Annotated in this window: 50 protein-coding genes, 1 pseudogene and 2 riboswitches (2 of these 53 running past the window's edge); of the genes and pseudogenes, 20 read left to right on the forward strand and 31 right to left on the reverse strand. The window is 70.8% G+C overall.

Annotation, left to right across the window (positions count from 1 at the left end; genetic code table 11):
- Together AC3E6M_RS09370 and AC3E6M_RS09375 are read right to left on the reverse strand one after the other, a co-directional pair.
- On the reverse strand, positions 1-942 hold the 5' portion of the coding sequence (locus AC3E6M_RS09370; protein ID WP_490529718.1) for an FAD-binding oxidoreductase. 423 nt of this gene lie to the left of the window's left edge; the window shows 942 of its 1365 coding nt (coding positions 1-942); it begins with the start codon at positions 940-942; the stop codon falls past the left edge of the window.
- Entirely contained in the window at positions 939-1325 is a 387-nt protein-coding gene (locus AC3E6M_RS09375) for a YrdB family protein (protein WP_171024371.1), read from the reverse strand. Before AC3E6M_RS09375 ends, AC3E6M_RS09370 begins: the two co-directional genes overlap by 4 nt.
- A 94-nt stretch (positions 1326-1419) precedes the next feature.
- Positions 1420-1505, forward strand: a riboswitch (ZMP/ZTP riboswitch).
- A 58-nt stretch (positions 1506-1563) separates the two neighbouring features.
- Here AC3E6M_RS09375 and glyA point away from each other — a divergent pair.
- The 5 genes from glyA (at position 1564) to AC3E6M_RS09400 (ending at position 6336) form a co-directional block, all read left to right on the forward strand.
- Positions 1564-2838, forward strand: a complete 1275-nt coding sequence (gene glyA, locus AC3E6M_RS09380) for a serine hydroxymethyltransferase (RefSeq protein WP_138177474.1) — start codon at positions 1564-1566, stop codon at positions 2836-2838.
- 184 nt (positions 2839-3022) lie between these two features.
- Positions 3023-3907: a bifunctional methylenetetrahydrofolate dehydrogenase/methenyltetrahydrofolate cyclohydrolase gene (locus AC3E6M_RS09385; RefSeq protein WP_138177472.1), complete on the forward strand. Its 885-nt coding sequence runs from the start codon at positions 3023-3025 to the stop codon at positions 3905-3907.
- Positions 3908-4037: 130 nt separating this feature from the next.
- Entirely contained in the window at positions 4038-4526 is a 489-nt protein-coding gene (locus AC3E6M_RS09390; protein WP_138177470.1) for a cytochrome C5, read from the forward strand.
- Between the two features lie 249 nt (positions 4527-4775).
- Complete coding sequence (locus AC3E6M_RS09395; RefSeq protein ID WP_138177468.1) at positions 4776-6029, forward strand: styrene monooxygenase/indole monooxygenase family protein; 1254 nt, start codon at positions 4776-4778, stop codon at positions 6027-6029.
- Positions 6022-6336, forward strand: coding sequence for an EthD family reductase (locus AC3E6M_RS09400; RefSeq protein ID WP_138177466.1), 315 nt, complete (start codon positions 6022-6024; stop codon positions 6334-6336). Before AC3E6M_RS09395 ends, AC3E6M_RS09400 begins: the two co-directional genes overlap by 8 nt.
- A 148-nt stretch (positions 6337-6484) precedes the next feature.
- Here the strand turns inward: AC3E6M_RS09400 and AC3E6M_RS09405 are convergent, their stop codons facing one another.
- Positions 6485-7447, reverse strand: coding sequence for an AraC-like ligand-binding domain-containing protein (locus AC3E6M_RS09405; RefSeq protein ID WP_138177464.1), 963 nt, complete (start codon positions 7445-7447; stop codon positions 6485-6487).
- A 205-nt stretch (positions 7448-7652) separates the two neighbouring features.
- On the opposite strand from AC3E6M_RS09405, the pseudogene AC3E6M_RS09410 reads away from it, so the two are divergent.
- From AC3E6M_RS09410 to hpaB, 3 genes and pseudogenes are all read left to right on the forward strand, one after another.
- Positions 7653-7910, forward strand: a pseudogene (locus tag AC3E6M_RS09410) (flavin reductase family protein); the annotation flags it as partial.
- Between the two features lie 109 nt (positions 7911-8019).
- Complete coding sequence (locus AC3E6M_RS09415; protein WP_490529719.1) at positions 8020-8193, forward strand: flavin reductase family protein; 174 nt, start codon at positions 8020-8022, stop codon at positions 8191-8193.
- A gap of 55 nt (positions 8194-8248) precedes the next feature.
- Complete coding sequence (gene hpaB, locus AC3E6M_RS09420) at positions 8249-9703, forward strand: 4-hydroxyphenylacetate 3-monooxygenase, oxygenase component (RefSeq protein WP_138177462.1); 1455 nt, start codon at positions 8249-8251, stop codon at positions 9701-9703.
- Between the two features lie 18 nt (positions 9704-9721).
- On the opposite strand, the gene AC3E6M_RS09425 is transcribed toward hpaB, so the two are convergent.
- Together AC3E6M_RS09425 and AC3E6M_RS09430 are read right to left on the reverse strand one after the other, a co-directional pair.
- Complete coding sequence (locus tag AC3E6M_RS09425; protein WP_138177460.1) at positions 9722-10120, reverse strand: HtaA domain-containing protein; 399 nt, start codon at positions 10118-10120, stop codon at positions 9722-9724.
- Positions 10117-11031 (reverse strand): LysR substrate-binding domain-containing protein, encoded by a 915-nt coding sequence (locus tag AC3E6M_RS09430; protein ID WP_394529755.1) that lies wholly within the window; start codon positions 11029-11031, stop codon positions 10117-10119. The genes AC3E6M_RS09425 and AC3E6M_RS09430 overlap by 4 nt, the downstream gene beginning before the upstream one ends.
- 120 nt (positions 11032-11151) lie before the next feature.
- Here AC3E6M_RS09430 and AC3E6M_RS09435 point away from each other — a divergent pair, with 120 nt between their 5' ends.
- Positions 11152-14127 carry a cytochrome P450 gene (locus tag AC3E6M_RS09435; RefSeq protein WP_490529720.1) on the forward strand — a complete coding sequence of 992 codons (2976 nt, stop codon included), beginning with the start codon at positions 11152-11154 and terminating at the stop codon, positions 14125-14127.
- A 25-nt stretch (positions 14128-14152) separates the two neighbouring features.
- On the opposite strand, the gene AC3E6M_RS09440 is transcribed toward AC3E6M_RS09435, so the two are convergent.
- The 6 genes from AC3E6M_RS09440 to AC3E6M_RS09465 form a co-directional block, all read right to left on the reverse strand.
- On the reverse strand, positions 14153-14956 hold the full coding sequence (locus AC3E6M_RS09440) for an HpcH/HpaI aldolase family protein (protein ID WP_490529721.1): 804 nt from the start codon (positions 14954-14956) through the stop codon (positions 14153-14155).
- Positions 14941-15726: a fumarylacetoacetate hydrolase family protein gene (locus AC3E6M_RS09445; RefSeq protein WP_138175294.1), complete on the reverse strand. Its 786-nt coding sequence runs from the start codon at positions 15724-15726 to the stop codon at positions 14941-14943. The genes AC3E6M_RS09440 and AC3E6M_RS09445 overlap by 16 nt, the downstream gene beginning before the upstream one ends.
- Before the next feature lie 102 nt (positions 15727-15828).
- Positions 15829-16977, reverse strand: coding sequence for a 3,4-dihydroxyphenylacetate 2,3-dioxygenase (gene hpaD, locus AC3E6M_RS09450; protein WP_138175292.1), 1149 nt, complete (start codon positions 16975-16977; stop codon positions 15829-15831).
- 1 nt (position 16978) lies between these two features.
- The gene (hpaE, locus tag AC3E6M_RS09455) at positions 16979-18493 is read right to left on the reverse strand and encodes a 5-carboxymethyl-2-hydroxymuconate semialdehyde dehydrogenase (RefSeq protein ID WP_138175290.1); all 1515 of its coding nucleotides are present in this window, start codon (positions 18491-18493) and stop codon (positions 16979-16981) included.
- An 18-nt stretch (positions 18494-18511) separates the two neighbouring features.
- On the reverse strand, positions 18512-19198 hold the full coding sequence (locus AC3E6M_RS09460; RefSeq protein ID WP_138175288.1) for a GntR family transcriptional regulator: 687 nt from the start codon (positions 19196-19198) through the stop codon (positions 18512-18514).
- Positions 19195-20673, reverse strand: a complete 1479-nt coding sequence (locus tag AC3E6M_RS09465) for a fumarylacetoacetate hydrolase family protein (RefSeq protein ID WP_138175302.1) — start codon at positions 20671-20673, stop codon at positions 19195-19197. Before AC3E6M_RS09465 ends, AC3E6M_RS09460 begins: the two co-directional genes overlap by 4 nt.
- A gap of 121 nt (positions 20674-20794) precedes the next feature.
- Here AC3E6M_RS09465 and AC3E6M_RS09470 point away from each other — a divergent pair, with 121 nt between their 5' ends.
- Entirely contained in the window at positions 20795-22186 is a 1392-nt protein-coding gene (locus AC3E6M_RS09470; RefSeq protein WP_138175286.1) for an MFS transporter, read from the forward strand.
- A 95-nt stretch (positions 22187-22281) separates the two neighbouring features.
- Here the strand turns inward: AC3E6M_RS09470 and AC3E6M_RS09475 are convergent, their stop codons facing one another.
- Together AC3E6M_RS09475 and AC3E6M_RS09480 are read right to left on the reverse strand one after the other, a co-directional pair.
- On the reverse strand, positions 22282-23697 hold the full coding sequence (locus AC3E6M_RS09475) for an aldehyde dehydrogenase family protein (RefSeq protein WP_138175284.1): 1416 nt from the start codon (positions 23695-23697) through the stop codon (positions 22282-22284).
- A gap of 111 nt (positions 23698-23808) precedes the next feature.
- Complete coding sequence (locus AC3E6M_RS09480) at positions 23809-24783, reverse strand: AraC-like ligand-binding domain-containing protein (RefSeq protein WP_171024290.1); 975 nt, start codon at positions 24781-24783, stop codon at positions 23809-23811.
- Positions 24784-24978: 195 nt separating this feature from the next.
- Here AC3E6M_RS09480 and AC3E6M_RS09485 point away from each other — a divergent pair, with 195 nt between their 5' ends.
- The 6 genes from AC3E6M_RS09485 (at position 24979) to AC3E6M_RS09510 (ending at position 30030) form a co-directional block, all read left to right on the forward strand.
- On the forward strand, positions 24979-25404 hold the full coding sequence (locus AC3E6M_RS09485; RefSeq protein ID WP_230006758.1) for a carboxymuconolactone decarboxylase family protein: 426 nt from the start codon (positions 24979-24981) through the stop codon (positions 25402-25404).
- Entirely contained in the window at positions 25401-26309 is a 909-nt protein-coding gene (locus AC3E6M_RS09490; RefSeq protein WP_138175280.1) for an NAD(P)-dependent oxidoreductase, read from the forward strand. The genes AC3E6M_RS09485 and AC3E6M_RS09490 overlap by 4 nt, the downstream gene beginning before the upstream one ends.
- On the forward strand, positions 26299-26862 hold the full coding sequence (locus tag AC3E6M_RS09495) for a TRAP transporter small permease subunit (RefSeq protein ID WP_252370974.1): 564 nt from the start codon (positions 26299-26301) through the stop codon (positions 26860-26862). Before AC3E6M_RS09490 ends, AC3E6M_RS09495 begins: the two co-directional genes overlap by 11 nt.
- 30 nt (positions 26863-26892) lie before the next feature.
- Positions 26893-28353, forward strand: coding sequence for a TRAP transporter large permease (locus AC3E6M_RS09500; protein WP_138175278.1), 1461 nt, complete (start codon positions 26893-26895; stop codon positions 28351-28353).
- Positions 28354-28475: 122 nt separating this feature from the next.
- Entirely contained in the window at positions 28476-29627 is a 1152-nt protein-coding gene (dctP, locus tag AC3E6M_RS09505) for a TRAP transporter substrate-binding protein DctP (protein WP_138175276.1), read from the forward strand.
- A 73-nt stretch (positions 29628-29700) separates the two neighbouring features.
- Positions 29701-30030, forward strand: a complete 330-nt coding sequence (locus tag AC3E6M_RS09510) for an EthD family reductase (protein ID WP_138175274.1) — start codon at positions 29701-29703, stop codon at positions 30028-30030.
- A 7-nt stretch (positions 30031-30037) separates the two neighbouring features.
- Here the strand turns inward: AC3E6M_RS09510 and AC3E6M_RS09515 are convergent, their stop codons facing one another.
- Together AC3E6M_RS09515 and AC3E6M_RS09520 are read right to left on the reverse strand one after the other, a co-directional pair.
- Positions 30038-31687 carry a thiamine pyrophosphate-binding protein gene (locus AC3E6M_RS09515; protein WP_138175272.1) on the reverse strand — a complete coding sequence of 550 codons (1650 nt, stop codon included), beginning with the start codon at positions 31685-31687 and terminating at the stop codon, positions 30038-30040.
- 196 nt (positions 31688-31883) lie between these two features.
- Positions 31884-32588 (reverse strand): IclR family transcriptional regulator, encoded by a 705-nt coding sequence (locus tag AC3E6M_RS09520; protein WP_490529724.1) that lies wholly within the window; start codon positions 32586-32588, stop codon positions 31884-31886.
- Between the two features lie 97 nt (positions 32589-32685).
- Here AC3E6M_RS09520 and AC3E6M_RS09525 point away from each other — a divergent pair, with 97 nt between their 5' ends.
- Positions 32686-34539, forward strand: a complete 1854-nt coding sequence (locus tag AC3E6M_RS09525; protein WP_490529726.1) for an FAD-dependent monooxygenase — start codon at positions 32686-32688, stop codon at positions 34537-34539.
- A 246-nt stretch (positions 34540-34785) separates the two neighbouring features.
- Entirely contained in the window at positions 34786-36258 is a 1473-nt protein-coding gene (locus tag AC3E6M_RS09530) for an NAD-dependent succinate-semialdehyde dehydrogenase (RefSeq protein ID WP_490529728.1), read from the forward strand.
- 571 nt (positions 36259-36829) lie between these two features.
- On the opposite strand, the gene AC3E6M_RS09535 is transcribed toward AC3E6M_RS09530, so the two are convergent.
- Complete coding sequence (locus tag AC3E6M_RS09535; RefSeq protein WP_230006667.1) at positions 36830-38269, reverse strand: XRE family transcriptional regulator; 1440 nt, start codon at positions 38267-38269, stop codon at positions 36830-36832.
- Between the two features lie 117 nt (positions 38270-38386).
- On the opposite strand from AC3E6M_RS09535, the gene AC3E6M_RS09540 reads away from it, so the two are divergent.
- Positions 38387-40276, forward strand: a complete 1890-nt coding sequence (locus AC3E6M_RS09540) for a phosphoenolpyruvate carboxykinase (GTP) (RefSeq protein ID WP_490529729.1) — start codon at positions 38387-38389, stop codon at positions 40274-40276.
- Between the two features lie 226 nt (positions 40277-40502).
- Here AC3E6M_RS09540 and AC3E6M_RS09545 read toward each other — a convergent pair whose 3' ends face one another.
- From AC3E6M_RS09545 to AC3E6M_RS09590, 10 genes are all read right to left on the reverse strand, one after another.
- Complete coding sequence (locus tag AC3E6M_RS09545; protein WP_138175260.1) at positions 40503-42383, reverse strand: ABC transporter ATP-binding protein; 1881 nt, start codon at positions 42381-42383, stop codon at positions 40503-40505.
- 24 nt (positions 42384-42407) lie between these two features.
- Positions 42408-42620 carry an AsnC family protein gene (locus AC3E6M_RS09550; RefSeq protein ID WP_138175258.1) on the reverse strand — a complete coding sequence of 71 codons (213 nt, stop codon included), beginning with the start codon at positions 42618-42620 and terminating at the stop codon, positions 42408-42410.
- 119 nt (positions 42621-42739) lie between these two features.
- On the reverse strand, positions 42740-44191 hold the full coding sequence (locus tag AC3E6M_RS09555) for an MFS transporter (RefSeq protein WP_138175256.1): 1452 nt from the start codon (positions 44189-44191) through the stop codon (positions 42740-42742).
- 178 nt (positions 44192-44369) lie between these two features.
- Positions 44370-44723, reverse strand: a complete 354-nt coding sequence (locus tag AC3E6M_RS09560) for a Fe-S protein (protein ID WP_138178070.1) — start codon at positions 44721-44723, stop codon at positions 44370-44372.
- Positions 44724-44802: 79 nt separating this feature from the next.
- The gene (gene ribH, locus AC3E6M_RS09565; protein ID WP_138178068.1) at positions 44803-45276 is read right to left on the reverse strand and encodes a 6,7-dimethyl-8-ribityllumazine synthase; all 474 of its coding nucleotides are present in this window, start codon (positions 45274-45276) and stop codon (positions 44803-44805) included.
- The gene (ribA, locus tag AC3E6M_RS09570) at positions 45276-46544 is read right to left on the reverse strand and encodes a GTP cyclohydrolase II (RefSeq protein ID WP_138178066.1); all 1269 of its coding nucleotides are present in this window, start codon (positions 46542-46544) and stop codon (positions 45276-45278) included. The genes ribH and ribA overlap by 1 nt, the downstream gene beginning before the upstream one ends.
- Positions 46541-47197 carry a riboflavin synthase gene (locus AC3E6M_RS09575; RefSeq protein WP_138178064.1) on the reverse strand — a complete coding sequence of 219 codons (657 nt, stop codon included), beginning with the start codon at positions 47195-47197 and terminating at the stop codon, positions 46541-46543. Before AC3E6M_RS09575 ends, ribA begins: the two co-directional genes overlap by 4 nt.
- On the reverse strand, positions 47197-48228 hold the full coding sequence (gene ribD / locus AC3E6M_RS09580) for a bifunctional diaminohydroxyphosphoribosylaminopyrimidine deaminase/5-amino-6-(5-phosphoribosylamino)uracil reductase RibD (RefSeq protein WP_138178062.1): 1032 nt from the start codon (positions 48226-48228) through the stop codon (positions 47197-47199). The genes AC3E6M_RS09575 and ribD overlap by 1 nt, the downstream gene beginning before the upstream one ends.
- 58 nt (positions 48229-48286) lie before the next feature.
- Positions 48287-48436, reverse strand: a riboswitch (FMN riboswitch).
- 69 nt (positions 48437-48505) lie between these two features.
- Positions 48506-49369: an Fpg/Nei family DNA glycosylase gene (locus AC3E6M_RS09585; RefSeq protein ID WP_138178060.1), complete on the reverse strand. Its 864-nt coding sequence runs from the start codon at positions 49367-49369 to the stop codon at positions 48506-48508.
- A 541-nt stretch (positions 49370-49910) separates the two neighbouring features.
- Positions 49911-50474: a GNAT family N-acetyltransferase gene (locus AC3E6M_RS09590; protein WP_138178058.1), complete on the reverse strand. Its 564-nt coding sequence runs from the start codon at positions 50472-50474 to the stop codon at positions 49911-49913.
- Between the two features lie 191 nt (positions 50475-50665).
- On the opposite strand from AC3E6M_RS09590, the gene AC3E6M_RS09595 reads away from it, so the two are divergent.
- Entirely contained in the window at positions 50666-51481 is an 816-nt protein-coding gene (locus tag AC3E6M_RS09595) for a DUF559 domain-containing protein (protein WP_490529730.1), read from the forward strand.
- A 514-nt stretch (positions 51482-51995) separates the two neighbouring features.
- On the opposite strand, the gene trpS is transcribed toward AC3E6M_RS09595, so the two are convergent.
- From trpS to sdhA, 5 genes are all read right to left on the reverse strand, one after another.
- A complete protein-coding gene (gene trpS / locus AC3E6M_RS09600) occupies positions 51996-53000 on the reverse strand; it encodes a tryptophan--tRNA ligase (RefSeq protein ID WP_490529732.1) in 1005 nt (334 codons plus the stop codon).
- A gap of 66 nt (positions 53001-53066) precedes the next feature.
- Positions 53067-53918, reverse strand: a complete 852-nt coding sequence (locus AC3E6M_RS09605; protein WP_490529733.1) for an exodeoxyribonuclease III — start codon at positions 53916-53918, stop codon at positions 53067-53069.
- A gap of 81 nt (positions 53919-53999) precedes the next feature.
- Positions 54000-55193: a YihY/virulence factor BrkB family protein gene (locus AC3E6M_RS09610; RefSeq protein WP_490529734.1), complete on the reverse strand. Its 1194-nt coding sequence runs from the start codon at positions 55191-55193 to the stop codon at positions 54000-54002.
- Positions 55194-55296: 103 nt separating this feature from the next.
- A complete protein-coding gene (locus AC3E6M_RS09615) occupies positions 55297-56085 on the reverse strand; it encodes a succinate dehydrogenase iron-sulfur subunit (protein WP_230008929.1) in 789 nt (262 codons plus the stop codon).
- A protein-coding gene (sdhA, locus tag AC3E6M_RS09620; RefSeq protein ID WP_490529735.1) for a succinate dehydrogenase flavoprotein subunit crosses the window boundary here: on the reverse strand, positions 56085-56554 show its end. 1360 nt of this gene lie beyond the right edge of the window; 470 of the gene's 1830 nt are visible here — the last part of the coding sequence; the start codon falls outside the window, past its right edge; its stop codon occupies positions 56085-56087. The genes AC3E6M_RS09615 and sdhA overlap by 1 nt, the downstream gene beginning before the upstream one ends.

Raw genomic sequence — 56554 nt, forward strand, 5'->3', positions numbered from 1 at the left:
CTCGCCCTCGGCGTCGTCCGCGGCGACGGCGACACGGCCGCCGGCCGCCTGGAGCACCGCGGCGATCGCTCGCGCTTCGTCGGCGGCGACGGGTCCATCGGTCTGGATGGTCAGCTGCGACGACCCGGCCGGCGCCGCGGGCAGTGACAGCAGTCGGTGGACGGCCGCGAGGCTCGTGGCATCCATCAGCTCCATGATGGCGGGCTGGATGCCGGATGCGGTGACCGTGGCCGAGGCCACCGCGGCCGCGCGCACGTCGTCGAACAGGGCGGTCAGCGTCACCCGCTCCCCGGCGACGAGCCGACGGAGCTTGAGGGTCGCGCCGACGACGACGCCGAGGATCCCTTCGGATCCGATGACGAGCGAGGTGAGGTCGAGGCCCGTCACTCCCTTCACGCTGCGGTGGCCGAGGTGCATCAGGCGGCCGTCCGCGAGGACGAGGTCGACGCCGAGCACCGCGTCGCGCACGACGCCGTACTTCGCGCACAGCAGCCCGCCCGCACCGGTGGCGATGTTGCCGCCCACCGTCGAGATCGCGCGACTGGCCGGGTCCGGCGCCCACCACACCCCGTGCGGTTCGAGTCGGGCGTTGAGATCGGCATTCAGGATGCCGGGCTCGACCACCGCGAGCAGGTCGTCGGGCCCCACCTCGAGCACGCGGTCCATTCCGCGCAGCGACAGCGCGATCTCACCGCCGCCGGCGTTCGCCCCGCCCGCCAGGCCCGTGCCCGCTCCGCGCGGGACGACCGCGGTGCGCGTGGCCGTCGCGATCCGCAGGACGGCCTGGACGTCGGCGACCGACGCCGCGTGGACGACCGCGACCGGCAGCCCGTCGGAGGCGTGACCGGACTTGTCGGCGCGCACGGCGTCGAGCGCCGCGGGGGAGACGTCGACCCGGTCGCCGAGCTCGGCCCGGAGCCGCGCGAGGACGTCGTCGGTCATGCCAGGCGTCGCCGGCCGTTGAGAGCGCCGAAGGTCACGGCGACGATCGCGAAGATCAGCCCGATCCACGCCTGCCCCATGCTCCACCAGGCGATGGTGGCGGCGGCGTAGACGAAGAGCTCGACGATCGCGCGGACGAACGGGTGCACGGGGAGCACGGCCCGGGGCGAGACGAACAGCGCCCACACCACGATCGCCAGGGCCGGAGCGCCGAGGCCCGCGACGATGTTCCAGGGCAGCGGCCACGCGGTGAAGCCCCAGATCGCGAGAGTGACGAAGGCGGCGACGCCGCACAGGACGCTGCCGATCTCGACCGCCGTCGGACGCGGGCGCATGCCGGGGGCCAGGGGCGCCTGCGCGCGGACGTTGGGGGTATCGGTCACCCCGCCATTTTACGCGGGCGGCGGGCCGCGGCATCCGGAATACCTCGCGGACGAGCCACTCGCCCGGGCGCGTCGCGCGCGAACCCGGTAGTGTGATCGTCGTCGCGACTGGCGTTGAGGTGGGACACCACCGGGGAGCGACCGCTTGACGGTATTCGACCGCACGCCTGGGTCGATGCGGTATCTCCGCGGACTCGCCCGAGCCCGCGGCATCCGAAGCCATCGTCAAGGAGATCGCATGACCGATCCGTACTTCAACGCCCCCCTCTCGGAGGTCGACCCCGAGATCGCCCAGGTTCTCGAGCGCGAGCTCGACCGCCAGCGCGGCTATCTCGAGATGATCGCGTCCGAGAACTTCGTGCCCGTCTCGGTGCTGCAGTCGCAGGGTTCCGTCCTGACCAACAAGTACGCCGAGGGCTACCCGGGTCGCCGGTACTACGGCGGCTGCGAAGAGGTCGACGTCGCCGAAGAGCTCGCGATCGAGCGGGCGAAGGCGCTGTTCGGCGCCGGGTTCGCGAACGTGCAGCCGCACTCCGGTGCCACCGCGAACGCCGCGGTGCTGCACGCGATCGCCCGCCCCGGCGACACCCTGCTCGGCCTGTCGCTCGACCAGGGCGGCCACCTGACGCACGGCATGAAGATCAACTTCTCGGGCCGTCTGTACGACATCGTCGCTTACGGTGTCGACCCCGAGACCTCGCTCATCGACATGGACGAGGTGCGCCGTCTCGCCCTCGAGCACAAGCCGAAGGTCATCATCGCCGGCTGGTCGGCGTACCCCCGTCAGCTCGACTTCGCCGCGTTCCGCGCGATCGCCGACGAGGTGGGCGCGTACCTGTGGGTCGACATGGCGCACTTCGCCGGTCTCGTCGCGGCGGGCGTGCACCCGTCGCCGATCCCGCACGCGCACGTCGTCTCGACCACCGTGCACAAGACGATCGGCGGCCCCCGCTCGGGCCTCATCCTCACCAACGACGCCGACCTGGCCAAGAAGATCAACACCGCGGTCTTCCCGGGCCAGCAGGGCGGTCCGCTCATGCACGTGATCGCCGCCAAGGCGACGGCGTTCAAGCTCGCGATGACGCCGGAGTTCACGGAACGTCAGGAGCGCACGCTGCGCGGCGCGTCGATCATCGCCGATCGCCTCACGCAGGACGACGTCAAGAGCGCCGGCATCGCCGTGCGCTCGGGCGGCACGGACGTGCACCTCGTGCTCGTCGACCTGCGGGATGCCGAGATCGACGGCAAGCAGGCCGAAGACCTGCTGCACGAGATCCACATCACGGTCAACCGCAACGCCGTCCCCAACGACCCGCGTCCGCCGATGGTGACCTCGGGCCTGCGCATCGGCACGCCGGCGCTCGCGACCCGCGGCTTCGGTGACGCCGAGTTCACCGAGGTGGCCGACATCATCGCGCTCGCCCTGCAGCCCGGTGCCGACCTCGAGGCGCTCCGAGCCCGCGTGGCCGTGCTCACCGCGGCCTTCCCGCTGTACCCCGGCCTGCACCAGTAAGCCCCGGCCGGGGCGGGCGTCGCACGCATGCGGCGGTCCGCCCCGGCATCCGGTGCTCGAGGACCCGCGATAAACGCTGCCGCGAGTGAGACACGGCGTGGGGCGGCGTGTTTCGCTCGTCGGAGCGTTCATCGGGCCCACGGGCCACCCGGTCACCTACCGATCACACAGAACGAGGGATGCCATGACGGCGACGAGACTCGACGGCAAGGCCGCAGCTGCGGCGATCAAGACCGAGCTGGCCGAGCGGGTCGCGGCACTGCGTGCGCGCGGCGTCGTCCCGGGCATCGCGACGGTGTTGGTGGGGGCCGACCCGGCATCGCAGCTGTACGTCGGCATGAAGCACCGCGAGTCCGAGGCCATCGGCATGAACTCGATCCAGATCGAGCTCCCCGCCGAGTCCACGCAAGAGGAGGTCGAGGCGGTCATCGACGGGCTCAACGCCGACCCCGCGTGCCACGGGTACATCGTCCAGCTGCCGCTGCCGAAGCACATCGACACCGACGCGATCCTCGAGCGCATCGATCCGGCGAAGGATGCCGACGGCCTGCACCCCACCAACCTCGGGCGTCTCGTGCTCAACGTCAACGCGCCGATCACCACGCCCCTGCCGTGCACCCCGCGCGGGGTCATCGAACTCCTCGTGCGCAACGGCTACGACCTGAAGGGCAAAGAGGTCGTCGTCGTCGGTCGCGGCGTGACGATCGGCCGCTCGATCGGGCTGCTGCTCACCCGCCGCGAGATCAACGCGACCGTGACGCTCACCCACACCGGTACCGCGGACCTCGCGAAGCATTTGCGCGAGGCCGACGTGATCGTCGCCGCGGCCGGAGTGAAGCACATCGTGCGCGCCGAGGACGTCAAGCCCGGCGCCGCCGTCCTCGATGTCGGCGTCACCCGCGAGACCGACCCCGAGACCGGCAAGAGCCGCGTGTTCGGCGACGTGCACCCCGACGTCGCCGAGGTCGCCGGCTTCCTCTCGCCCAACCCCGGCGGGGTGGGGCCGATGACGGTCGCCCTCCTCATGACGAACGTCGTCGAGGCCGCGGAGCGCGCGACCGGGATCTGACCCGCCCCGCGCCCGCTCGGCGGCCGCCGAGCCGCGCGGCGAGTGAACCGCGCGCGCACGCGGCCTGAACGCCCGGGGACCCGACACGCCGACGGATGCGCCGCGCCCCGGGACGTGACATCGTCTTCTCATGACTGCATCCGTCCTGAACGACCTCCTCCGCCGCGTCACCGACAGCGGCTTGCTCGACGAGCCGACGATCGATGACGACACCGTCGTGGGTCTCGCGCACCTGGATGCCGCCGGTGTCGAGGTCGAGGTCGACCTCGACCCCGAGATCGAGGACGTCGACGACCCCGACATCGACGCGATCATGACGTCGCTGTCGGACATCCTGGCCATCAGCGAGGACCGGTGGCGCGCGATCGTCGACGAGGTCGTCAGCGATATCGAGGACGCCCTGGGCGACGAGGAGATCGGCTCCGACGTCGACCTGCGCACCGACCTCGAGGCCGTGGGCGTCGGTGTCTTCGCGGACGCGGTCATCGTGGTCTTCGCGGGCGCGACGTCGTTCCCCGACGCCCTCGTGCACGTGCAGCTGACCCCCGAGCTCGAGGTCGAGGACATCGAGATCGTCGGCGACGACGACGAGGACGAAGACGGCGACGACGAGGACTGATCGGACGCCACCGCGCGACACGAACGGCCGGGACGCACGCTCGAGTGCCCCGGCTGTTCGTCGTCGTCGGTAGCTCTCGCGCTCCCGCTCTCCGCCGCGACGTGCGCGGCTGGTCCCTCGACGCCGGTGTCTGGTGCGTGGGTGTGACGGTGGGGCGGGAGGATTCTGCATCCGTGCCCGAGGACCTACCGTCGGTGGCACACGGCGCGCAGAGAAGCGCTCCGTGAGAGAGCATCCACAGGAGGACGCATGACGAACATCGGCGTCGTCGGCGCCGGAACGGCGGGCCTGCATCTGGGCCTTCTGCTGCGGCAGCACGACATCCCCGTCACCATCTACACCGACCGCACCGCCGATCAGGTGGCCGAGGGGCGACTGCCCAACAGCGTCGCCCACCACGCGGTCACGATCGAACGCGAACGCGAATTGGGCGTCGACCACTGGCCGGTGGAGGAGTTCGGCTACTTCTGCCACCACCACTGGGTGGGCGGCGCCGAGCTGTTCTTCCGCGGCAACTTCCAGAGTCCCTCGCGCGCGGTGGACTACCGGATCTACCAGCCGACGCTCATGGGCGACTTCGAGGACCGCGGAGGGCGGATCGAGATCCGCTCCGTCGAGGCCGAGGATCTCGACGCGCTGAGCGAGAAGCACGACGCCCTCGTGGTGGCCTCGGGCAAGAAGTCCCTCGGCGACTTCTTCGGCATCAACGAGGCCAAGACCCCGTATGCCGGGCCCCAGCGCCGCCTGATGGTCGGGCTCTGGCACGGCGTCGCGAACGAGGACACCAAGAGCGTGACGCTCAGCATCGCGCCCGGGCACGGGGAGCTGCTCGACATCCCCCTTTACAGCTTCGCCGGGCACACCCACGCCCTGCTGTTCGAGAACGTCATCGGCGGAGACACCGAGGTGCTCGCCGACGCGCGCTACGACGACGACCCCGAGGCGTTCCGCCGCCTCGTCCTCGAGAAGATGCGGCAGTATCACCCGACGGTCGCCGCGCGGATCGACGAATCCACCTTCACGCTCGCCCGACCGCAGGACCTCCTGCAGGGCGCGGTGCGCCCCGTGCTGCGCAACGACTACCGCGTCCTCGACAACGGCACCGTGGTCATCGCGGCCGGCGACGTGCACTCCGTGCTCGACCCCGTCATCGGGCAGGGCGGGAACTCGGCCTCGTACTCGGGGTACACCGTCGGCCAGGAGATCCTCGAGGATCTCGGGTTCGGTGCCGACCTCGGCCGCCGCGCGGCGGAGCGGCGTCGCGAACGCGTCGAGAAGGTCAGCGACTGGACGAACCTCATGGTCCAGGTGCCCCCGGCACCGCACATGATCGACCTGCTGGGGGCGATGAGCCAGTCACCGACCCTGGCGGATGAGTTCACGCAGAACTTCAACGATCCGATCGCCCAGTGGGACGACGTCCTCGGGTCGCCCGAGACGGCCGCCGCGGCGATCGCTCGCACGGCGACCCGCGACGCGAGCGAGGAGCCCGCCCATGCATAAGCTGCTCGTGCTCTACCCCGAGCCGGTGGACCGGGTCGCTTTCGAAGAGCATTACCGCGCGGTGCATCTGCCGCTGTGCGAGAAGCTCCCCGGTGTGCGGGAAATCTCCTTCACGCTGGCGGTCGATCCGGGGCCCGCTCCCTCGCCGTACTTCGCGGTGTTCGAGGCCGCCTTCGACTCCGCGGAGGACCTCGGTGCCGCTCTCGCCTCCCCCGAGGGGGAGGCGGTCCAGGCCGATGTGCCGAACTACGCCACCAATGGCGCGGTCGTGATGACCTTCGCCGCGGAGCAACTCGTCCGAGTGTGAGTGCGCGCGCCGGGGCGGGGACGACTGTCCCGCCCCGGCGCGTTGCTGTTCGCACGGCACGGCGCGTTGCTGTGCGCACGGCGCGTCGCTGCCCGCCCGGGCGTCGCTCGCGGGCGCCGCGGCCTCTCGGCGCGCGTGTCGCATCGGCTCAGCCGACCAGGGCGACCCGGTACTCGCTCGGCGAGACGCCCACCTGGGCGCGGAACAGCTTGCTGAAGTGCGACGGGTCGGTGAAGCCCCACGCCGCCGCCACCGCCGCCACCCCCTCGCGGGCGTGCCGCGGGTCGCGGAGATCGCGGCGCACGTGGTCGAGCCGGCGGTCGCGCACCCAGTGCGACACCGTCGTCCCCCGTCGCTGGAACAGCGTGTGCAGGTGGCGCGTCGAGATGTACGCGGCCGCGGCGATCCGCTCCGGGCCCAGATCCGGCTCGTGCAGGTGCGCGTTGATGAACGTGTCGATGCGGAACATCAGCTCCGCGTGGGGGTCCGACCACGGGGCGTCGCGCAACTCCTGCCCGACCATCGTGGCGATCAGGTCCATCGTGTTGTGCGTCACCTGCACGCCCGTGGCCTCGTCGAGCGTCGGCAGCGCGCTGGCCAGACCCGCGAGGAAGTGCCCGACTGCGCGAGCGAACCCCTGGTCGCCGGGGATCCGCACCGCGGTGAGGCCCCGCAGGATCGTCGCGTCGATGTTGATCATGCGGTGCGGGAACATCACGACCACGGCCGCGAGGTCGTCGGCGAAGGCGAGGGTGTATGGGCGGCTGGTGTCGTAGAGCACGATGTCGCCGGGAGAGAGCAGCGCCGTCCGATCGTCCTGTGTCAGGACGCCGGTGCCGCTGAGCTGCAGCGTCAGTTTGACGTACGACTCCGCGGACGCGTCGACGAGGTCCTGCGAACGGGTCACCGAGTGCCCGCTCGCGCGGACGGTGGAGAACAGGATGCCGTCGCTGACCCGCCCCTCCATATGGGCACTGAACGGCGTCCCCCGGGGGGAATCCACCGTCAGGGGAACGAACGAGCGCGAGGCGATCGCCTGCCACTGCTCCTTGCCCAGGGCGTGCTCGCGGATCAAGCCGGGCGCGACCGGGGACGGCGTCGGGGATTGCATCGCCACTCACCTCACATCGATGTGATCGAGCGAGCCTCCATCGGCTCGGACATCCACAGCGTACGTCGCCCCGGGCATCGCGCGCCCGGCGGCGGCGATGATCGCGGCGCTGAGGGCCAAGCCCCGCACGCGGATTCACCAGACGATGACGCCGCGTGCGGCGCACGATGGACCCAGCCGGTCAGAGAGGACCCCGCCCATGATGATGAGTTCCCTCGGGACGTTTCCGCCCGAGTCGACACTGTTCCGCCCGACCGCGCACTTCTTCCGCGGCGGGCTCGGTCGGTTCGCGACGGGTGTGGCCGTGGTCACCTTCGACACGGTGGATGCCGCGGGAGACCCGCTTCGGCACGGCATCACCGTCAACTCCTTCACGTCGGTGTCGATGGACCCGCCGCTCGTGCTCGTCTCGATCCAGCGCACGGTGCGCACGCACGAGATGCTGCACGACACCCTCTTCACGATCAACATCCTCGGCGCCGAGCAGCAGGGTCTGGCGCTGACCTTCGCGGGTCGACCGCAGGTCGAGCCGGTGTGGGAGGACGGGCACCGGGCTCCGCGGCTCGCGGGGCGTGCTGAGCTGGTTCGAGTGCGAGCCGTGGGCGGAGTACGACGGCGGCGACCACACGCTCTTCGTCGGGAAGGTCGCCGATTTCGGCTACCGCGCCGGCGATGCCCTGGGCTTCGTCAACGGCCAGTTCACGACCGTGCACGAGGCTCCCCGGGGCCACGAGCTGCTGTTCTGATCCGGCTGCGCTGCTTCTCCCCGCTTCCCGGCTTCGCCGTTCGAAAGGTCACCCCATGCCCGCACGCCCCGGTTCCGACTACCTCGCCCGCCTGAACGCCCGGCACCTCGAGGTCCACGTCGACGGCGAGGTGGTCACGTCGCGCGTCGCCGAGCACCCGGCGTTCGCGCCGGTCGCGCGCGCCTACGCCCGTCTCGCGGATCTGTCGCACGACCCGGCTCACCGGGAGGAGGTCACCTTCGTGGGAGACGGCGGCGAGGTCGAGCCGGTCGCCCACCTGGTGCCGCGCTCCGCCGACGACCTGGCCCGCCGGCGCCGGGGGATGCAGGTGTGGGCGGGGGAGAGCGCGGGATTCCTCGGGCGCACGGGCGACTACCTGTCGTCGGCGCTCGCCGCCTTCGCGGGGTCGTCCGCGTTCTTCGCGCGGGCCGGGGACGCCTACGCCGCGCGCGTCGCGGCGTATGCCGAACGCGTGCGGAGCGAGGATCTCGTGCTCTCGCACACGCTCCTCCCGCCGCAGGTCAACCGCGCGGTGCCCGCCGTCCGCCAGGGCGATGGAGCCCTCGCGGCGCGCGTGGTCGAGGAGCGCGCCGACGGGATCGTCGTGCGCGGCGCGCGGATGCTCGCGACCTCGGCACCGGTCGCCGACGAACTGCTCGTGCTCCCCTCGACCGTGCTGCGCAACGCGCCCGAGGACGCCGCCTACAGCTTCGCCTTCGCGATCCCCACCGACGCCCCCGGCCTGCGGTTGCACTGCCGCACGCCCCTGCACCGCGGCGGTCCCGCCTTCGATGAGCCGCTCGCGGCCCGGTTCGACGAGATGGATGCCGTCGCCGTCTTCGACGACGTCTTCGTCCCGGCCGAGCGCGTGTTCGTGCTGGGGCGCCCCGATCTGTGCAACGCGCTGTACACCGAGACCGGCGCCGGCGCTCTCATGACGCACCAGGTCGTCACGCGCACGCTGGTCAAGACCGAGTTCTTCCTGGGCCTCGCCTCGTCGATGGCGGAGGCGATCGGCATCCAGGGGTTCCCCCACATCCAGCAGCAGCTGGCGGAGCTCATCACCTACGTCGAGATCGAGCGGGCCATGCTCCGGGCGGCCGAGGTCGACGGCGAGGCGAACGAGTTCGGCGTCTTCCTTCCCCGCTGGGCGACGTTGAATGCGGCGCGCAACTGGTACCCCACCCACGTCTCGCCACGGCTGACGGAGATCATCCGCACCCTGGGGGCGTCGGGACTCATGGCGACCCCGAGCGCCGCGGACTTCCCGCTCGACGCCCACGGCGACCTCGAGCAGTACCTGCAATCGGCCACGCTCGGCGCGCGCGAGCGCACGGCGCTGTTCCGTCTCGCGGCCGACGCCGCCGTGTCCGGGTTCGCGGGTCGGCAGTCGCTGTACGAGTACTTCTTCTTCGGCGACCCGGTGCGCATGGCCTCCGCGCTCGTCGGGTCGTACGACTTCACCGACGCGCGGGCGCGGGTGCGTGGCATCCTGGATCGCTCGGAGTGATCCGGTCCCCGTTCGTGCTCATGCGCGGATCGTGAAGTCCTCGAGCGGCGTGCCCGCCTCGTAGGGCCCGAAGAACAGGTCGGCGCCGTCGGCGGTGAGCGCGACCCCCGTGCCGGTCGAGCCGTCGAACGCGGCGACCGTGGCGAAGGGCAGTCGCGCCGCGCCGTCGTCGGGGTCGGCGATCTCCAGCATCCAGGTGTCTCCTCGGGTCACGAGTGCCGGGTCGGCCAGGATGACGCGCATCATGCCGCCGTGCCCGGTCAGGGTCACGCTGCCGGAGAAGACGCGCCCGTCGCCCGGGAAGACGAAGCCGGCGTCCCCCTCGTGTACGCCCCCGGCCGTTGCCACCGTGCCGTCGCTCATGCCGCGCACGTATCCCAGGAGCGAGCGCTTCACGGCCCACACCAGCGCGCTCACGCCGACGTCCAACTGATCGAGCGGGCGAACGAGATGAGGGCCCGCACACGATCGGGGGGATCGATCGTGGCCGACCAGATCACGTCGATGCCGACGGGGTCCACGGGCGGCGAGATCTCTTTCATGGCGACAGGGTAGCCCTCGTAGCTCGCCGGGTTCGCGGGCCGCTGCACGAGGATGCCGTAGCCCAGCCCTCTCCCGACGAGTGTGCGCACCGCCTCGTAGCTGGCGGTGCGGTGACGGATGCGCGGAGTGAGCCCGCGCGCTTCGAACAACGACAGCGTGTGGGCCGAGGACGGAGGAGCGTCGAGCAGGATGAGGTCGCGCGGGGCGACGTCTTCGAGGCGCACGGTCTCGGCTTGCGCGAGCGGGTCGTCGGCGGCCAGCAGCACGTGCGCGGGCAGCGCGAAGAGGCGCTCGCGGCGGGGGTGACCGGGAACGAGGGTGTCGTAGACGAACGCGACGTCGACCTCGCCCGATTCGATCCGCCCCTCGAGCTGGTCGTGCGTCGCCTCGCGGATGTGCAGGTCGACCCGGGGGTGGGCCTCGCCGAAGTCGTGCAGCAGCGGGGGCAGGACGGTGGGGGCGAGGGTGGGGTAGCAGCCGATCGTGATGGGTCCGACGAGCTCTCCGGGCTCCCCGCGCAGACCGATCATGAGCTCCCGGGATGCCGCGAGCAGCGGCCGCGCGCGGTCGACCACGTGGACGCCCGCGCTGGTGAGCGACACCCCGTGCGCGCGTCGGCGCACCGTGAGCGGTGCACCGACGATCCGATCGAGGTCGGCGAGGGCATCGGAGAGGGTGGAGGGCGAGACGCGGAGCTCCGCGGCTGCGGCGGCGATCGTGCCGGCGTCGGCGACGGCGGTGAGGTAGCCGAGCTGGCGCAGTGTGAAGTCGGGGACGGCGAGCATCGTGAGCCCTTACATCGGAAATATCGAGGAAGTAGACCGGAAAAAGCCGCTTTTGCCGGTGTATGGCTCGAAGGATACTCGAACTGTTCGCCGCCGAACACCGACACGAGGAAGTGCACCGTGAGCCGACCCGCCCCCATCGCCGACTGGGTGACGATCCCCGACCTCTACCGCGACCCCTTCCCGATCTACGACCGTCTGCGGGCCGAGGGCGGCGTGCACTGGGTGCCGAGCGTCGGGCGCTACCTCATCACGAGCTACGACGCCGTGCACACGACCGAGTTCGACCAGGAGACGTTCTCGGCGAACGAGGAGGGGTCGCTGCAGATCCGTGCGATGGGGCACTCGATGCTGCGCCGGGACGATCCCGAGCACTACCCGGAGCGCAAGGCCTGGCAGCCGGTGCTGCGCCCGGGCGTGGTCAAGCGCACCTGGACGAGCGTGTTCGAGCGCAACGCCGACCGCTACCTCGACGAGATGATCGCCAAGGGCCCGGGCGCCGACATCGTCTGGGACTTCGCCGCCCCGTACGCCGCAGAGAACCTGCGCGAGATCCTGGGTTTCCACAACGTGCACCAGGAGGACCTGCAGCGCTGGTCGCAGACGCTCATCGACGCCACCGGCAACTACGCCGACGATCCCGAGGTGTGGGCGAAGGGCAAGCGGTCGTTCGACGAGGTCGACGCGGCCCTCGACGAGATGCTCGCGTGGCACGCGAAGAACCCCGACCACTCGCTCATCTCGACGCTGCTGCGCATCCCCGACTACGAGATGCCGATCGAGAAGATCCGCGCGAACGTCAAGATGACGATCGGCGGCGGACTCAACGAGCCCCGCGATGCCCTCGGCGTCGCCGCATGGGCGCTGCTCGAGCACCCGGATCAGCGTCGGGCGGTCGAGGCCGACCCCTCGCTGTGGCCGGCGGTCTTCGACGAGGCCATCCGCTGGATCGCACCCATCGGCCTGTACTCGCGTCAGGTCACGACCGACACCGTTCTGGCCGGGGTGCAGCTCCCCGCCGGGGCGAAGCTCGGTATCTGCATCCTCTCGGCCAACCGCGACGAGAACATCTGGCCGGATACCGCGAAGTTCGACATCCGTCGCGAGGTCACGCCTCACCTCGCCTTCAGCAAGGGCGTGCACGTGTGCCTGGGCGCCTGGGTCGCCAAGGCCGAGGTGGCCACGGTCGGTCTGCCGCGGCTGTTCGAGCGCTTGCGAGGCCTCGACCTGCATCCGGAGCGTCCCGCCGTGATCGGCGGATGGGTCTTCCGCGGGATGCTCGAGCTCCCGGTCACGTGGGACGCGGCGACGGCCGCCGTCCACGCCCCCGAGACCCTCCGCCCCGCGGCGACCGCTCCCCGTGTCGCGATCGTCGGGTCGGGCCCGGCCGGCTGCTTCACCGCGCAAGCCGTGCGCCGCTCCTTCCCCGGGGCCGAGATCGACGTGTTCGACCGCCTGCCCGTGCCGTACGGTCTCGTGCGCTACGGCGTGGCCGCCGACCACCAGGGCACGAAGTCGGTGGCGCGGCAGTTCGACCGCCTCTTCACCGACGAGGGCGTGCGGTTCCACGGCGGTGTCACCGTCGGCGAGCACGTTTCGCTCGATGAGCTGCGCGCAGCGTTCGATGCCGTGGTGCTCGCCTCGGGGCTGTCGACGGACGCGCACCTGGCGGTGCCCGGCGGCGATCTCCCGGGAATCGTGGGTGCCGGAGCGCTGACCCGGCTGCTCAACGGCCACCCCGATCACCACCGGGATCACGTGTCACTCGGCCGCCGGGTGGTCGTCGTCGGCCACGGCAACGTCGCCCTCGATGTCGTGCGGCTGATCTCGCGGACGAGCGCGGACCTCGAGGGCAGTGACGTCGACGACGCCGTGCACGAGGGTCTGGCCGGGGATGTCCGCGTCGTGCACGTCGTCGGACGTTCCGCACCGCAGAACGCGAAATTCGATCCCGTCATGGTGCGCGAGCTCGCCGGCCTCGCGGGCGTCGGGCACACGGTGCACGGCACCGACCTCGCCGCCGTCCCCGAGGGCAAGGATGCGCGCGTCGACGCCGTCCGCGCGCTGGAGGCCGCAGTCGACGGGAACGCGCGGGTGCAGGTGCACTGGTGGTTCGGGCTCGCTCCGGAGGCGATCGAGGGGACGACGGCGGCGGAGACGGTGGTCTTCCGCGGCGTCTCCGGAGAGGTGCGTCTCGATGCCGATGCCGTGGTGACCGCCGTGGGGTTCTCCGCCGATGCCTCGACGCTCGTCGAGCCCGGCGCGCACCCCGACGGGCGGGTCGAGCCTGGGCTGTATGTGGCGGGATGGTTGCGGCGGGGGCCGCGCGGCACGATCCCCGACCAGCGCTCCGACTCCCGCGCCCTCGCCCGCGCGCTCGCCGACGATCTCGCCTCGGGCGCGATCACCGCAGCAGCGGAGGGCGTCGACGCCCTCGACCTGCCCGCCCGCGTCGACTTCGACGGGTGGCGACGCATCGACGTGCGCGAGACGCTCAGCGCCGCCCCCGGCCGCGTCCGCGCGAAGCTGCGCACGCTCGATGACCTGCGTGCGGCCGCGGCCGACCTGTCGATCATGCTCCCGACCGTCGACGCGGCCCGCACCGACGCGGGTGGGGGAGAGGGGTGCGGACCCGTCACGATCCTCTTCGGCACCGAGTCGGGCAACGCCGAGCTGGTGGCCGAAGACCTTGCACGCCACCTCGGCGACCGCGCCGACACGAGGGTCATCGACCTCGGCGACCTGGAGCCCGTCGACCTCGACCCCGAGCGCCTGCACCTGATCGTCTGCTCGACGTACGGTGACGGCGAACTCCCCACCAACGTCCGGGGGCTGCGCGAGCGGCTGCTGTCGGAGCGGCCGGAGCTCGCCGGCATCCGGTATGCGGTGTTCGGTCTCGGCGATCGCAGCTACAGCAAGACGTATTCGCGCGGCAGTGAGATGATCGACGAGGCGCTCGCCGCATGCGGGGCGACGCGGGTCGGCGAGTACGGACGCCACGACGCCGGCGGGCCGCTGGATGCCGCCGAGGTCGCGCGCGAGTGGGCTGACGGCGTGCTCGCCGAACTCGCGGCCCGAGAACTCGTGGCCCGCTGATCCGGGATCGGGCGGCCGGCGGGGATCAGTAGCTGGCGCGCTCGGCGTCGTCGCCCCCGGTGGACCAGCGGGCCGCGAGGGCCTCCGATCCGCGGGCGAGGAGCGCGACGTCGGCTCCGACGAGGACGAAGGACGCCCCGGCATCCAGGTACGCCTGTGCCGTGGCGGGGTCGAAGGCGTTCACGCCCACCGGCTTCCCGGCCGCGCGGACGGCCTCGAAGGCGCGGAGCGCGGCGGCCACGACGTCGGGGTGCGTCTGCTGGCCGAGCAGACCCAGGGATGCCGCCAGGTCGCTCGGGCCGACGAAGACACCGTCGATGCCGTCCACCGCGGCGATCTCACCCGCGGCGTCCACGCCATCGGGCGTTTCGACCTGGACGAAGAGCGAGACGTGGTCATCGGCCCGGGCGAGGTAGTCGTCGACGCGGTTCCACCTGGCCGATCGGGCGAGCGCGGACCCCACGCCCCGGACGCCTCGCGGCGGGTAGCGCACCGCGGAGACGAGGTCGCGGGCCTGAGCGGCCGATGACACCATCGGCACGAGGATGTTCTGGGCGCCGAGGTCGAGCACCTGCTTCAGGGTCACCGCGTCGCCGATGGGCACGCGCACCACCGGCGTCGCCGGGTAGGCGGCGATCGCCTGCAGCTGCGTGAGAACGGAGGTGAGTCCGTTGGGTGAGTGCTCCATGTCGACGAGGACCCAGTCGGTCCCGGAACCGGCGACGATCTCGGCCACCAGCGGGCTGCCCGAGCACACCCAGATCCCCGCCAGCGGACGGGGTGACGCGGCCAGGCGCTCGCGGAAGGTCGGGCTCAGACGAAGCGGCATGCGATCGTTCCCATCGGTCCGTAGTCGCACAGCACGCTATCGCCCCGCGACACCCACATCGGCCGGGTGAAGGAACCGGCCAGGATGATCTCGCCCGCTTCGAGACGAGCACCGTGCTGCGCGAACTTGTTCGCGAGCCAGGCCACTCCCGTGGCGGGGTGGCCGAGCACGCCGGCCGCCACGCCGGTCTCCTCGATCTCCCCGTTGCGCGAGAGCACGCCCGGCACCCAGCGGAGGTCGATCTCGTCGGGGCGCTTGTGCACGTCGCCGAGGACCATCGCCCCGTAGGCGGCGTTGTCGCTGATCGTGTCGACGATCGTGCGGCCCTCCAGCTCGATGTGCGAGTTCAATACCTCGAGCGCCGGGACGGCGTAGTCGATCGCCGCGAGGGCGTCGTCGAGCGTGCAGTCGGGGCCCTCGAGCGGCGTCTTGAGCACGAAGGCCAGTTCCACTTCGATGCGGACGTTGGAGAAGTGGTCCACGGGGATCTCGTCGCCCGAGCGGTACACCGTGTCGTCGAACATGACGCCGTAGTCCGGCTCGGTGATCCCCGTCGCCTGCTGCATCGCTTTCGAGGTGAGTCCGATCTTGCGTCCGACGAGCGTCCGACCGGCGGCGAGCTGCGTATCGCGCCACATGCCCTGGATGGCATACGAGTCCTCGACCGTGGCATCCGGGTACCGCGCGGTGATGCGCGGAATCACGGAGTGCGCGCGGTCGGCCTCGGCGAGCTCCCTCGCGATCGCGCCGATCTGTGCGTCGCTGAGCATCACGTCCCTTTCTGTTTCTGTCAGCGCGTGAGGGGTCAAGAAGTGTCGCTTCAGGACGTCTGCGGCGACAGATACTGACCCCTCACGCGCGTGAAGAGGGGGTTAGAGCTGGTGGCCCAGCTTGAATTCGGGGGAGGGGGTCTCCTCGGGGGCGCGGGTGTAGCTGAAGCCGTCGGCGCCGATCGTCACGGCCATCTCGCTCGAATCCGTGCGGGCGCGGACGGGCTGCGGGGTGCCGTCGAGGTCGAGCACGAGCGAGGCCTCGGTGTACCACGACGGCACGACGGGGTTGCCCCACCAGTCGCGGCGCTGGTTGTCGTGCACGTCCCACGTGATGACCGGGTTGTCGGGGTCGCCGGTGTAGTAGTCCTGCGTGTAGATCTCGACGCGGTGGCCGTCCGGGTCGCGCAGGTAGAGGTAGAACGCGTTCGAGACGCCGTGGCGGCCCGGGCCCCGCTCGATGGCATCCGACCGTCGAAGCGCGCCGAGCTTGTCGCAGATGGCGAGGATGTTGTGCTTCTCGTGCGTGGCGAAGGCGACGTGGTGCATGCGCGGGCCGTCGCCACCGGTCATGGCGGTGTCGTGCACGGTGGGCTTGCGGCGCATCCAGGCGGCGTAGACGGTGCCCTCGTCATCCTGGATGTCCTCGGTGACGCGGAAACCGAGCGACTGCATGAAGTTCACCGCCCGCGGAACGTCGGGCGTGACCTGGTTGAAGTGATCCAGGCGCACGAGCTCCCCGGGCGTGTGCAGGTCGTAGCGCCACGACAGGCGCTCGACGTGCTCGGTGGCGAAGAAGAACTCGTACGGGAACCCGAGCGGGTCCTCGACCCGCACCGAGTCGCCGATGCCCTTCGTGAAGCCGCCGGGGCGCCGCTCGACGCGGCATCCGAGCTCTTCGTAGAAGGCGACGGCCTTGTCGAGGTCTTCCGCGCTGCGCACGCGGTACGAGAACGCGGCGACGGCGGCGACGGAGCCCTGGCGCAGCACCAGGTTGTGGTGGATGAACTCTTCGGTGGAGCGCAGGTAGATCGCGTCGCCGTCTTCCTCGGTGACGTAGAGCCCCAGCACGTCGACGTAGAACTCCCGGGATGCCGCGAGGTCGGTGACCACGAGCTCCATGTACGCGCACCGCAGGATGTCGGGCGCGGGGGAGGACGGCGTGGGGATCGGATTCTCGGCCCGGATCGGGGCCTCCTGCGAGACGAAGAAGCCCGAGGAGGTGCGGGTCATCTGGTTGCGGTCGGTCATCTCAGGCTCCCTTGCCGAAAGTCGGGTTGTGGGTGGGGCCGAGCGTGATGTGCACGGCCTGCTGGTCGGTGTAGAAGTCGATCGAGCGGTAGCCGCCCTCGTGGCCGAGGCCCGAGGCCTTCACTCCGCCGAACGGGGTGCGCAGGTCCCGCACGTTGTTGCTGTTGAGCCACACCATGCCCGCCTCGACGTTCTGCGCGAAGGTATGGGCGCGCTTCAGGTCGTTCGTCCACACGTAGGCGGCGAGGCCGTACCTCGTGTTGTTGGCCAGGGCCAGAGCCTCGTCGTCGGTGTCGAACGGGGTGATCGCCACGACCGGCCCGAAGATCTCCTCCTGGAAGATGCGCGCGTCGGGGGCGACGTCGGCGAAGACCGTCGGGCGCACGAAGTTGCCCTCGGCGAATCCCTCGGGGCGGCCACCGCCGGCGACGAGGCGCCCCTCGGTCTTGCCGAGCTCGACGTACGACATGACCTTGTCGTAGTGCTCGGGGTGCACGAGCGCGCCCACCTCGGTGTCGGGGTCGTCGGGGTAGCCGACCTTCACGCGCTCGGCCTGTGCGGCGTAGCGCTCGACGAAGGAGTCGTAGACGTCGCGCTGCACGAGGATGCGGCTGCCCGCGGTGCAGCGCTCGCCGTTGAGGGAGAACACCCCGAAGATGGTCGCGTCGATCGCGGCATCCAGGTCGGCATCGGCGAAGACGATCGCCGGGCTCTTGCCGCCGAGCTCCATCGACAGGCCCTTCAGGAAGGGCGCGGCGTTGGCGAAGATCAGCTGCCCCGTGCGGCTCTCGCCGGTGAACGAGATCAGCGGGACGTCGGGGTGCTTCACGAGCGCGTCGCCGGCGTCCTCGCCGAGACCGTTGACGAGGTTGAACACGCCCTCGGGGAGCCCCGCCTCTTCGAAGATGCCGGCCCACAGGGATGCCGACAGCGGTGTGAACTCGGCGGGCTTGAGCACGACGGTGTTGCCGGTGGCGAGGGCCGGGCCGAGCTTCCACGACTCGAGCATGAAGGGCGTGTTCCACGGCGTGATGAGCCCGGCGACGCCGATCGGCTTGCGGTTGACGTAGTTGAGCTGGCGTCCGGGAACCTTGAACGCGTCGTCGGTCTGGGCGACGATCAGGTCGGCGAAGAAGCGGAAGTTCTCGGCGGCCCGACGGGCCTGGCCGAGGGCCTGCGTGATCGGCAGACCCGAGTCGAACGACTCGAGCTCCGCGAGGCGCTCGTCGCGCGACTCGACGAGGTCGGCGATGCGGTGCAGCACGCGGGAACGCTCGCGGGGGAGCATGCGCGGCCACGGGCCGTCCGTGAAGGCCCGGCGTGCGGCGGCGACGGCGAGGTCGATGTCGGCCTTCTTGCCGGCCGCGGCCCGCAGGTAGGTCTGGTTGGTGACCGGGTCCAGCACGTCGAACGTGTCACCGTCGACCGAGTCGACGAACGCGCCGCCGATGTAGTGCTGGATGTGGTCCGGCAGATCGGCCGGGATGCGGCGCGTCGCGGTCTGCGTGTCGCTCATGGGATTGCTTCTCCTGTGTCAGACCGCCGGGAGGCCCAGGACCTCGTCGGGGTGTTCGTGGATGAGGTAGGCGTCGAGGGTGGCGGCGCGGTGGCGTCGCGAGGCCTTCTCGATCTCGCCGAGAGGTGCCGAGGACTCGATCAGCCGGAGGATGTTCTCGTGCTCGCGCACGCTCTCGGCGGCGCGGCCGGGCACGAAGCTGAAGGTCGAATCGCGGAGGTGCCCGAGGCGTGCCCACTCGGCCTGCACGAGTTCGAGCATGCGCGGGTTCGCGCAGCGTTCGAACAGCGTCGCGTGGAACTCCTGGTTCAGCGCGGTGAAGGCGCGCGGGTCGAAGTGGTCGAGCGTCTCGATCATGCGCTCGTTGATGGAGCGGGCGCGTCGGACGTCGTCGGCGGTCAGTGCGCGGGCGGAGAGCGCGGTCGCCGTGCCCTCGAGGATGCTGAGCGCCTGCATGCTGTGGCGGTACTGCGAATCGTCGACCATCGAGACCCGTGCCCCGATGTTGCGCTCGAAGGTCACGAGGCCCTCGGCCTCGAGTTGCCGGATCGCCTCGCGGACGGGTACGACGCTCATGTCGAGCTCGCCGGCGATCGATCCGAGCACGAGTCGATACCCCGGGGTGAACTCCTGGCGCGCGATGCGTTCCTTGATCCAGTGGTACGCCTGCTGCGACTTGCTGAGCGTCACGTCCGTGCCGCTCATGAGCGCTGCTCCTCGTACCGTGCGCGCCACTGGGCGTTCATCGGGAACAGGCCGTCCACGGGATGTCCCGCCGCCACTTGCTCCGCGATCCAGGCGTCCTCTTCTTCCTGAGCCAGGGCCGCATCGACGACCTCCTCGACGAGAGCGGGCGGGATGACGATGACGCCGTCGCGGTCGCCGACGATGACGTCGCCCGGCTGGACGGTGGTACCGCCGCATCCGATCGTCACATCGGTGTCCCACGGGACGTGGCGCCGGCCGAGTACCGCCGGGTGTGCGCCGCGCGAGAAGACGGGGAGGCCGACGGCCGCCACGGCGTCGTAATCGCGCACGCCCCCGTCCGTGACGATTCCGGCGGCGCCGCGGGCTTTCGCTCGCAGGGCCAGGATGTCGCCGAGCGTGCCCGACCCCGTTTCGCCGCGCGCCTCGATCACGATGACCTCGCCCTCGCCGACGTCGTCGAACGCGCGCTTCTGCGCGTTGTACCCGCCGCCGTGCGAGGCGAAGAGGTCTTCGCGGTGGGGGACGAAGCGGAGCGTACGGGCGAGCCCCACGAGCGTGGTGCCCGGGTGCATCGCACCCACACCGTCGATCGTGACGTCGTTCAGTCCGCGCTTGCGCAACTGCCCCGACAAGCCCGCGACGGGCACCCGTGCGAGCTTCTCGCGCAGATCGTCGGTCAGCCGGAACGGTTCGGGGGTGGGGGGAAGGCCCGCGCTCTCGCGCGAGCCCCAGGCCTCGGCGCGCTGGTGGTCGTCGACCGACGGCAGCGAGCCGAGCGCGTCGTCGAACGGGGCGTCGCCCTGCACCACGGTGGTGACGAGGCGCCCCGAACTGGGCGTCCCGGGCGCGTCGGGGGCGTCGACCTCGACCTCGACCACGGCACCCGGCAGCACCACGCTCGACCCCGCCGGCGTGCCCGTGAGGATGACATCGCCGGGTTCGAGGGTGAAGTGCTGCGAGAGGTCGGCGACGATCTGCGGCAGGGGGAAGAGGAGGTCTTCGGTCGTGTCGTCCTGCGCCAGCTGACCGTCGACCCAGACGCGCACGCGCAAACCCGTGGGCGACACGGTCTGAGCGGGAATGAGACGCGGTCCCACCGGCGTGTAGCCGTCGCGCCCCTTGGAACGCACGTTGGAGCCTTTGTCGTTGGCGCGCAGGTCGTAGACCCCGAAATCGTTCGCCGCGGTGACCGCGGCCACGTGCGCCCACGCCTGGTCGATCGACACTCGGCGCGCGGTGGCGCCGATGACGAGGGCGATCTCTCCCTCGAAAGCGAGAAGCTCGGTTCCGGCCGGTCGCTCGATCGTGGACCCCGTGGATGCCAGAGAGCTGGACGGCTTGAAGAAGTACGAGGGGTTCGCCGGTCGGCGTCCGCGCTGATCTGCGCGCGAGGGGTAGGACAGGTGCACCGCGATGACCTTGCCCGGACGCGCGGGGAGGGCCGCGAAACGGGGGTCGCCGGCATCCGACATGCTCATGCGGCTCCTTTGCTCGTTGTGTCGTATCTGAAATCGTATATGATCCTTCACGGCGGATCAACACCGCTGCGGCGCAGACCGCACCCACCGACAGAGCAGTCGCAGGAGGCCACCGATGACTTCACCACGCCCATCCGTTCCCGAGGGGTTCACCCCGACCGGAACGATCTCGACACCCACCGATCGACGCCGCGTGGTCTTCGCGACCGTCGTGGGCACCACGGTCGAGTGGTACGACTTCTTCATCTACGCGCAAGCGGCGGGCCTCGTTTTCGCCGCCGTCTTCTTCGAGCCCGCAGGCCCGGGCATCGCGCTGATCCTGTCGTTCCTGACGGTGGGGCTCAGCTTCCTGTTCCGCCCGCTCGGCGCCTTCCTGGCCGGACACTTCGGCGACAAGTACGGCCGCCGCGTCGTGCTCATGGTCACCCTGATCCTCATGGGCGTGTCGACCACCCTCGTGGGTCTGCTCCCGACCTACGCGGCCATCGGCATCGCCGCTCCGATCCTGCTGATCTTCCTGCGCATCCTGCAGGGCATCTCGGCCGGTGGCGAGTGGGGCGGCGCGGTGCTCATGGCCGTCGAGCACGCTCCGAAGAACCGGCGCGGACTCTTCGGTGCCTCGCCCCAGATCGGCGTGCCGATCGGCCTCCTGCTGGCATCCGGGATGATGGCGATCATGGCGCTCATCGCTCCGGGCGACGCCTTCATCGAATGGGGATGGCGCGTGCCGTTCCTCTTCAGCGTCGTGCTGATCTTCGTCGGGTACTACATCCGCAGGCGCGTCGAGGAGAGCCCGGTCTTCGTCGAACTGGCCGAGCGCCGAGAAGAGACCAAGACCCCCATCGTGCAGCTGTTCCGCAAGCACTGGGCGCTCGTGATCATCGCCGCGTTCGTCTTCGCGGGCAACAACGCGGCCGGGTACATGTCCACCGGGGGCTACATCCAGAACTACGCGACGAACCCCGCGGGCCCGCTCGGGCTCGATCGCGGTCCCGTGCTGTGGGCGGTTGCCGGAGCATCCGTGGGCTGGCTGATCTTCACGTGGCTCTCGGGCTGGCTGAGCGACATCATCGGCCGGCGCACCACCTACATCATCGGCTGGATCGCTCTCGCGATCGGTGCCGTCGCGCTGTTCCCGCTCGTGAACACCGGTGAGATCGGGCTGCTCTTCCTGGGTCTCCTCATCCTGACGGTGGGCCTCGGTTTCACCTACGGCCCGCAGGCCGCGCTGTACGCGGAGCTGTTCCCCGCATCGGTGCGTTTCTCGGGGGTGTCGATCTCGTACGCGATCGGCGCGATCCTCGGCGGCGCGTTCGCCCCGACGATCGCCACCGCGCTCGTGCAGGCCACAGGCACCACGTGGTCGGTCGCGATCTACCTCGTCGGCATGGCCGGGCTCGGCCTCATCGCGACGCTGCTGCTGCGGGACCGCCGTGGCATCCCGCTCGGACCGGACAACGAGGCCCAGCAGGCGGTGTCGCCGATCTACGGGGTATCGAGGTCCTGACCCTCCCGCCCGCGCGCAGCGGCGGAGATCGTCACCGGCACGCCGGGTGGGAGGGTGCCCACCCGGCGTGCCGCTGCACGTCTCCGCCGTCGTGCTCACCGCGTGATGACCTTCGGGGCGGCGACGGCCTTCAGACCTTCCTTCCCGAACTCCATCCCGTAGCCCGACCCCTTCACCCCGCCGAACGGCACGAGCGGGTTGAGGGTGCCGTGCTGGTTGATCCACACGGTGCCCGCCTGCAGGCGCTCGGCCACCGCGAGGGCGTCGTCGACGTCGGAGCTCCAGACCGAGGCGCCGAGCCCCTGGTCCGTCGCGTTCGCCCGGGCGATGGCGTCGTCGAGGTCGGTGTAGCGCAGCACCGGGATGACGGGGCCGAACTGCTCCTCGCTCACCAGCGCCGCGTCGTCGTCGATGTCGGCGACGACCGTGGTGCGGTAGAAGTGGGCCCCGAGGTCGGGGGCGGCGCTCCCACCCGTGACGATGCGCGCGCCGCGCTCGCGCGCGTCGTCGACCAGGCGCGACACGATCGCGAACTGCTGCGCGGTCGACAGCGGACCGAGGGCGCTGCCCTCGTCGGTGCCCGGTCCCATCGGGGTCGCCTCGGCGAGCTCGGCGAGCGCGCCGACGACGTCCTCGTAGAGCGAGTCGTGCACGTAGAGGCGCTTGAGCGCGGCACATGTCTGGCCGGTGTTGATGAAGATGCCCCAGAACAGACCCTGGGCGATCGCGGCGACATCCGTGCCCGGAAGCACGATGCCGGCGTCGTTGCCGCCGAGCTCCAGCGTGAGGCGCGCCAGGTTGTGCGCCGAGCCCTCGATGATGCGCCGGCCGGTGGCCGTCGAACCGGTGAACATGATCTTGTCGAGGTCGGGGTGCGATGCGATCGCCTCGCCGACGTCGCGGCCGCCGGCGACCACGGTGAGCACGTCCTCGGGCAGGTGCCGGTTCATGAGCGCCGCCACGGCCAGCACGCTCAGCGGGGTGTATTCGCTGGGCTTCGCCACGACCGTGTTGCCCATGCGCAGCGACGGGGCGATCTGCCAGATCGCGATGAGTGCGGGCCAGTTCCACGGTCCGATCGCGCCCACGACCCCGAGCGGGGCGTAGTGCAGCTCGGAGCGCGTGCCCTCGGCCTCGAACAGCACCTCGGGCTCGAGCACGGTGTCGGCCGCCTGGCGGATCCACACCGCGCAGCCCGCGGCCTCGAAGCGGGCACCCGGTCCGTTGAGCGGCTTCCCCTGTTCGCGCGCGATGATCTGCGCGAGCTCTTCGGCGTGCGCGTCGATCTCGTCGGCAGCCCGATGCAGGATGGCCGAGCGCTCGGCGTGCGTGAGTGCCGCCCACGCCGGTTGGGCTGCGCGGGCCGCACTCACCGCCCGCGCGAGATCGGCCGCCGTGTGCATCGGCGCGTAGCCGATGGTCTCCCCGCTGGCGGCGTCGGGGATCGCGCGGCCGACCGCTTCGTCGACCGTGATCTCGGCGAGCAACGTCGCCGTGTGCGTCTGTGTCATCTGATCCTCCCTGAGCAGATCCATGCGCTCAGTCAACCCGCGCGAGCCGTGGGGCTCTCGGGCTGTGGCGCACGCCACGTGTCGTGGAGCGAACAGTCCGCGTCGGGAGGATCAGTCCGCGAGCGCCGCGGCATCCAGGTGCAGAAGGCGGTGATCGCGCGGGCCGTGCCCGTACGTCGATTTGAACAGCTTGCTGAAGTGACTGGGGTCGATGAACCCCCGGGCCTGCGCGATCTGCACGATCGATCGCGAGGTCTGCGCCGCGTCTTCGAGATCGAGTCGACAGCGCTCGAGGCGCCGCGACCGGATGTAGCCCGAGACGGTCTCGCCCTCGTCCTGGAAGAGGTATTGCAGCTGGCGAGCCGAGATGAAGTGCGCTCGGGCGATCGTGTCGGTGTTCAGACCGGGGTCGTCGAGATGCGCGTCGATGTAGTGCGCGACGGCGTCGAGCGTGACGCGCCAGGGCTCGCGTGCGGTCGAGCTCTGCAGTTCGGCCGAGAGCAGCGCGGTGATGAGGTCGAAGGCGCTACGGATGATGCGCGCGCCGTTGACGCCCTCGAGCTGGTCGAGGTCTTCGGCGAGGTGCTGCATGAACGGGCAGATGACGCGCCCGACGCCGGTGTCGCCGCGCAGGCGCACCGCGGTGACGGTGGGCACGAGGTTGGCCGAGAGCCCGAGCATGCTGTGCGGGAACATCATCACGAGCGAGCGCATCTCACCGGCGTACTCGAGCGTGTACGGGCGCGCCGTGTCGTAGATGGCGACGTCGCCGGGGGAGAGGTGGGCGCTGCGACCGTCTTGCATCACGAGCCCGGTTCCGGTCAGTTGCATGCTGAGCTTCAGGTGGTGCGGGTCGTCGCCGCGGATCGACGCCGGCGAGCGGTGCACCCGATGCGAGGATGCCGCGATGTCGGTGACGCACGTACCGTCGACGACCCGGGTCCGCAGGCTCCCGGAGAACCCGTCGGGGTCGATGGTCGACAGGGCGAGGGGGACGAATCGGTTGCCGACGAGGCGGACCCATTCGTCGAAGCTCACACCGTGGTGGTTCTGCATGTCGCGCGCCGTCGGGACCGGGTGCTCCATCGCCTGCCTCCTTGCAGTGACGTCGAAACGTGGACCCAGCCTAAACGCGCCCGCGGCTGCGCGCCCGAGACCCCGGCCGGTGTGCGCCGACCGCCATGGCGCTTGCGCCGTGGGCCATGTGGCCGCGGCATCCGGCCCGACACACTGGTCCGACGGGACACCGGTCCCGCACGAATCCATGCGAGGGAGCATCAGGTGATCCGCGACGATCTGTACGACATCGGTCTGCGCCAGCGGCGCGACATGTTCGGGCCCGAGGGGGCGGAGGGACAGGTCGAGAACACGACCGACCTCAACGACAAGATCCAGGACTTCGTCACCCGGTACTGCTTCGGTGACATCTGGCAACGCGACGGTCTGTCGCTCACCGACCGCAGCAAGGTGACCCTCGCGATGCTCATCGCGCAGGGCAAGGCGCACGAACTGCGCATCCATACGCGCGGCGCACTCGCCAACGGCGTGCCGGTGCTCGAACTGCGCGAGGTCATCGTGCACTCGATGCTGTACTGCGGCATCCCCGCCGCCGTCGAGGGACTTCGCGCGCTCGAGGAGGTGCTCGCCGAGAAGGGCCTGCCGTCCAGCGTCGACGGCGAGGCGGAGAAGGCCGGGGTGCCGGCATGAGCGGAGGGACGAGCCCCGTGGCCGGCGTGCGCACCGTCGGATTCATCGGTCTGGGCACCATGGGCGACCCCATGGTCACGAACATCGCGTCGTCCGGCGCGTTCGAGCGCGTGCTCGTGCACGACGTCGACGTCGAGCGCGCGGCAGCGCTGGCTGCCCGCATCGGCGCCGAGGCCGCGGCCGACATCACCCACCTCTCCGCCTGCGAGGTCGTGGTGCTCATGCTGCCCACGAGCGCGATCGTGCGCGCGGTGCTGGTCGACGACGACGGTGCCCCGCGCATCCCGTCTCCGCGCGGCACCGTGTACGTGGACATGAGTTCGTCCGACCCGACCGAGACGGTCGAGACCGGACGCCTGTTGGCTGCGGCGGGCCTGCACCTCGTCGATGCCCCGGTGTCGGGGGCACGCGAGCGCGCGATCGCGGGCACGCTCGCGATCATGATGGGCGCGGACGACGAGGATGCCGCAAGGCGGGCCGTTCCCGTCGTGGACACGATGAGCGCCCGCATCTTCCGCACCGGTGGTCTGGGCACCGGGCATGCGATGAAGGCGCTGAACAACTTCGTGGCCGCGGCGGCGTACACCGCGTCGACGGAGGCGCTGACGGCGGGTGCCCGATTCGGGCTGGACCCCGCGGTGATGGTCGACATCTTCAACGCCTCGACCGGGCAGAGCTTCGTGACCACGCACGTCCTTCCCGACCACATCGTCGACGGCCGATTCGCCTCGGGCTTCGCGCTGCCGCTCATGACGAAAGACGTGCGGATCGCGCAGAAGGTGCAGCGGGCGACGGGGCATGACGCACCCGTGTGCGATGCCGTGGCCGGCGCGCTCGGCGATGCGCTCGACGCCCTCGGCAACGTCGACCACACCCGCGCGTACGAGTTCTGGAATGAGCGCTGAGATGACCGTCGCCGCTTCCGCGCCGATGCGGACTTCGCGCTTCGATCGGTATCTGCGGGGCCAGAGCGCCGTGCTCGGCGTGATCGCGGCGAGCGCTCTCGTCGTGCTGATGCTGGCCACGGTCATCGACGTCATCGTGCGCTTCTTCGCCCGGGCGAGCGTGCCGGGAATGATCGAGGTCGCCGAGTCCGCCCTGGTCGCCTCGGTGTTCCTGGGCCTGGCATGGACGTCGATGCAGGGCGGGCACGTCGCGGTGTCCATCGTCACCGACCGCCTCAGGCCGGTTCTCGCGCGTGCGGTGTCGGTCGTGGTGTGGGTCCTGAACGCGGGCCTGCTGGCGTGGATGACGTATGCGTCGGTGATGCGCGCGCTGCAGGCGACCGCGTTGAACGAAACGCGATTCGGTCTCGTCCAGTGGCCGGTCTGGCCGCTGCGCTGGGTGATCGCGGTCGGACTCGGGCTGTGGCTCGTCGTTGCGATCGCGAACGTCGTGCGCACCATCCGAGGACGTGGGGCCTACGGCGAAGACGCCGAGCCCACGGTCGACGCGTGAGCGCCGGCCGGAAAGACAAGGAGTGAATCCATGCTGGTGACGATCATCGTGCTCGCGGTCGTGGCACTGCTCATCCTGCTGCTGATGGCCCGGATGCCGGTGGCTCTCTCGCTCGCTCTGTCGGGGGCCCTGGGGCTCGGGGTGCTGCAGGGGACCACGTACGCGACGAATGTGCTCGGCTCGGTGCCGTTCTCGGCCACCGCGAGCTTCTCGCTCACGATCATCCCGATGTTCATCCTGATGGGGATGCTGGCGATGCGCGCACGGATCGCCGAGCACGTGTTCGCGATCGCCAACCACTTCGTGAGCCGGTTCCCCGGGGGACTGGGCGTCGCGACCGTCATGGCGTGCGCGGGGTTCTCGGCCGTCTCGGGATCGAGCATCGGGACGGCGGCGACCATGTCCAAGCTCTCCGTCGGAGAGATGCGCGCCTACGGCTATCCGGCGGCGCTCGCGACGGGCATCGTCGCCATCGCGGGCACGCTCGGCGTCATCATCCCGCCGAGCACGTTCCTCGTGCTGTACGCGATCATGACGGGAGAGTCCGTCGCGCAGATGCTGGCGGCGGGCATCGTCCCGGGCCTGTTGACGGCGGTGGGCTACATCGCGTACATCCTCATCCTCGGCCATCGCCAGATCGTGCGGAGCGACGTCGGGCTCGAAGACGTCGTCGTCGAGGCGCGCACCGCAGCGGCGGCCGCCGCGCGCGGCGGCGCCGCGACGGAGGCGCCCGTGCACTCGGCTTCGATCGACGCCGCGTTGCACGCCGCACCGAACACCGGTGCGGTGCGTCAGTCCTACGGGCTGACCGCGCGCACGCTCCCGTGGCGCGGGCTCGTCCGCCTCGGCCTGATCTTCCTGATCATCCTCGGGGGGATGTTCTCGGGGGTGTTCACCTCGACCGAGTCGGCCGCCATCGCCGCGTTCGTGGCATTGCTGATCCTGCTGTGGGAGTTCCGCCGCTCGGGCGTCGCCGCCCTGTGGAGCAACGTCAAGGGCGCGCTGCTCGACACTGCGCAGACGACGTCGATGGTCTTCATGATCCTCGTCGGCTCGAGCGTCTTCTCGACCTTCCTCATCGCGGCGCACGTTCCCGACACGATCACGACCTGGATCGCCGGTCTCGAGATCCCCCCGCTGCTGACGATCGGGCTCCTGCTGCTGCTCCTCCTGCCGCTGGGCACGGCGCTGGATGAGATCTCAGTGCTGATCATCACGATCCCGATCATCTATCCGGTCGCGATGGAGCTGGGCTTCGACGGCATCTGGCTGGGCCTCATGATCGTCAAGCTCACCGCGATCGGAATGGTGACCCCACCGGTCGGTATGACCTGTTTCGTGGTCTCGGGAGCGACCGGCGTGCCGACCGAGACCGTGTTCCGCGGGGTCCTGCCTCTGCTCTCGATGGACGTCGTCGTCTCGGCCGTGCTGTTCTTCGTGCCCGCGATCGTGCTCTGGCTCCCCTCCCTCGTCGCGCAGTCGGCCGGGTGAACCGGACGTGCGCCGATGACCCGGCAGTGTGCGGCTGCAGCCATGGGGATGCCGCCGCCCGCCGCCCAGACTGAACCCACCCGCGATCCGCTCCTCGGTGGAGCGGACCGACAGAAAGGACGATGATGTTCTCACAGCACTCCCGCCCCCGCTCGCGGCGGGCTCTCGCACTCGCCGGGGGTCTCGCGGCGACGGCGCTCGCGATCACCGGTTGCGCCGGCATCCAGAACTCCACCGGCGGCGGTGACGCCGGGAGCGAGAGCGTGACCTTCACCCTCGCCACCGGCGCGCAGGCCGGAACGCCGAACGCTGCGGTGCAGGACTGGTTCCTCGACCGTGTCGAAGAGGTCACGGAGGGACGCATCAGCTTCGAGCGCACCGCCACCGAGGCTCTCTGCAAGGCCGCCGAGGTCGCTGACTGCGTGCGCGACGGTCGCGCGCAGATCGGTGTCACGGTGCCCGACTACACGCCGCAGTACTTTCCCTCGACCAGCATGGTCAGCATCCCGTTCCTCAGCCAGAACTCGCAGGCGATCATGCAGTCGATCTACGACCTGCACACGAGCTACGCGCCGGCGATGGCGGTGATCGACGGCAACAACCTGCATCACGTCGCCACGTGGCCGGTGGGCCGGTTCCTGCTCGGCAGCAAAGCACCGCTCGAGGATGCCGGGCAGTTCGCCGGCCTGCAGATGCGCGCCTCGGGCCCGATCATCCAGCAGGTGCTCAGCGGCGCCGGTGCCAACATCGTCGCGATCACCGCACCCGAGACCTACGAGGCGGTCGAAAGGGGCGTCGTCTCCTCGATCGGCGGCGCCATCGACTTCCCCGTGAACTACAAGATCATGGAGTTGCTGCCGTACTGGAGCGACCCGGGTGTCGGCCAGTACTCGACGTTCGGCATGTGGGTGTCCAAGGATGCGTACGATGCCCTTCCCGACGACCTGCGTCAGCAGTTCGACAGCGTCGTCGAAGAGCTCAACGGCGGTGAGGGGATCGCGGCGTTCAACAAGACCGCGGCCGGTCAGTGCCAGGAGATGCTCGAGGCGCCGACGGTCAAGAACCTGACGGCGTGGGACGAGTCGGCCACCCGCGCGTGGGAAGAGTCCGTCGGCGACACCGGTGCCCAGAAGTGGATCGAGCTGGCCACCGGCCAGGGGCTCGACGACGCCAAGGGCGTGCTGGAGCAGTACATCACCGGCCTCGAGACCTACGCCGACGCCGACTACGACGACGCGACGAGCGACTGCGTGGCGGCGTTCGCCGACCGCTGACCTTCACCCGCGCGCTGCCGGGTCCGGGACTTTTTCGCCCGGGCCCGGCAGCGCCTCTCGAGAGGATGCCGTGATGCACAAGATCGTGGTGCTGTACCCGCCCCCCACCGACCGCGCGCACTTCGCGCGGTACTACCGCGAGACCCACCTTCCCCTGGCCGCGCGACTGCCGGGAGCCGTCGAGATGGGCTATGCGCTCGACCTCGATGCCCAGGGCGGCCCGTATTACGCGATGTTCGAGGCGACCTTCGCCTCGCCCGAGTCCGCCGACGCCGCGATGGCCTCTCCCGAAGGTCTCGCGGTGCAGGCCGACGTGTCGCACTACGCGAGCGGTGGCGCGATCGTGATGGGAGTGCCCCTGGTCGCGGTGAGAGCCGCGGCTGCCCGGCCGCCGCTCGACTGACCGCGGGTCAGGAGTTCACCCGGATGATCTCTTGTTGGTACGGGGCGATGATGTCGCCGCTGATGCGCAGGTCGAGCAGCAGGAAGGGGCGCTCGTCCGGATCCCGCGCGGTCCAGCGGGCGAGCGCCTCGAGGTCGGCGATGTCGCGCACGACCACCCCTTCGGCACCGAATCCGCGGGCGACCGCGGCGAAGTCGACTTCGGGGATCAGCATCGGCTCACGGGCCAGTCCCTTCAGTCCGTAGAGGTTGACTTCGGCGCCGTACGCAGCGTCGTTCCACACGACGGCGAGCCCACGACCACGCGCGACACGCACCGCCGACTCGAGGTCGGCGATGGCCATGAGCCCGCCGCCGTCCCCGGTGGTGAGGACGATCGTCGACTCGGGCCGGGCGGCGGCGGCGCCGGGCACGCTCGGGAACCCCAGCCCGATCGACTGGTACGCCGTGCCGACCATCATCACGCGGTCGGGCGATGCCACCGGCCAGTACATGTTCGACCAGCCGAGGAAGTGACCGCCGTCCGAAACCACGACACGGTCCTCCGGGAGCAGCTCGCCGACCCGCACGGCTACCGTGCGGGGGTCGAGGCGGCCGTCGGGGGCGACCCCGTCACCCGTTTCGCGAACGCGCAGTGCCGCGACGTCCACGCTCTCCCGCCAGCCCGATGACCGCGCGCTCCGCGCGGCGAGGCGCGCCACGATCGCGGCGGCGGCTTCGGCGGCGTCGGCGCGCACGAAGCCTCCGACTTGCGGGTGCGTGGCCGAGGCGGCCGTGTCGATCTGGAACACGCGCGTGCGCGGATCGAACAGCTCGCCGAAGCGCATCGTGAACTGGTTCAGGCCGGCGCCGAACACGACCGCGACGTCGGCTTCGCGCACGAGCCGCATCGCCCGCTCGGCGCCGAAGCCTCCGGTGACGCCGAGGTCGTAGCGCTGGTCGGGGAAGATCCCGCGGCCGAGAGCCGTCGAGGCAGTGATCGCCCCGGTCGCCTCGGCCAGCGCTCCCAGCGTCTGCCCGGCGTCGGCGAGCCAGGCGCCGCGCCCCGCGAGCAGGAACGGGTGCTCGGCGTCGGCGAGCGCGTCGGCGACACGGTCGAGCGCCGCCGTGGTGAAGGGGATGGCGGGTGCCGCCGGGGCGGTCGGCGTCAGCGGGGTCGGGGAGGGAACCTCGCCCGCCTCGCGGGCCGCGACGTCGTAGGGGATGGCGAGGATCGCCGGACGGCGGTAGGTGAGGGCGTGCTCGAGAGCGATCGCGGTCGTGGCCGCGGCATCCCGGTCGCCCACCGTGTAGGTCCGCACGCCCACGGCGGAGCCGAGCGCGATCTGGTCGACGCCCCACGGGCGCGGGCCCGAGGTCGGCTCGTCACCGACGACGAGCACGAGCGGAATGCGGGCCTGCGCCGCCTCGGCCAGCGCGGTGAGCGTGTTCGTGAACCCGGCTCCGTATGTCGCGGTCGCCGCCGCGATGCGTCCGCTCGCACGGTGGTAGGCGTCGGCGGCCACCACGCCGCCCGCCTCATGGCGGAGGGCGGTGAACGTGGCGCCGGTGCGATGCAGCTCATCGATGAAGTATGCGTTGCCGTTTCCCATCACGCCGAAGACGTGATCGACGTGGGCGGCGAGGGTGCGGGCGACGTGTGCGGACACGGAGGGCATGGCGAAGCCTTTCGAGACGGTACGGGTGCGGAAGCCGTATGTGTCTCGCGCACTCGGTCATCGAGCGGCTGTGTGCCCCTTTTTCGAGCACCGGCGGGGGTGGCGCGCGCCGGACGGCATGAGTATGCCACACCCGCGTCTCCGCAGTCTCTTGCGGAGGCGGACTGCGCCTATCCCCGCCGGGTCCGGGGGCTCCTCACAGCGCAGCGCGGATCGCCTCGGCGGCCGAGGCCAGTCGCGCGGCGATCGCGGCGTCATCCAGCTCCGTCGACACGTGCACGGCGGCGACCGCGGCAGGTGGTCGTCCCTGCACGGCGAGCGGCACGGCCACGGCCCGCAGCGACGGGATGACCTCGTCGTGGCTCGTCGCCCAGCCGCGTTCGACGGCCTCGGCGACCTCGGCGGCGAGGCGTGCGTCCACGTCGTCGGGCCAGAGCCGCGGGGGCAGCTGCGCGAGCACCGCGCGACCCGGCGCCCCTCGGGTGATCGGATGCCGTGCGCCCGGGCGCTGCGCGACGGCGGTGACCGCGTGCCGCGGCTCGACGCTCGCGAGCGTCACGCACTCGTCGTGGTCGAGGACGACCAGGAAGCACGTCATCCCGAGGTCGTTGGCCGCGGCGGTCAGCTCGGGGAGCGCCTCGGACTGCAGGTCGGCGGCGACCCCCGCGGCCAGTGCGGGCAGGCCCGTCCCCAAGCGCACCGCTCCCGTGGCATCCCGCGAGGCCAGGCCGTGGTCTTCGAGCGTGCGCAGCAAGCGGTAGGCGACGGAGCGATGCAGGCCCACCCGCCCCGCCAGGTCGTCGATCGACAGCGCCGCGCGGGCGGCGGCGAGTTCTTCGAGCAGCCGGATGCCACGGCTCAGGGTCTGCGAGGCAGGGGCGGCATCTTGCCGTGCGGGCATGGAGCAGCTAGCCTCTCGTTCGATAGAAGAACGTTGCGTTCGAATATAGAACACCGCGTCGCCGCGGTGCAACCCGACATCGACGTCAGGAGAAACGATGCAGTTCCATCACCACGGGTACGTCTCGGGCGATCCGCGCGTGCAGCCCGCCGCGGGGACCGGTGTCGACCGCCCCGTCGACCTCCCCGACGAGGTCGACGTCCTCATCGTCGGCTCCGGCCCGGCCGGAATGCTGCTGGCCGCACAGATGTCCCAGTTCCCGCAGGTGACGACGCGCCTCATCGAGAAGCGCGCGGGGCGCCTCGTGCTCGGCCAGGCCGATGGCATCCAACCCCGTAGCGTCGAGACGTTCCAGGCCTTCGGGTTCGCCGACCGTATCACCGCCGAGGCCTACAACATCGGCTGGATGAACTTCTGGGCCCCCGACCCCGAGGCGCCCGAGCGCATCGTCCGCACCACCCGCACCGAGGACTACGCGCTCAAGATCAGCGAGTTCCCGCACCTCATCGTCAACCAGGCGCGGGTGCTGGACTACTTCGCCGAGGCGGCCGCGAACGGCCCCGCGCGGATCGTGCCCGACTACGGCGTCGAGTTCGTCGACCTCACCGTGCGCCACGAGGGGGAATACCCCGCCGAGGTGCGGGTGCGGGATGCCGCGGGCGAGCGCATCGTCCGTGCCAAGTACGTCGCCGGGTGCGACGGCGCTCGCAGCGGCGTGCGGCAGGCGATCGGGCGCACGCACGTCGGCGCGGCATCGCAGCACGCGTGGGGTGTCATGGACGTGCTCGTCGAGACCGACTTCCCCGATTGGCGGATCAAGTGCGCGATCACCGCCGCCGCCGGCAACATCCTGCACATCCCGCGCGAGGGCGGTTACCTCAGCCGCATGTACATCGATCTCGGAGAGGTCGCCGCGGACGACGACCACCGGGTGCGGCAGACCCCGATCGAGGACATCATCCGCCGGGCGAACGAGATCCTGCACCCCTACGCGATCGATGTGAAGCAGGTCGCCTGGCACAGCGTCTACGAGGTGGGTCACCGGGTGACCGACCGCTTCGACGACGACGAGGAGAACCCCCGGGTCTTCCTCACCGGCGACGCCTGCCACACGCACAGCGCGAAGGCCGGGCAGGGCATGAACGTCTCGATGCAGGACGGCTTCAACCTCGGCTGGAAGCTCGGCCACGTGCTCACCGGCCTCGCGCCGGCCGACCTGCTGCGGACCTACTCCTCCGAGCGTCAGCCGGTCGCGCAGCAGCTCATCGACTTCGACCGCGAGTGGTCCTCGCTCATGGCGCGCAAGCCCGGCGAGATCACCGACCCCGACGAACTGTCGACGTACTATCTCGCCACCGCCGAGTTCCCCTCCGGTTTCATGACGCAGTACGGTCCGTCCCCGATCGTCGGGGCGGACGCGGCGCAGGAGCTGGCATCCGGGTTCCCCGTCGGCAAGCGATTCCACAGCGTCGAGGTCGTCCGCGTGTGCGACGGCAACCCCGTTCACCTGGGGCACCACGCCCGTGCCGACGGGCGTTGGCGTCTCTACGCCTTCGCGGACGCCGACGGCACGGCGCTGCGCGCGTGGGCCGAGGCCGCGCGGGCGATCGTCGAGCGGTTCACTCCGGCCGGTGCGGATCTCGACGCCGTGTTCGACGCGAAGGCGGTGTTCCCCGGTCGCTGGGAGGACGTCGTCGACGTGCCCGAGCTCTTCCGCCCGCGATCGGGGCCGCTCGGGCTCACCGATCTCGAGAAGGTGTTCGCGGCTTCGCCCTCGGCGTGGACGACCGCCGACATCTTCGCCGAGCGCGGAATCGCCGCCGACGGAGCCGTCGTGGTGGTGCGCCCCGACCAGTACGTCGCGCACGTGCTGCCGCTGACCGACCCCGCCGGTCTGGAGCGCTTCCTCGCCGGCGCGATGGCTGCCCCGGTGGGTGCGGCCGCGCGCTGACCCGTCGTCGGGGCCCCGGGATGTCCGCGCCGTCCGCGATAAACGCTCTGCCGAGCGAGACACGGCGGGGCGCGGCGTGTCTCACTCGCGGCGGCGTTTATCGGCGACAGGGTCGCGTCGCCGCGGCCGAGGCGCGCTGGCCGTGACGGCGATCATGCCGAACCCCTTGTACGCAACGTATATCGGCGCGCGCCGGTGTGCTGAGAAGAATGGGCGGGGACACCCCGCATCGATCCAGGAGGATTCATGACCGATTCGCGCGAGAGCGAGCTGCTGGCATCCGTACCCACCGGCCTGCTGATCAACGGGGAGTGGCGCGCCGCCACGGGCGGCACGACCGTCTCCGTCAAGGACCCCTCGACGGGTGACGTCATCCACGAGATCGCCGACGCGACCGTCGACGACGGCGTCGCGGCGATGGATGCCGCGGCCGACGCGTTCCCGTCGTGGGCGGCGACGCCGGCGCGGGAGCGGGCCGAGATCCTCCGTCGCGCGTTCGACCTGCTGCAGGAGCGCAAGGAGGACGTCGCGCTGCTGATGACCCTCGAGATGGGCAAGCCCCTCGCCGAGGCGCGCGGCGAGGTCGGCTATGGCGGCGAGTTCCTGCGGTGGTTCAGCGAGGTCACCGCCCACACCCAGGGCCGCTACGGCGCGAACCCCGAGGGCACCGGACGCATGATCGTCACGCAGCACCCCGTCGGCCCCTGCTACCTCATCACCCCGTGGAACTTCCCGCTCGCCATGGCGACGCGCAAGATCGCTCCGGCGCTCGCCGCGGGCTGCACCGTGGTGATCAAGCCCGCGACCCTGACGCCGCTCACGACCCTGTTCTTCGCGCAGATCCTGCAGGACGCGGGCGTGCCGGCGGGCGTCGTCAACGTCGTCACCACGACGAACACCGGGCCCGTGTCGGAGCGCATCATCTCCGACCCGCGCCTGCGCAAGCTGTCCTTCACGGGCTCGACCCCGGTCGGGGTGAAGCTGCTGCAGCAGGCCGCTCCGGGAGTTCTCCGCACCTCGATGGAGCTCGGCGGCAACGCGCCCTTCGTCGTCTTCGAGGATGCCGACCTCGACAAGGCCGTCGAAGGGGCCATGCTGGCGAAGTTCCGCAACATCGGTCAGGCGTGCACCGCGGCCAACCGCTTCATCGTGCAGCGGTCGGTCGTCGAGGAGTTCACGCGCCGCGTCACCGAGCGCGTGCAGGCGATGAAGATCGGCCGCGGCACCGAGGAGGGCGTGCAGATCGGACCCCTCATCGACGACCGCGCGGTCGACAAGGCCAAGACCCTCGTCGGCGACGCCGTCGAGCGCGGCGCCACGGTCACCACGGGCGGCTCGCCCGTCGACGGCCCCGGCACCTTCTTCGAGCCCACCGTCGTCTCGGACGTCCAGCCGGGCAGCGACATCCTCCGCGAGGAGATCTTCGGACCCGTGCTCGCGATCGTCCCCTTCGACACCGAGGACGACGCGGTGCGCATCGCCAACGACACCGAGTACGGCCTGGTCTCGTACGTCTTCACCGAGTCGCTCGCGCGCGGTCAGCGCATGATCGAGCGCCTCGAGACCGGGATGATGGGCCTCAACGTCGGCGTGGTCTCCAACGCTGCCGCCCCGTTCGGCGGCTGGAAGCAGTCGGGCCTCGGCCGCGAGGGCGGCGACGAGGGCATCCACGAGTACCTGCAGACGAAGTACACCCTCACGGCGAACCCCTACGCCTGATCACCCCCGGATACCACGACCCCGCGCTCCTCGGAGCGTCAGGGTCGTGGCATCCGGCTTTTCCCGCCGCGCACAACTCCTGCGTTTCCGCCCCCGCCGGGCGCCCGGCGAGGGGAGCCCGGTGTTCTGCAGGAGTTGTGCGGCCGGCTCCGCGCCGCGGGCCCCGCGCTCCTCGGAGTGTCGGGTCGTGGTATCCGTCGCGCACAACTCCTGCAGCCGGGTCGATCGGTGGCCTTTCTCGGCGCTGACGGGCTGCGGTGCCGGAGTTGTGTCTGCCCGCCGCGGATACGACGCCGGTTGCGGCGGTGACCGAGTCGCGCTGGGCGGCCCCGGGATGCCACGCGCACAACTCCTGCAGCCGGGTCGATCGGTGGCCTTTCTCGGTGCTGATTGGCTGCGGTGCCGGAGTTGTGTCTGCCCGCCGCGGATACGACGCCGGTCGCGGTCGCTCCCGAGTCACGCCGCGCGGCCCGGGATGCCACGCGCACAACTCCTGCGTCGCCTCGCCGCGGGCGGCCGGGATGCCAGGATTCTCCGCATCCTGCAGGAGTTGTGCCGCGCGAGACCGGGGTCAGTCGCCCGCGTGGCGGTCGAGGAACGCGAAGACCTCGGCGTCGTCGACGCCCGGGAACATGCCGCGGGGGAGCGGCGAGAACATGTGGCGGTGGACCCGGGCGCTCGGCCACGCCTTTCCCTGCCACCGCACCGCCGCCTCGGAGTCGGGGCGTCGGCAGCAGGATTCGTCGGGGCAGCGGGACACCCCGCGCGTCGAGGTCTCGCGGCCGCGGAACCACCGAGCGTCGTCGAAGGGAACGCCCACGGTGATCGAGAAGTCGCCGTCGGACGTGGTGCCGGTCTGCGTGGAGCACCAGAACGTCCCGGCCGGGGTGTCGGTGTACTGGTAGTGCTCGGTCGTGCGGTTGTGCTCGGTGAAGGCCGCGCGCGCCGAGAACTTCTTGCACACGATCTGGCCCTCGACCGAGCCGGTGACGTCGGTCGGCAGCGGCAGGTCGTCGTTCTCGTACACGCGGGCGATCGCACCGTCGCCGTCGACGCGCAGGAAGTGCAGCCGGATGCCGAGATGCGTCGTCATGAGGTTGGTCATGCGCATCGCGGCGGCCTCGTGCGTCACGCCGAACGCGTCGCGGAAGTCCTCCACCGCGAGGTTGCGGTCCTTCTTGGCTTGAGCGAGGAACGCGACCGAGCTCGTCTCGGGCATGAGGCAGCACGCGGCGTAGTAGTTGATCTCGAGGCGCTGCTGCAGGAAGTCGGCGTAGTCGGTGGGCGGGCGATGCCCGAGCAGACGGTGCGCCATCGCTTGCAGCGCCATCGACCGCAGGCCGTGTCCGCCGGGGATGGATGCCGGGGGCAGGTAGATGCGTCCGTTCTCGAGGTCGGTCACCGAGCGCGCCGAGTGGGGGAGGTCCGCGACGTAAATGAGTTCGAAGCCCAGCTGCTCGGCCATGATGCTCACCGTGCGGTGCGTCAGCGCCCCAGTGCCGTGGCCCGCGGCCTTGAGCTGCTTCTCGGCGAGCCTCTCGATCTCGGGGAGGTGGTTGTCGATGCCGCGCATGCGCACGCGCAGCTCGGTGTTGGCGCGGCGCGCTTCCTCGGGGCTCGCGATCGTCTCGCGCTCGCGACGCTGCAGCTCCCGATGCAGCCCCAGGACCGCCTCGATCGTGTCGTCGCTCGTCCCCTTGGTCACCTTGATCGGCGCGATGCCGAGCTGGCGGAAGAACGGGCTGGACTGCGCCCGCTCGAGCTCGATCTCCAGCGCCGCACGGCGATTGGGCGGCTCGGTCGACAGAAGCTCGGTGACCTCTGTCTCGGTCGCCCGCGCGATCTCCTGCAGCAGGGACAGCTTGGGCTCGCGCTTGCCGTTCTCGATGAGACTCAGTTGGCTGCCGGCGACACCGACCAGGGCTCCGAGCTCGTCGAGCGTGTAGCCGCGGGCCAGGCGATGATGACGGATGCGATGCCCGAGCGTGGTCAGTTCGAGTGACGAGGCCATTCCTTGACGATAGCGAAAGATCATCGATTCTTGTGCCGCGATGGAGATGAAAGTCGCAGCGACAAGCCGCACAGTGGAGGAAGACCACCGAATTCGCTCTCAATCGAGGAGATCGACATGGCACTCGCCGACATTTTCCCGGGCCGCTCCGCCGATCGCTCCGCCGCGGCCTCGGTTCGCCCGACCCACGCCGGCCACGGCACCCGTCCGTCGATCGAGGGCCCGGGCCTGGCCGCACTCGTCGCCTGGGTCGACCAGGTCGCCGCCCTCACGCAGCCCGATCGCATCCACTGGGTCGACGGGTCGGCGGCCGAGAACGACGCACTGCTGCGCGAGATGGTCGACGAGGGCAAGCTCATCAAGCTCAACCCCGAGTGGCGACCCGGCTCGTACCTGGCGCGCTCGCACCCGAGCGACGTCGCCCGGCTAGAGTCGCGCACCTACATCGCGTCCGAGCGCGAAGAGGATGCCGGCCCCACCAACAACTGGATCGCTCCGGCCGAGATCCGCGAGACGCTCGAGGGCGTCTTCGCCGGGTCCATGCGCGGGCGCACGATGTACGTCGTGCCCTTCTCGATGGGCACCGTCGGCGGACCGCTCAGCCACATCGGCGTCCAGATCACCGACAGCGCCTACGCCGTGGCATCCATCGGCATCATGACCCGGGTGGGTACGGCGGTGCTCGAGCAGATCGCCGCGGGTGCTCCGTGGGTGAAGACCGTGCACTCGGTCGGTGCGCCGCTGGCCCCGGGGCAGGCGGATGTCGCCTGGCCGTGCAACGACGAGAAGTACATCGTGCACTTCCCCGACACGCTCGAGGTGTGGTCGTACGGCTCGGGGTACGGCGGCAACGCGATCCTGGCCAAGAAGTGCTTCGCCCTGCGCATCGCCTCGGTCATCGGCCGCGACGAGGGCTGGCTCGCCGAGCACATGCTGCTCATCCGCGTCATCGACCCGAAGGGCAAGGCGTACCACGTGGCGGCGGCGTTCCCGTCGGCCTGCGGCAAGACGAACCTCGCGATGCTGCGCCCGAGCATTCCCGGGTGGCGTGTCGAGACCCTCGGCGACGACATCACGTGGATCCGTCCCGGTGAGGACGGGCGCTTGTGGGCGATCAACCCCGAAGCCGGCTTCTTCGGTGTCGCCCCCGGAACCGGTGAGTCGACCAACGTCACCGCGGTCGAGACGCTGTGGGGCAACACGATCTTCACCAACGTCGCGCTCCGCCCCGACGGAGACGTGTGGTGGGAGGGGCTCACGGACGAGGCGCCCCCGCAGCTCGTCGACTGGGAGGGCAACGACTGGACCCCCGCCTCGGGCCGGCCGGCCGCGCACCCCAACTCGCGCTTCACCGTGGCCGCCGCGCAGTGCCCTCAGATCGCGCAGGACTGGGAGACTCCCGAGGGCGTGCCGCTGGACGTCATCCTGTTCGGCGGGCGTCGCGCCACGAACGTGCCGCTGGTTCTCGAGGCCACGGACTGGTCGCACGGCGTCTTCCTCGGCTCGACGGTGTCGAGTGAGAAGACCGCGGCGCAGGAGGGCACCGTCGGTGAGCTGCGCCGTGACCCCTTCGCGATGCTCCCGTTCTGCGGGTACAACATGGGCGACTACTTCGCCCATTGGCTGAAGGTCGGCGAGAAGCTCCGCTTCGACCGCGCACCGCGGATCTTCCAGGTCAACTGGTTCCGCAAGGGCGACGACGGCCGCTTCCTCTGGCCCGGGTTCGGCGACAACGCGCGCGTGATCGACTGGATCATCCGCCGGGTGGACGGCCAGGTCGATGCCGTCGACACCCCCATCGGCCGCCTGCCCCGGACGCAGGACCTCGACCTGTCGGGCCTGGACCTGCCGGCCGCCGACCTCGAGGAGCTGTTCGCCATCGACACGGCGTCGTGGCTGGCCGAGGCCGACCTGACCGAGGAGTTCTTCGACACCTTCGGGAGCCACCTTCCGGCCGCCCTGCGTGCCGAGCTCGCCGCGCTCCGCTACCGCCTGCAGCGCGCGTAGCCCCACCGACTCGACGCCCCTCCCTGCTCTTGGCGCGCGGGAGGGGCGTCGTCCTGTCTGCGGGCGGGCGGCGGTGCGGGCCGTGGCGGGGGCGCAGAATCCGCGAGACTGCACCGGCCTGACATCTCCATTGCACGCTGCGGGGGAGATGTCAGGCGAATGCAGTCTCGGCACCCGCCCCGCGGGAAGCGGGCCCCGCCGCGCCCAGCGGCGCCCCGCCCCGCGCTCACACCAACAGCTGGTGCTTCGCGAGGTCGCGGTAGAGGGGGACGGATGCCACGAGCTCGCTGTGCGTGCCCTGGCCGACGACGCGGCCGTTCTCGAGCACCACGATGAGATCGCTGTCGACGACGGTCGACAGGCGGTGCGCGATCACGAGGAGCGTGCGGTCGGTCGCGACGGCGTCGATCGCCTCGCGCATGCGCTGTTCGTTGACGCCGTCCAGCGACGACGTCGACTCGTCCAGCAGCAGCACCGGGGGAGCGGCCAGCAGCGCTCGCGCGATCGCGAGGCGCTGACGCTCGCCGCCCGAGAGCATGACACCGTCCTCGCCGACCGGGGCGTCGACGCCGAGTGGATCGCGCTCGAGCACATCGCCGAGATTGACCGCGCGCAGCACCCGCTCGCATTCGGCATCGGATGCCGCGGGCGAAGCGAGGCGCAGGTTGTCGGCGATCGTGCCGGCCAGGGTGGGGGCGTCCTGCTCGACGTAGCCGAATCGCGCGCGCAGGTCCGCGCGCGGGAGGTCGCGCGCGTCGACGCCGTCGATGAGGATCGCCCCGCCCGTGGGGTCGTAGAAGCGTTCCACGAGCGACAGCACCGTGCTCTTGCCGGCGCCGGAGGGGCCGACCAGCGCGACTCGGGATCCGCGCGGCACGGTGAACGACACCCCCCGCAGCACCTCTCGCTCGGTCTCCTCGGCTTCCGTCACGGTCTCGTCGGCGGCGCGGTCGAGGTGCGCCTGCGCGAGCACCGAGCGCGCCTCCTTCGCCGCGGCCTCGCGCGCCTGGACGACATTGTCGGGGTAACGGAACCGGACGTCGCGGAACTCGATGGCAGCGGCATCCGTCCGCGGTTCGACGGCACCCGGCCGGTCCCCGTCCTCCTCGAGCGGGAGGTCGAGCACCTCCTGGATGCGGCCGAGCGCTCCCAGCGCCTGGTTCACGGACGTGATCGCCCCGATCGCCGAGGCGAGCGGCTGCACCAGCAGGAACAGGAAGATCACGAACGTCACGAGCGCCGCGACGTCGATGGCCCCGGATGCCACGCGGAAACCGCCCACGCCCAGCACCACGAGCAGCGAGACCTGCAGGGCGATCCCCGCGACGGGCACGATGAGCGCCGACACCTTCGCGATCCGGACGCCCGCGTCGTAGGCCGCGGTCGCGGTGGCGGTGACCGTCTCGACCTCGCGCTCGGTCGCCCCCGACGCGCGGATCGTGCGGATCGAGCCGACCGCCCGCTCGACACCCGAGGCGAGCTCGCCGACCTTGGCCTGCTGCACAGCCGAGGCCGTGCGGATGCGCGTGCTCAGCACCACCACGGTCGCGATCGAGACCCCGAGCACGAGCACGATCAACCCGAGCAGCAGCGGGTCGATGAACGCCATCGCCACGATCGCCCCGACGAGGATGAGCGCGTTGCCGACGGCATCCGCGAGTCCCTGCGTGAGCACGGCGTACAGCAGGGTCGTGTCGGTCCCGACGCGGGATACGAGGTCGCCCGTGCGGCGCGCGTCGAACTCGCTGATCGGCAGGCGCAGGATCCGGGAGATCAGCCGCCGGCGGCTGGAGTAGACCACCGCGGTACCGGTGCGCTGGAGCAGGTAGTGCTGGTAGCCCGAGATGAGCGACGACAGCACGACGAACCCGACCAGCATCCAGACGAGGAGCCCGAGCGGCACCGAATTCTGCACGCGAGAGATCACTTCGCCGACCAGGAGCGGTTGCACCAGCGTCGCAGCCGCGCCCAGCACGCTCAGTACCGCGACGACGATGAGCGTGCGGCGGTGCTCGAGGAGGAACGGCAGCAACTGACGGAAGGACGCGCGCGGGCCTTCGGGTGCACGGCGGCCGCGGCGGCCGCGAGCGGGAGAGGACACAGACATGCTCACCTCGTTCTGTGAGGGGGATCAGATTCGACCGTACTTCTTGTGGGCGGCCTGTTTGGACACGCCCAGTGCGCTGGCGATCGAGACCCAGGAGTGTCCGCGCAGACGGGCGCGCCGCACTTGGGCTTCTTCGACGCGGGCGATCTCCTGCCGCACCGCCTGGAGGCGGCGGAGTTCGGCCAGCGGTTCGTCGTCGCCGGTTCCATCGACGGCGGTGCGGGTCGTGTCGTTCATGTCGTCAATTTACGTTGACGAACGGGCATTCGTCAACGTGAATTGACGCCCCGCGCCCCGGGAACGACGGATGCCACGAGGCCGAGGCCCCGTGGCATCCGATCATCCGCTGGTCCGGGTCACGGAGCGGTCGCCGCGGCGGCGAGGTTGTCGTCGTAGTCGACGTCCTTGGTCTCGGGGGAGAGGGCCACCGCGATGAGGGTGAGCACACCCATCACGGACAGGTACGCCCCGACGAGCCACGGGTTCCCGCCGCCCGCGGCCCACAGCGCCACGGCGACGATCGGGGCGAGGGCGGCGCCGAGGATCGACGAGACGTTGTACGAGATCGCCGAGCCGGTGTAGCGCGTGTTCGTCGGGAACAGCTCGGGCAGCACCGCGCCCATGGGTCCGAACGTCGTGCCCATCAGCAGGAACCCGATGATGAGGAACGCCTGCACGTACACGCGCGTGAGGTTCGCGTCGGTCTGCGGCAGCAGGAAGAACGCGAAGGTCAGGCCGAACAGGATGATCGCGATCGTCACGCCGATCAGCAGACGCTTGCGACCGAAACGGTCGGCGAGCGGGCCGGAGAGCAGGGTGAAGACGCCGAAGAACACCACGCCGATGATCTGCATGATGACGAAGTCCGTGTACCCGAATCCGAGGCCGGGAACGTAGGCGGCGGGATCGAACGGGGTGCCGGCCTTCTCGGCCGCGGCGGCGGCACTCTCGAGCGTCGGCTTGGTGCCGTACGACAGCGTGAAGCTCGTCATGAGGTAGAACAGCACGTACGTCGCCAGCATGATGAACGTGCCGAGGATCAGCTGCACCCAGTTGCGGCGGATGACCTCGCCGAGCGGGAACTTGCGGATGACGCCGCTCTTCTCGGCCTTCGCGAACGACTCGCTCTCGACGAGCTTGAGGCGCACCCACAGGCCGACGATGACCATGACCGCCGAGAACAGGAACGGCACGCGCCAGCCCCACGCGAGGAACTCTTCCGAACGCTGGGCGGTGCCGTCGGGGTGGGGCAGGGCGAAGTTGATGGTGAGGAAGATGCCGTTGGCGATGATGAAGCCGATCGGAGCGCCGAGCTGCGGGAACGTGCCGTACCACGCGCGCTTGCCCGTCGGGGCGTTCTCGGTCGCGACGAGCGCCGCGCCCGACCATTCGCCGCCGAGCGCGAAGCCCTGCGCGAGACGCATGATCAGCAGGAGGACGGCCGCCCACACGCCGATCTCGTTGTAGGTCGGGAGGCAGCCGATGAGGAACGTCGCGATCCCCATCGTGAGAAGGGATGCCACGAGCGTGGCCTTGCGCCCGAACCGGTCGCCGAAGTGGCCGAAGACGACGGCGCCGAGCGGACGCGCGACCATCGCCGCGCCGAACACGCTGAACGACAGCAGGAGCGAGGTCGTCTCGTTGCCGGTGGGGAAGAAGAGGATGGGGAAGACGAGCACCGCCGCGGTGGCGTACGCGTAGAAGTCGTAGAACTCGATCGTCGTGCCGATGAGGCTCGCGGTGATGACACGCGAGCGGGGGTTGGCCGGGGCCGACGACGAGCGGACGGTGGGAGAGGAGGAGATCATGACTGCCTGACGAGAGATCGAGCGATCGCGTCCGTCGTGAGGGCGCAACGGTGGCGCGGGATCGGAGGCGGAGGTGTGCGCATCCGGGCGCGCGGCGGGGGGCACCGGGGTGGACCCGGGTGGGGGTCCAGACCTTCCAGTCTACGCTCTCGTCCTGCGGGGCGTCGTGGCCGGGGGGTCAGCGCCAGAGGACCGCGAGCGCCGCGTTGAGCAGAGTCAGCGGACCGACGAGCCAGAACAGGATCGGCGGCACCGCGCCGGTGCGCTTCTGCCGGGCCGAACCGATCCCGAGCAGCGCGCCGATGACGATGAGCACGACGAGCTTCACGCCGATCTTGACGTAGTTCGGCTCGTACGTCATGCCCCACGGTGCCGCGAGGATGAGGCCCGAGAGCAGGGAGATCAGCAGGCCGTAGTTCATCAGGGGAGTGATCCGCGCGCGGCGCGAGACGGCATCGACGATCCAGGCTCCGAAGAGCACGGCAAAGCCCACGAGGTGGACGAGCACGACGACATGACGCAGGATCTCCATGCCCGTCACCCTAGGGATGCCGCGCGCGCGGCGCCAGCAAGGCGCACCTCACCGCGACGGGAGGCGCGCCTCGCAGCGCTCAGCCGCGGAGCTCGCGAAGCACCAGGGCGGTGCGCAGGGCGGCGTCGGCCGCCTCGGCGCCCTTGTCTTCCTTCGAGCCCTCGAGCCCGGCGCGATCCAGTCCCTGCTGCTCGTCGTCGAGGGTGAGGACGCCGAAGCCGACGGGCTTGCCGGCGTCGATCGCGACCCGGGTGAGGCCGTCGGTGGCCGCCGACGAGACGTACTCGAAGTGCGGCGTGCCACCGCGGATGATGACACCGAGCGCCACGACCGCGTCGGCCCCGCCCTCGAACGCCGCCACCGCGGCGACCGGCAGCTCGAACGAACCCGGCACGCGCACGACGCGGTACGTCGCGCCCGTGGCATCCAGGACGCGCCGGGCCCCGGCGATCAGTCCGTCGGTGATGACCTCGTGCCAGGTCCCTGCGACCACGACGACGTTCAGTCCGCTCGCGTCGATGCCGCCGGTTTCAGGTGCTCCGCTGCCCGCCATCAGACGAGTCCTTCCTTCATGTGCGCGAGCGCGTCGCGCAGGTCGTCCTCGGCGATGACGTGACCCATGCGGTCGCGCTTCGTCTCGAGGTACTGGTGGTTGTTGGGGCCGACGCCCACGAGCAGGGGGACCTGCTCGACGACGTCGAGACCGAAGCCGCGCAGCTGCGCGACTTTGTCGGTGTTGTTCGTCAGCAGGCGCACCTTCTCGACGCCGAGGTCGGCGAGGATGCCCGCGGCGGCGGCGTAGTCGCGCGCGTCGGCGGGCAGACCGAGGGCGAGATTGGCATCCACCGTGTCCAGGCCGCGCTCCTGCAGGCTGTAGGCGCGCAGCTTGTTGATGAGGCCGATACCGCGCCCCTCGTGGCCGCGCATGTAGATGACGATGCCGCCGTCGCGGTCGATCGTGTCGAGGGCGGCATCCAGCTGCGGACCGCACTCGCACTTCAGCGATCCGAAGGCCTCGCCGGTCAGGCACTCCGAGTGCACGCGCACGAGCGGGGCCTGGTCGGAGAGGTCGCCCGAGACGACCGCGAGGTGGTCGGTCCCGGTGATGCGGTCCTTGTACGCGAGGAAGCGGAACGTGCCGTGCGAGGTCGGCACGTTCGCCTCGGCCCGCAGGCTCACGCGGCGCCGCGGGGCCGGGGTGGCGTCCAGGGGCTGGGTCTCGTTGAGGTACGCGATGAGCTGCTCGATCGTGATGACCGGGATGCCGTCGCGCTCGCCCAGTTCGAGGAGTCCGGGCAGACGCATCATGCTGCCGTCTTCGGCCACGACCTCGGCGATCGCACCGACCGGCTCCAGGCCCGCCAGACGCATGAGGTCGACGGCCGCCTCGGTGTGCCCGGCGCGCTCGCGCACGCCGCCGTCGACGGCGCGCAGCGGCAGCACGTGGCCGGGGCGGATGAGGCTCGAGGGCATCGACGACGGGTCGGCCAGCACGGTGAGGGTGCGCGCGCGGTCTGCGGCGCTGATCCCGGTTCCCACGCCCGTCGCGGCATCCACGCTGACCGTGTAGGCGGTCCCGCGGGCGTCCTGGTTCACCTCGACCATGGGCGGCAGGTCGAGGCGGTCGGCCCAGTCGGACGGCATCGGCGCGCACACGTAGCCGCTGGACCAGCGGACGGTCCACGCCATCCACTCGGGGGTCGCGAGCTGGGCGGACAGGATGACGTCGCCTTCGTTCTCGCGGTTCTCGTCGTCGGCGACGAGAACGGGTCGTCCGGCGCGCAGGGCCTCGAGGGCCTCGGGGATGGTGGACAGGCTCATGCGGAGCCCCTCTCGGTCGATGCGGCCGCGGCCGCGGGATTCTCGGTGCTGCGGAAGGCCAGCAGGCGCTGCACGTGCCGGGCCAGGATGTCGGTCTCGAGGTTCACGGGGGAGCCCGCTTCGGCGCGGCCGAGGGTCGTCGCCTCGAGCGTCTCGGGGATGAGCGACACCTCGAGCCACGGCTCGGGGTCGGCGGCGTCGCTCACGGCGCTCACAGTCAGCGAGACGCCGTCGATCGCGATCGAGCCCTTGTCGACCACGAGCGGAGCCAGGTGGGCCGGGATGCCGATGCGCACGACGCTCCACTGTGCGCCCGGTCGCACCTCGCGCACGATGCCCGTGCCGTCGATGTGGCCCTGGACGACGTGGCCGCCGAGGCGTCCGTGGGCGGCGGTGGCGCGTTCGAGGTTGACCGCGCGGCCGGCGGCGACGTCCGCGAGCGTGGACATGTCCAGCGTCTGCTTCATCACGTCGGCGGTGAACCAGTCGGGGCCCTGCTCGACCACGGTGAGGCACACGCCGCTGACCGAGATCGAGTCGCCGTGACCGGCATCCGACACCGCCAGCGGTGCCCGCACGGTCACGCGCACGCCGTCGCCGGCGGGTTCGACGGCGGTGATCTCGCCGATCTCTTCGACGATTCCGGTGAACATCAGAGATCTCCCTGGGGGTCGTGGACGGGACGGGCGACGACGCGGATGTCGTCGCCGAGCACATCGATGGATGCCACCTCGAGCCGCCGCGCGGCGTCGATGGTGGGCACTCCCACGTCGCCGAGCGCGAGGCGGGACCCGCCGAGGAGCACGGGGGCGACGTAGACGAGCACCTCGTCGGCGAGGCCGTCGCGCACGAGGGCGCTCTCGAGGGTCGGACCGCCCTCGACGAAGATGCGCTGGATGCCGCGGGAGCCGAGGTCGTCGAGCACGGCGGCCAGGTCGCGGGTGGGGAAGATCAGCGGCTCGTGCGGGTGCCGGTGCACCGCGGCATCCGGTGCGATCGGGCTTTCGCCGACGATGACCGGGACCGGCTGGTCGGGCAGGAGCGAGCCGTCGTGGGCGCGCGCGGTGAGCGCCGGGTCGTCGGCGAGGACCGTTCCGGTTCCGGCGAGGATCGCGTCGGCGGCGGCGCGACGTTCGTGCACGTCGCGGCGGGCGGCGGGCCCGGTGATCCACTGGCTGGATCCGTCGTCGGCGGCGGCGCGGCCGTCGAGGCTCTGCGCCCACTTGACGGTCACGACGGGGCGACCGGTGCGCTGCAGGTGCACCCAGTCGTGCACGAGGTCGGCGGCGGCGTCGCGCTCGAGGCCCGCTTCGACATCGACGCCGCCGCCGCGGAGGCGGTCGGCGCCGCCCGTCGCAGCGTCGGTCGGATCGTCGAGCGCGTAGACGACGCGCGCGACACCGGCCTCGAGGAGGGCGACCGCGCACGGGCCGGTGCGGCCGGTGTGGTTGCAGGGTTCGAGGGTGACGACGGCGGTCGCGCCGCGGGCCGCCCCGGGGGTGAGCTGCGACAGGGCGTCGACCTCGGCGTGCGGGGTTCCGGCGCCGCGGTGGTAACCCTCGGCGAGCACCTCGCCCGCGGGCGAGAGGAGGACGGCGCCGACCTGGGGGTTGAGCCCGCGGGGGCCGTTCCGCGCGAGACGCAGCGCACGGCGCATCGCGTCTGCTTCGGCGGCGGATGCCATCTTTCCCTGTCCTTCCCGTCGTGAACGGGGAAGGAGCGCAGGGCGGCGCGGCGCGCCGACCGTGCTGCCTCCTATCCGGACTAGAGACGATCGCTCGCCTCATCACCGTCGGTTCCGGAATTCCACCGGATCGGCCCCACCGCGTGATGCGGAGGGGTTCGCGGACTGTCACCGCCGGTTCGGATTCTCACCGACCCCGGAGCACGTGTTGCTTGTTCGAAGTCTAATCAACACCGCCGACACGGATTCATTCCCGCCGACTCGGGGCGAAACCGTGCTACTTCAGCAGCCGCGACAGCCGCCGGTCGGCGAGGATCTTGCCGCCCGTCTGACACGTCGGGCAGTACTCGAGGGAGTTGTCGGCGAAGAACACGCTGCGCACCTCGTCGCCGCACACCGGGCACGCCTCGCCGCGGCGCCCGTGCACGCGCATGCCCCGGCGCTTGGCATCCTTCAGATCGGCGGGCGGCTTGCCGCGCGCGGTCTCGATCGCTTCGGTCAGCGTGGCGATCATCGCGGCGTACAGCGTGTCGATCTCGGCGTCGGTCAGGGTGGCCGCGAGGGCGTAGGGCGACATCTTGGCGGCGTGCAGGATCTCGTCGGAGTAGGCGTTGCCGACGCCCGCGATGATCGCCTGATCGCGCAGCACGCCCTTGATCTGGGTGCGACGGCCCGCGAGCAGGGCGGCGAACGCGTCGCGGTCGAGAGCCGCGTCGAGCGGGTCGGGGCCGAGCCGGGCGATCCCCGGGACGTCGGTGGGGGAGCGTGCGGCGTACACCGCGAGCGACTTCTTCGTGCCGGCTTCGGTGAGGTCGAACCCGGAGCCGTCGTCGAATCCCACGCGCAGCGCGATGGGGGTCTTGCCGGGCTTGATGATCGTCGAGGGCAGAGCGTCGTACCAGCGCAGCCAGCCCGCTTTCGCCAGGTGGAACACGAGATGGATGCCGCTGTCGGCGGCGATGTCGACGAACTTGCCGTGCCGTTCGACCCCGGTGACCGCGGAGCCGACGAGCGCGTCGATCGGGGGGTCGTACGTCTTGAGGGCGCTGATGGCGGCGATCGAGGCCTTCGTGAACGTCAACCCCGCGACACGACCGCGCAAGAACTCGACGAGTCCTTCGACCTCGGGCATCTCGGGCATGGAGCCATCGTGGCATCCCCTTCCGACATTCGACAGGGTCTTGCGGCGCTCGTCGAGGTCCGCGGCACGGGGCCGCCCGGGCACAACTCCTGCATGTGTGGGCGGAGAGGCGGGGATGCCGCGGAGTCCGGCGGATGTGCCGGAGTTGTGCGGCCCGGCCCGGCGGCTCGGCGGCTGCCGCGGGGTGGGGAGTGGATGCCCGGGTCGGGGTGGGGTGCGGATGCCCGAGCCGGGCGGGGGAGGCCGGAGGTGCGCGGGGGCGGGCCGCCCGGGCACAACTCCTGCACGTGTGGGCGGAGAGGCGGGTATGCCGCGGAGCCCGGCGGATGTGCCGGAGTTGTGCGGCTGGCCCGACGGCTCGCGCGGCTGCCGCGGGGTGGGGAGTGGATGCCCGGGTCTGGGTGGGGTGCGGATGCCCGAGCCGGGCGGGGGACGCCGGAGGTGCGCGGGGGCGGGCCGCCCGGGCACAACTCCTGCACGTGTGGGCGGAGAGGCGGGGATGCCGCGGAGCCCGGCGGATGTGCCGGAGTTGTGCGGCCACTCAGCCCAGGTCGAGCAGCCACTCCTGCGGTACGCGTTCGTCGTGCCGGAGCAGGCCTCCAATCCACAGGTCGGCGCGTCCGAGGCTGTTGACGTGCGCCCGCCGCAACAGCCCCTCGTAACGGAACCCGAGCCGCCGCGCGGTGCGCGCCGAGCCGATGTTGCCGACGACGGCGCGCCATTCGATCCGCTCGATGCTCGGGCGATCGTCGGCGAACGCCCAGTCGATCACGGCCGCCGCGGCCTCGCTGGCCGCACTCTGCCGCCGCGCGTCGCGGGCGATCCAGTACCCGATCTCCGGGGCGCCGGTGTCGAACCTCGCCAGCCCGATCATGCCCGCGAGGCGCCCGTCGCGGCGGATCGCCCAGGTCGGCTCCGTACCGTCGCCCCACCAGCGGGCGGTCAGTTCGACGAAGCGCTCGGCATCCGTGAGGAGGTACGGCGACGGCACCGTGGTGTAGCGCTGCAGGTCGGCATCCTGGCACTCCGCGTGGATGGACGCCACGTCCGCCGCCGTCGGCGCGGACAGTTCGAGGTGCGGGGTGTGGAGGCGGTCCGGTTCCATCCGCCCACGCTACCGACCGGGCACAACTCCGGCGATTCTCCGCACGCTGACCGGTGGATGCCGCAGCGTGCATGTCGCGCCGGAGTTCTGTCTGTCCCGAGGCTCCTCCACAGCGGAGCAATCTCGGCATCCATCCCCCATTCGCCTCTCGCCTCGCTCGCGCGCGTCCGATGCCGGGCACGGTGGGGGAGATGGCGACACCCGAGTTCCGCACCTACCGTCAGCTTCGCGACGACGGATGGAGCCGACATCGCATCGACAGCGCGGTGCGGAGCGGGGCCCTGGTCCGGCTCCGGCGGGGGAGGTATGCGGTCGCCTCCGTCGAGTCGACAGCGCGGGATGCCGGGTACTTCGGCGGCCGTCTGGATTGCGTGTCGTTGCTGTCGGTGCTCGGCGTCTTCGTTCTGCGCACCGACGGGCTCCACGTCCAATTCGACCGAGAAGCGAGCAGGATCCCCGAGCGGTCGACCGGTGTCGTCGCCCACTGGCGTGCGAGTCGGGCCCGCCCCGGCGACCTGCACGCGGATCTCGTGGAGGCGCTGAGGCAAGCCGTGTTGTGCCAGGGGCCGCGTGCCGGGATCGCCTCGGTGGACAGCGCGTTGCACGGTCGACTGATCTCCGACGTCGAGGTGGATGCGGTGTTCGACGGGCTCCCGCGGCGGTACCGGCGGCTCCGCGGTCTCGTGGACTCTTCGGCCGAGTCGGGTCCCGAGACGTTCGTGCGTCTCATCCTGCGTGCCCTCGGTGCACCGTACGAGACACAGGTGCGTCTTCGAGGGGTCGGTCGGGTCGATTTCCTCGTCGGCGGGTGGCTCATCGTCGAGTGCGACAGCCGCGCCCATCATTCGTCGTGGGAGGAGCAGCTCCGTGACCGACGTCGGGATCGCGCGGCAGCGGCTCTCGGATACGTCACCCTGCGCCTGGTTGCCGAGGACATCCTGTACCGCCCGGACCTGGTGCGCGACGCGCTGGCCGGCGTGTGGAAAGGCCCGCGCCGAAGCCGGTGAGACCGACCGCGCATGCTCGCCGCCGCGCGACGGCGGCGCACAACTCCTGCAGGATCGACCGCGCGCGGCGCCCCGCCGCACTTTTGCGGCTCTGCGGCCGGAGTTGTGCCGGTCGAAACCGCCGCCCGCCCCGCGCCCCGCGCCGGCACCGGCCACCGGTCCTCGCGCACAACTCCTGCAGAATCGACCGCGCGCGGCGCCCCGCCGCACTTTTGCGGCTCCGCGGCCGGGGTTGTGCCGGTCGAAACCGCCGCCCGCCCCGCGCGCCGGCACCGGCCACCGGTCCTCGCGCACAACTCCTGCACAGATCGCCGATCCGGTGGGCTGCCGGAACATCTGCCCACCGTTGCAGGAGTTGTGACTGCCCGGCCCCGGCCGGCCGGCCGCCGCAGGTTGAACCGCCCAGCCCCGCCCGGCCGCCGCAGGTTGAACCGCCCGGCCCCGGCCGGCCGCCGCACCCGCCTCGCGTCGGCGGCCCCGCCCGGGGCAGCCGGGCCGCCCAGCCCGGGCCGGGTCAGCCGCGACGCAGCAGCCCGATGCGGTCGTAGACGTCCGCGAGGGTCTTTTCGGCTACGGATGCCGCCCGCTCGGCGTTGTGCGCGAGCACGCGGTCGAGTTCGGCGGGGTCGTCGAGCAGCTCGAGCGCCCGCGCGCGCACCGGTTCGAACTCCGCCACCACCACCTCGGCGAGGCCCTTCTTGAAGTCCCCGTACCCGCGTCCGGCGTACTCGTCCTCGATCGCGCCGATCTCGCGTCCGGTCAGGGCCGAGTAGATGACGAGCAGGTTCGAGACGCCCGGCTTCGCGTCGCGGTCGAAGCGCACGGCGCCCTCGGAGTCGGTCACCGCGCGCATGATCTTCTTCGCGCTGACCTTCGGGTCGTCGAGCATCCACAGCACGCCGGCGTCGGACTCGGCCGACTTCGACATCTTCGACGTGGGGTTCTGTAGATCGTAGATGCGCGCGGTCTCGCGCTGGATCATCGGCTTCGGCATCGCGAACGTCTCACCGAAACGCTGGTTGAACCGCTCGGCGAGGTCGCGAGTGAGCTCGATGTGCTGCTTCTGGTCGTCGCCGACGGGCACGACGTCGGTCTGGTACAGCAGGATGTCGGCTGCCATGAGCACCGGGTAGGTGAAGAGGCCCACGTTCGTGGCATCCGCGCCGTACCGCGCGGACTTGTCCTTGAACTGCGTCATCCGACCGGCCTCGCCGAAGCCCGTGAGCGTCGACAGCACCCACTGCAGTTCGGCGTGCGCCGGCACGTGCGACTGCACGTAGAGGGTCGAGCGCGAGGGCTCGATGCCGGCGGCGATGTACTGGGCGGCGGTGCGGCGGGTCTTCTCGCGCCGTTCGGCGGGATCGCCGGGCTGGGTGAGGGCGTGCAGGTCGACGACCGAGAAGAAGGCGTCGTACTCGTCCTGCAGCTCGCGCCACTGCAGCAGGGCCCCGATGTAGTTGCCGATCTGAAGACTGTCGGCCGAGGGCTGCATTCCGGAGTACAGGCGCTGCTGGGTCACCGTTCGATCCTAGGCGTCCTGGCGCTCAGCGCCGTCCGGGACCCGCGACCCCGCGGGGCCCGGACGTCACGACCGCCCGAGTGTGTAGTCCGCGATCACCGGGGCGTGGTCGCTCCAGCGGGCGTCCCAGGATGCCGCGCGGTCGACGCGGTAGTCGGTGACGCGCTCGGCCAGCGCCGGTGTGGCGACGTGATAGTCGATACGCCAGCCGGTGTCGGTGTCGAATGCCTTTCCGCGCATCGACCACCACGTGTAGGGGCCGTCGACGTCGCCGGCGTGACGGCGGCCGATGTCGACCCACCCGAGGCCCGGTCCCGTGGAGCCGTCGACGCCCTCGACCTCGGCGCCGGCCGGACCGAAGAAGCGGTCGAAGTACGCACGTTCGCGGGGGAGGAACCCGGCGTTCTTGCGGTTGCTCTTCCAGTTCTTGATGTCGAGCTCGCGGTGGCCGACGTTGAGGTCACCCATGACCACCGCCAGCTCCCGTTCGGCGCTCAACTCGGCGAGGCGCCGCTCCATGGCATCCAGGAACAGCCACTTGGCCTCTTGCTTGGGGGTGTCGACCTCGCCGCTGTGCACGTAGGCGCTGACGACGGTCAGCGTCTCGCCGTCGATGTCGAAGTCGGTCTCGATCCATCGGCCCGAGGAGTCCAGCGGCTCGGGGCCGAGGTGCGTGCGCGTCTGCACGCCGGGCAGCCGACTGAGGATCGCGACCCCGGCGCGGCCCTTCTGCAGGGCCTCGTCGTTGACGATCTGCCAGCCGGGCACCGCCTCGGCCAGCTGTTCGGCGGTCGCGCGCACCTCTTGCAGGGCGAGGATGTCGGCGCCCGAGGCGTCGAGCCACTCGGTCATGCCCTTGCGGACGGCGGCGCGGATGCCATTGACGTTGACGGAGACGATGCGTACAGAACGAGCCACCCGACGAGCCTAACCGGGGCCTCCGACACCGCACTTCGCTCGGGCCGCGGCTGCCGACGGCGCGACCTCGCGGCGCCGCGCTCAGTCCAGCAGCAGTGTGGATCGCCGCGGCTCGGGCAGCTCCGACTCCAGGTGCGCGAGGTGTTTCCGGGCCTGACGAAGGCGGCGTCTCGCCGCCCAGCGCCGGGGCCAGTGCGCGAGCGCCGCCCGTTCCTCCGCTTCGCGCACCGCCACCTGGGCCGCGATGACGAGAGCGGTCTGCTCCATCGCGCGGCGGTCCTCGGGCGAGCGCAGCGGCACATCGCGGTCGTCGGCGGCCACCGCGATCCACGCGGCCGCGACGAGGATCACGATCCCCACGAGCCGGAACCACAGCAAGAACCCGACCAGCACCGTGAACGTGGCCAGGAGCGGATTGGACGGGGTGTAGACGAAGAGGAAGCCCGCCGCGACCTGGAGCATGACCAGTCCCGCGGACCCGACCAGGGCTCCGGGCCACGTGCGCCGCCAGGTGAGCGCGGTCCCCGTGAGGAAGCGGAACAGGGAGGCCAGGGCGAGCGTGTTCACGGCGAAGGCGATGAGGAGCGACACCCCTCGCGCCCCGAGCGACCACCCCGCGGTGCCTCGGTCCCAACCGATCATCCCGAACACCAGGTCCACGGCGCCGGTGGTCACCGATCCGAGCAGCGCGCCGACGAGAAGGGCGAGGCCGAACAGGAGCGAGGCGATGAAGTCCCGCGCCTTCAGCAGCACGTAGTTGCGGGTGTCGAAGGGGAGGCCGAAGGTGTCCCGTACGGCCCGGCGGGTGAAGGTGACGAAACCGATCGTTGTCCAGATGACGACGACACCGGCCACACCACCGGTCACACCGAGGAGACGGCCGCTCTCTTGGGCGACGGCCTCGACCTGCTCGGGCTTGACGAGTCCGTTCTTGCTGATGATGCCGGGGATGTAGCCGTTCACGATCCGGATCAGGCCGTCGATCGCGGTCTCGCTGCCGCCCAACCAGATCCCGACGCCCGCGAAGGCGAGGTACAGCGCCGAGAACATCGCGAACAGGCCCTGGTAGCTCATGCCCGCCGCGAGCAGGAATCCGTTGTGCCGCAGGAAGTGCCGCCACACCCGCACCGGGAAGAGCCGGGCGAGCTTGGCGGCGCGGGCGATCGGCTGGTCGAGTCGGTCGCGCACCGCTGCTTGCGCCGCGTCCAGCCGATCCCGCAGGGACGTCTCCTCGCTCGCCGCGCCGGGCAACGGTCGGGGATCGCGGTCGTTCACCCGTCGAGCCTAATGAATGGACGCCGCGGCCCCACGATGACCGCCCGGGCACGACGAACGGCGGGGCGCCGGAGCGCACCCGCCGTTCGAGAGAGGGGAGGGGTCAACGGCCGCCGCGAAGGACCGCCTGCTTGACCTCGGCGATCGCCTTGGTGACCTCGATGCCGCGCGGGCACGCTTCGGTGCAGTTGAAGGTCGTGCGGCAGCGCCACACGCCCTCCTTGTCGTTGAGGATGTCCAGGCGCACGTCGCCCGCGTCGTCGCGCGAGTCGAAGATGAACCGGTGGGCGTTCACGATCGCGGCGGGGCCGAAGTACTGCCCGTCGGTCCAGAACACCGGGCACGACGAGGTGCACGCGGCGCACAGGATGCACTTCGTGGTGTCGTCGAAGACCTCGCGGTCGACGATCGACTGGATGCGCTCCTTGCCCGCCTCCGGCTTGCTGCTGGAGATCAGGAACGGCTGCACCTCGCGGTAGGAGGCGAAGAACGGCTCCATGTCGACGATGAGGTCCTTCTCGAGCGGCAGACCCTTGATGGCCTCGACGTAGATCGGCTGCGAGATGTCGAGATCCTTGATCAGCGTCTTGCAGGCCAGGCGGTTGCGGCCGTTGATGCGCATGGCATCCGAACCGCAGATGCCGTGCGCGCAGGAGCGACGGAACGACAGCGAGCCGTCGACCTCCCACTTGATCTTGTGGAGCGCGTCCAGCACGCGGTCGGTGGAGTAGAGCTCCACGTCATAGTCGACCCAGCGCGGCTCGTCGTCGACCTCGGGGTCGAACCGACGGATGTTGAACGTGACCAGGAACGACTGGATGCCGGTGTCCTCGGGTGTCTGCTCGATGTCGGCGGGGGCGTCGGTCGTGGTGTCGAGCGCGGTCGCGGCCATCAGTACTTCCTCTCCAGCGGCGGGTAGCGCAGCTCCCCGGCCTCGTTCTTGGTGAAGACCACGGGCTTCCAGCCGAGCTCGATGTGATCGGCGGGGTGCGACGAGTGGGGGTCGCCCGACAGGTACGCCATGGTGTGCTGCATGTAGTTCTCGTCGTCGCGCGTGGGGAAGTCGTCGCGCATGTGACCGCCGCGGCTCTCTTCCCGGTTCTGCGCCGAGTACACCACGACCTCGGCGAGGTCGAGCAGGAAGCCCAGCTCGACCGCCTCGAGCAGGTCGGTGTTGTACCGCTTGCCCTTGTCGTCGACGTGGATGTTCTTGAAGCGCTCGCGCAGGTCGGCGATGACGTCGAGCACGTGGGCGAGGGACTCGTGCGTGCGGAACACCTGCGCGCCCTTGTCCATTTCGTCTTGCAGCGTCTTGCGGAGGACGGCGATGCGCTCGGTCCCGCCGTTGCCGCGCAGGCCCT

It is taken from the genome of Microbacterium sp. SCPM-O-B-15248 (M128) (genome assembly GCF_058214835.1).

Excerpts from the sequence above, each read along its gene's own strand:
- hpaB (WP_138177462.1), top strand. The coding sequence starts at position 8,249 with ATGCCCGCACGCCCCGGTTCCGACTACCTCGCCCGCCTGAACGCCCGG.
- ribH (WP_138178068.1), bottom strand. The coding sequence starts at position 45,276 with ATGGCGGGCAGCGGAGCACCTGAAACCGGCGGCATCGACGCGAGCGGA.
- AC3E6M_RS09545 (WP_138175260.1), bottom strand. The coding sequence starts at position 42,383 with ATGTCTGTGTCCTCTCCCGCTCGCGGCCGCCGCGGCCGCCGTGCACCC.
- AC3E6M_RS09615 (WP_230008929.1), bottom strand. The coding sequence starts at position 56,085 with ATGGCCGCGACCGCGCTCGACACCACGACCGACGCCCCCGCCGACATC.
- hpaE (WP_138175290.1), bottom strand. The coding sequence starts at position 18,493 with ATGAGCGACACGCAGACCGCGACGCGCCGCATCCCGGCCGATCTGCCG.
- dctP (WP_138175276.1), top strand. The coding sequence starts at position 28,476 with ATGATGTTCTCACAGCACTCCCGCCCCCGCTCGCGGCGGGCTCTCGCA.
- AC3E6M_RS09535 (WP_230006667.1), bottom strand. The coding sequence starts at position 38,269 with ATGGCCTCGTCACTCGAACTGACCACGCTCGGGCATCGCATCCGTCAT.
- AC3E6M_RS09400 (WP_138177466.1), top strand. The coding sequence starts at position 6,022 with ATGCATAAGCTGCTCGTGCTCTACCCCGAGCCGGTGGACCGGGTCGCT.
- AC3E6M_RS09460 (WP_138175288.1), bottom strand. The coding sequence starts at position 19,198 with ATGAGCGGCACGGACGTGACGCTCAGCAAGTCGCAGCAGGCGTACCAC.
- AC3E6M_RS09585 (WP_138178060.1), bottom strand. The coding sequence starts at position 49,369 with ATGCCCGAGATGCCCGAGGTCGAAGGACTCGTCGAGTTCTTGCGCGGT.
- AC3E6M_RS09465 (WP_138175302.1), bottom strand. The coding sequence starts at position 20,673 with ATGTCGGATGCCGGCGACCCCCGTTTCGCGGCCCTCCCCGCGCGTCCG.
- AC3E6M_RS09480 (WP_171024290.1), bottom strand. The coding sequence starts at position 24,783 with ATGGAGCACCCGGTCCCGACGGCGCGCGACATGCAGAACCACCACGGT.
- ribA (WP_138178066.1), bottom strand. The coding sequence starts at position 46,544 with ATGAGCCTGTCCACCATCCCCGAGGCCCTCGAGGCCCTGCGCGCCGGA.
- AC3E6M_RS09470 (WP_138175286.1), top strand. The coding sequence starts at position 20,795 with ATGACTTCACCACGCCCATCCGTTCCCGAGGGGTTCACCCCGACCGGA.
- AC3E6M_RS09555 (WP_138175256.1), bottom strand. The coding sequence starts at position 44,191 with ATGATCTCCTCCTCTCCCACCGTCCGCTCGTCGTCGGCCCCGGCCAAC.
- AC3E6M_RS09530 (WP_490529728.1), top strand. The coding sequence starts at position 34,786 with ATGACCGATTCGCGCGAGAGCGAGCTGCTGGCATCCGTACCCACCGGC.
- AC3E6M_RS09405 (WP_138177464.1), bottom strand. The coding sequence starts at position 7,447 with ATGCAATCCCCGACGCCGTCCCCGGTCGCGCCCGGCTTGATCCGCGAG.
- AC3E6M_RS09495 (WP_252370974.1), top strand. The coding sequence starts at position 26,299 with ATGAGCGCTGAGATGACCGTCGCCGCTTCCGCGCCGATGCGGACTTCG.
- AC3E6M_RS09550 (WP_138175258.1), bottom strand. The coding sequence starts at position 42,620 with ATGAACGACACGACCCGCACCGCCGTCGATGGAACCGGCGACGACGAA.
- AC3E6M_RS09430 (WP_394529755.1), bottom strand. The coding sequence starts at position 11,031 with ATGCTCGCCGTCCCCGACTTCACACTGCGCCAGCTCGGCTACCTCACC.
- AC3E6M_RS09385 (WP_138177472.1), top strand. The coding sequence starts at position 3,023 with ATGACGGCGACGAGACTCGACGGCAAGGCCGCAGCTGCGGCGATCAAG.
- ribD (WP_138178062.1), bottom strand. The coding sequence starts at position 48,228 with ATGGCATCCGCCGCCGAAGCAGACGCGATGCGCCGTGCGCTGCGTCTC.
- glyA (WP_138177474.1), top strand. The coding sequence starts at position 1,564 with ATGACCGATCCGTACTTCAACGCCCCCCTCTCGGAGGTCGACCCCGAG.
- AC3E6M_RS09520 (WP_490529724.1), bottom strand. The coding sequence starts at position 32,588 with ATGCCCGCACGGCAAGATGCCGCCCCTGCCTCGCAGACCCTGAGCCGT.
- AC3E6M_RS09525 (WP_490529726.1), top strand. The coding sequence starts at position 32,686 with ATGCAGTTCCATCACCACGGGTACGTCTCGGGCGATCCGCGCGTGCAG.
- AC3E6M_RS09540 (WP_490529729.1), top strand. The coding sequence starts at position 38,387 with ATGGCACTCGCCGACATTTTCCCGGGCCGCTCCGCCGATCGCTCCGCC.
- AC3E6M_RS09445 (WP_138175294.1), bottom strand. The coding sequence starts at position 15,726 with ATGCTCAGCGACGCACAGATCGGCGCGATCGCGAGGGAGCTCGCCGAG.
- AC3E6M_RS09575 (WP_138178064.1), bottom strand. The coding sequence starts at position 47,197 with ATGTTCACCGGAATCGTCGAAGAGATCGGCGAGATCACCGCCGTCGAA.
- AC3E6M_RS09490 (WP_138175280.1), top strand. The coding sequence starts at position 25,401 with ATGAGCGGAGGGACGAGCCCCGTGGCCGGCGTGCGCACCGTCGGATTC.
- AC3E6M_RS09510 (WP_138175274.1), top strand. The coding sequence starts at position 29,701 with ATGCACAAGATCGTGGTGCTGTACCCGCCCCCCACCGACCGCGCGCAC.
- AC3E6M_RS09475 (WP_138175284.1), bottom strand. The coding sequence starts at position 23,697 with ATGACACAGACGCACACGGCGACGTTGCTCGCCGAGATCACGGTCGAC.
- AC3E6M_RS09560 (WP_138178070.1), bottom strand. The coding sequence starts at position 44,723 with ATGGAGATCCTGCGTCATGTCGTCGTGCTCGTCCACCTCGTGGGCTTT.
- AC3E6M_RS09590 (WP_138178058.1), bottom strand. The coding sequence starts at position 50,474 with ATGGAACCGGACCGCCTCCACACCCCGCACCTCGAACTGTCCGCGCCG.
- AC3E6M_RS09515 (WP_138175272.1), bottom strand. The coding sequence starts at position 31,687 with ATGCCCTCCGTGTCCGCACACGTCGCCCGCACCCTCGCCGCCCACGTC.
- AC3E6M_RS09595 (WP_490529730.1), top strand. The coding sequence starts at position 50,666 with ATGGCGACACCCGAGTTCCGCACCTACCGTCAGCTTCGCGACGACGGA.
- AC3E6M_RS09500 (WP_138175278.1), top strand. The coding sequence starts at position 26,893 with ATGCTGGTGACGATCATCGTGCTCGCGGTCGTGGCACTGCTCATCCTG.
- AC3E6M_RS09440 (WP_490529721.1), bottom strand. The coding sequence starts at position 14,956 with ATGCCGCTTCGTCTGAGCCCGACCTTCCGCGAGCGCCTGGCCGCGTCA.
- AC3E6M_RS09395 (WP_138177468.1), top strand. The coding sequence starts at position 4,776 with ATGACGAACATCGGCGTCGTCGGCGCCGGAACGGCGGGCCTGCATCTG.
- AC3E6M_RS09390 (WP_138177470.1), top strand. The coding sequence starts at position 4,038 with ATGACTGCATCCGTCCTGAACGACCTCCTCCGCCGCGTCACCGACAGC.
- hpaD (WP_138175292.1), bottom strand. The coding sequence starts at position 16,977 with ATGACCGACCGCAACCAGATGACCCGCACCTCCTCGGGCTTCTTCGTC.